General features: G+C 65.6%; 51 protein-coding genes and 1 pseudogene. 23 read left to right on the top strand and 29 right to left on the bottom strand.

Features of this window, described 5'->3' with window-relative positions:
• From metG to rnfB, 3 genes are all read left to right on the top strand, one after another.
• On the top strand, positions 1–930 hold a 930-nt coding region (gene metG / locus B2527_RS00440; protein WP_293705412.1), incomplete at its 5' end, for a methionine--tRNA ligase subunit beta.
• Positions 931–1,113: 183 nt separating this feature from the next.
• Positions 1,114–1,704, top strand: a complete 591-nt coding sequence (locus tag B2527_RS00445) for an HAD family hydrolase (RefSeq protein WP_293705413.1) — start codon at positions 1,114–1,116, stop codon at positions 1,702–1,704.
• Between the two features lie 55 nt (positions 1,705–1,759).
• Positions 1,760–2,248: an Rnf electron transport complex subunit RnfB gene (gene rnfB / locus B2527_RS00450; RefSeq protein ID WP_293705414.1), complete on the top strand. Its 489-nt coding sequence runs from the start codon at positions 1,760–1,762 to the stop codon at positions 2,246–2,248.
• A 156-nt stretch (positions 2,249–2,404) separates the two neighbouring features.
• Here rnfB and B2527_RS00455 read toward each other — a convergent pair whose 3' ends face one another.
• The 6 genes from B2527_RS00455 to thpR form a co-directional block, all read right to left on the bottom strand.
• Positions 2,405–2,929, bottom strand: coding sequence for a hypothetical protein (locus B2527_RS00455; RefSeq protein WP_293705415.1), 525 nt, complete (start codon positions 2,927–2,929; stop codon positions 2,405–2,407).
• Between the two features lie 102 nt (positions 2,930–3,031).
• Complete coding sequence (locus B2527_RS00460; protein WP_293705416.1) at positions 3,032–3,379, bottom strand: RidA family protein; 348 nt, start codon at positions 3,377–3,379, stop codon at positions 3,032–3,034.
• Positions 3,376–4,053: a DUF998 domain-containing protein gene (locus B2527_RS00465; RefSeq protein ID WP_293705417.1), complete on the bottom strand. Its 678-nt coding sequence runs from the start codon at positions 4,051–4,053 to the stop codon at positions 3,376–3,378. The genes B2527_RS00460 and B2527_RS00465 overlap by 4 nt, the downstream gene beginning before the upstream one ends.
• Positions 4,054–4,067: 14 nt before the next feature.
• On the bottom strand, positions 4,068–4,259 hold the full coding sequence (locus tag B2527_RS00470; RefSeq protein WP_293705418.1) for an oxidoreductase-like domain-containing protein: 192 nt from the start codon (positions 4,257–4,259) through the stop codon (positions 4,068–4,070).
• 59 nt (positions 4,260–4,318) lie between these two features.
• A complete protein-coding gene (locus B2527_RS00475; protein WP_293705419.1) occupies positions 4,319–4,918 on the bottom strand; it encodes a hypothetical protein in 600 nt (199 codons plus the stop codon).
• A 35-nt stretch (positions 4,919–4,953) separates the two neighbouring features.
• Complete coding sequence (gene thpR, locus B2527_RS00480) at positions 4,954–5,541, bottom strand: RNA 2',3'-cyclic phosphodiesterase (RefSeq protein ID WP_293705420.1); 588 nt, start codon at positions 5,539–5,541, stop codon at positions 4,954–4,956.
• Positions 5,542–5,817: 276 nt separating this feature from the next.
• Here thpR and B2527_RS00485 point away from each other — a divergent pair, with 276 nt between their 5' ends.
• On the top strand, positions 5,818–6,927 hold the full coding sequence (locus tag B2527_RS00485; RefSeq protein WP_293705421.1) for a tetratricopeptide repeat protein: 1,110 nt from the start codon (positions 5,818–5,820) through the stop codon (positions 6,925–6,927).
• A gap of 7 nt (positions 6,928–6,934) precedes the next feature.
• Here the strand turns inward: B2527_RS00485 and B2527_RS00490 are convergent, their stop codons facing one another.
• A complete protein-coding gene (locus tag B2527_RS00490; protein ID WP_293705422.1) occupies positions 6,935–7,267 on the bottom strand; it encodes a zinc ribbon domain-containing protein YjdM in 333 nt (110 codons plus the stop codon).
• 129 nt (positions 7,268–7,396) lie between these two features.
• Here B2527_RS00490 and B2527_RS00495 point away from each other — a divergent pair, with 129 nt between their 5' ends.
• Positions 7,397–8,359: a cation diffusion facilitator family transporter gene (locus B2527_RS00495; RefSeq protein WP_293705423.1), complete on the top strand. Its 963-nt coding sequence runs from the start codon at positions 7,397–7,399 to the stop codon at positions 8,357–8,359.
• A 63-nt stretch (positions 8,360–8,422) separates the two neighbouring features.
• Entirely contained in the window at positions 8,423–9,775 is a 1,353-nt protein-coding gene (locus B2527_RS00500; RefSeq protein WP_293705424.1) for an Hsp70 family protein, read from the top strand.
• Between the two features lie 369 nt (positions 9,776–10,144).
• Here B2527_RS00500 and B2527_RS00505 read toward each other — a convergent pair whose 3' ends face one another.
• From B2527_RS00505 to B2527_RS00515, 3 genes are read right to left on the bottom strand one after another with little or no spacing between them, the layout of a single operon-like run.
• Positions 10,145–11,032, bottom strand: a complete 888-nt coding sequence (locus B2527_RS00505; protein WP_293705425.1) for a DUF4097 family beta strand repeat-containing protein — start codon at positions 11,030–11,032, stop codon at positions 10,145–10,147.
• Positions 11,033–11,043: 11 nt separating this feature from the next.
• Positions 11,044–11,598 (bottom strand): hypothetical protein, encoded by a 555-nt coding sequence (locus B2527_RS00510; protein ID WP_293705426.1) that lies wholly within the window; start codon positions 11,596–11,598, stop codon positions 11,044–11,046.
• Entirely contained in the window at positions 11,598–12,170 is a 573-nt protein-coding gene (locus B2527_RS00515) for an RNA polymerase sigma factor (RefSeq protein WP_293705476.1), read from the bottom strand. The genes B2527_RS00510 and B2527_RS00515 overlap by 1 nt, the downstream gene beginning before the upstream one ends.
• Positions 12,171–12,308: 138 nt before the next feature.
• Between B2527_RS00515 and B2527_RS00520 the strand changes: the two genes are divergently transcribed.
• From B2527_RS00520 to B2527_RS00535, 4 genes are all read left to right on the top strand, one after another.
• Positions 12,309–13,583, top strand: a complete 1,275-nt coding sequence (locus B2527_RS00520) for an ectonucleotide pyrophosphatase/phosphodiesterase (protein ID WP_293705427.1) — start codon at positions 12,309–12,311, stop codon at positions 13,581–13,583.
• Positions 13,584–13,602: 19 nt separating this feature from the next.
• Entirely contained in the window at positions 13,603–14,184 is a 582-nt protein-coding gene (locus B2527_RS00525; protein ID WP_293705428.1) for a mechanosensitive ion channel family protein, read from the top strand.
• Positions 14,185–14,379: 195 nt separating this feature from the next.
• Entirely contained in the window at positions 14,380–15,633 is a 1,254-nt protein-coding gene (locus tag B2527_RS00530; protein WP_293705429.1) for a sugar transporter, read from the top strand.
• A 90-nt stretch (positions 15,634–15,723) separates the two neighbouring features.
• On the top strand, positions 15,724–16,242 hold the full coding sequence (locus tag B2527_RS00535) for a GNAT family N-acetyltransferase (protein ID WP_293705430.1): 519 nt from the start codon (positions 15,724–15,726) through the stop codon (positions 16,240–16,242).
• A gap of 42 nt (positions 16,243–16,284) precedes the next feature.
• Here the strand turns inward: B2527_RS00535 and B2527_RS00540 are convergent, their stop codons facing one another.
• The 3 genes and pseudogenes from B2527_RS00540 to B2527_RS00550 form a co-directional block, all read right to left on the bottom strand.
• The gene (locus B2527_RS00540; RefSeq protein WP_057626528.1) at positions 16,285–16,548 is read right to left on the bottom strand and encodes a DksA/TraR family C4-type zinc finger protein; all 264 of its coding nucleotides are present in this window, start codon (positions 16,546–16,548) and stop codon (positions 16,285–16,287) included.
• Positions 16,549–16,650: 102 nt separating this feature from the next.
• A pseudogene (locus B2527_RS00545) lies at positions 16,651–17,915 on the bottom strand (catalase).
• A gap of 151 nt (positions 17,916–18,066) precedes the next feature.
• Entirely contained in the window at positions 18,067–18,621 is a 555-nt protein-coding gene (locus B2527_RS00550) for a DUF2058 domain-containing protein (protein ID WP_293705431.1), read from the bottom strand.
• Positions 18,622–18,690: 69 nt separating this feature from the next.
• On the opposite strand from B2527_RS00550, the gene B2527_RS00555 reads away from it, so the two are divergent.
• Together B2527_RS00555 and B2527_RS00560 are read left to right on the top strand one after the other, a co-directional pair.
• Positions 18,691–19,188: a M48 family metallopeptidase gene (locus B2527_RS00555; RefSeq protein WP_293705432.1), complete on the top strand. Its 498-nt coding sequence runs from the start codon at positions 18,691–18,693 to the stop codon at positions 19,186–19,188.
• A 66-nt stretch (positions 19,189–19,254) separates the two neighbouring features.
• On the top strand, positions 19,255–19,968 hold the full coding sequence (locus tag B2527_RS00560) for an rRNA pseudouridine synthase (protein ID WP_293705433.1): 714 nt from the start codon (positions 19,255–19,257) through the stop codon (positions 19,966–19,968).
• Between the two features lie 33 nt (positions 19,969–20,001).
• Here the strand turns inward: B2527_RS00560 and B2527_RS00565 are convergent, their stop codons facing one another.
• The 3 genes from B2527_RS00565 to sstT are packed head-to-tail and all read right to left on the bottom strand — an operon-like array spanning position 20,002 to position 22,234.
• Positions 20,002–20,304, bottom strand: coding sequence for an AzlD domain-containing protein (locus B2527_RS00565; protein ID WP_293705434.1), 303 nt, complete (start codon positions 20,302–20,304; stop codon positions 20,002–20,004).
• Positions 20,301–21,029 carry an AzlC family ABC transporter permease gene (locus B2527_RS00570; protein ID WP_293705435.1) on the bottom strand — a complete coding sequence of 243 codons (729 nt, stop codon included), beginning with the start codon at positions 21,027–21,029 and terminating at the stop codon, positions 20,301–20,303. Before B2527_RS00570 ends, B2527_RS00565 begins: the two co-directional genes overlap by 4 nt.
• Positions 21,029–22,234, bottom strand: coding sequence for a serine/threonine transporter SstT (sstT, locus tag B2527_RS00575; protein WP_293705436.1), 1,206 nt, complete (start codon positions 22,232–22,234; stop codon positions 21,029–21,031). Before sstT ends, B2527_RS00570 begins: the two co-directional genes overlap by 1 nt.
• A 121-nt stretch (positions 22,235–22,355) precedes the next feature.
• Here sstT and B2527_RS00580 point away from each other — a divergent pair, with 121 nt between their 5' ends.
• A complete protein-coding gene (locus B2527_RS00580; RefSeq protein ID WP_293705437.1) occupies positions 22,356–23,927 on the top strand; it encodes a phospholipase D family protein in 1,572 nt (523 codons plus the stop codon).
• A gap of 19 nt (positions 23,928–23,946) precedes the next feature.
• Here B2527_RS00580 and B2527_RS00585 read toward each other — a convergent pair whose 3' ends face one another.
• Together B2527_RS00585 and B2527_RS00590 are read right to left on the bottom strand one after the other, a co-directional pair.
• Positions 23,947–25,026, bottom strand: coding sequence for an HDOD domain-containing protein (locus B2527_RS00585; protein ID WP_293705438.1), 1,080 nt, complete (start codon positions 25,024–25,026; stop codon positions 23,947–23,949).
• A 76-nt stretch (positions 25,027–25,102) separates the two neighbouring features.
• A complete protein-coding gene (locus B2527_RS00590; protein WP_293705439.1) occupies positions 25,103–25,393 on the bottom strand; it encodes a DUF5640 domain-containing protein in 291 nt (96 codons plus the stop codon).
• A gap of 108 nt (positions 25,394–25,501) precedes the next feature.
• Here B2527_RS00590 and B2527_RS00595 point away from each other — a divergent pair, with 108 nt between their 5' ends.
• Both B2527_RS00595 and B2527_RS00600 read left to right on the top strand, forming a co-directional pair.
• Positions 25,502–26,296: an alpha/beta hydrolase-fold protein gene (locus B2527_RS00595; RefSeq protein ID WP_414716946.1), complete on the top strand. Its 795-nt coding sequence runs from the start codon at positions 25,502–25,504 to the stop codon at positions 26,294–26,296.
• Between the two features lie 222 nt (positions 26,297–26,518).
• Complete coding sequence (locus tag B2527_RS00600; RefSeq protein ID WP_293705440.1) at positions 26,519–29,251, top strand: bifunctional diguanylate cyclase/phosphodiesterase; 2,733 nt, start codon at positions 26,519–26,521, stop codon at positions 29,249–29,251.
• A gap of 61 nt (positions 29,252–29,312) precedes the next feature.
• On the opposite strand, the gene B2527_RS00605 is transcribed toward B2527_RS00600, so the two are convergent.
• Positions 29,313–29,948: a LysE/ArgO family amino acid transporter gene (locus B2527_RS00605; protein WP_293705441.1), complete on the bottom strand. Its 636-nt coding sequence runs from the start codon at positions 29,946–29,948 to the stop codon at positions 29,313–29,315.
• A 134-nt stretch (positions 29,949–30,082) separates the two neighbouring features.
• On the opposite strand from B2527_RS00605, the gene B2527_RS00610 reads away from it, so the two are divergent.
• Positions 30,083–30,988, top strand: a complete 906-nt coding sequence (locus B2527_RS00610; protein ID WP_293705442.1) for a LysR family transcriptional regulator ArgP — start codon at positions 30,083–30,085, stop codon at positions 30,986–30,988.
• 107 nt (positions 30,989–31,095) lie between these two features.
• Positions 31,096–32,235, top strand: coding sequence for a lipase/acyltransferase domain-containing protein (locus B2527_RS00615; protein WP_293705443.1), 1,140 nt, complete (start codon positions 31,096–31,098; stop codon positions 32,233–32,235).
• Positions 32,236–32,244: 9 nt separating this feature from the next.
• Here the strand turns inward: B2527_RS00615 and B2527_RS00620 are convergent, their stop codons facing one another.
• Both B2527_RS00620 and B2527_RS00625 read right to left on the bottom strand, forming a co-directional pair.
• Entirely contained in the window at positions 32,245–32,997 is a 753-nt protein-coding gene (locus B2527_RS00620; protein ID WP_293705444.1) for a transporter, read from the bottom strand.
• Positions 32,998–33,246: 249 nt separating this feature from the next.
• The gene (locus B2527_RS00625; RefSeq protein ID WP_293705445.1) at positions 33,247–34,170 is read right to left on the bottom strand and encodes a M14 family metallopeptidase; all 924 of its coding nucleotides are present in this window, start codon (positions 34,168–34,170) and stop codon (positions 33,247–33,249) included.
• A gap of 187 nt (positions 34,171–34,357) precedes the next feature.
• Between B2527_RS00625 and B2527_RS00630 the strand changes: the two genes are divergently transcribed.
• Entirely contained in the window at positions 34,358–34,729 is a 372-nt protein-coding gene (locus B2527_RS00630; RefSeq protein WP_293705446.1) for a glycine zipper 2TM domain-containing protein, read from the top strand.
• A gap of 81 nt (positions 34,730–34,810) precedes the next feature.
• Here B2527_RS00630 and B2527_RS00635 read toward each other — a convergent pair whose 3' ends face one another.
• The 4 genes from B2527_RS00635 to B2527_RS00650 all read right to left on the bottom strand — a co-directional run bounded on the left by B2527_RS00635 (position 34,811) and on the right by B2527_RS00650 (position 42,127).
• A complete protein-coding gene (locus B2527_RS00635; protein ID WP_293705447.1) occupies positions 34,811–35,695 on the bottom strand; it encodes an acyltransferase in 885 nt (294 codons plus the stop codon).
• A gap of 341 nt (positions 35,696–36,036) precedes the next feature.
• Positions 36,037–36,933 carry an MBL fold metallo-hydrolase gene (locus B2527_RS00640; protein ID WP_414716948.1) on the bottom strand — a complete coding sequence of 299 codons (897 nt, stop codon included), beginning with the start codon at positions 36,931–36,933 and terminating at the stop codon, positions 36,037–36,039.
• Positions 36,934–37,261: 328 nt separating this feature from the next.
• Complete coding sequence (locus B2527_RS00645; RefSeq protein WP_293705450.1) at positions 37,262–38,302, bottom strand: S66 peptidase family protein; 1,041 nt, start codon at positions 38,300–38,302, stop codon at positions 37,262–37,264.
• 237 nt (positions 38,303–38,539) lie between these two features.
• A complete protein-coding gene (locus B2527_RS00650; protein WP_293705452.1) occupies positions 38,540–42,127 on the bottom strand; it encodes a methylmalonyl-CoA mutase family protein in 3,588 nt (1,195 codons plus the stop codon).
• A 304-nt stretch (positions 42,128–42,431) separates the two neighbouring features.
• Between B2527_RS00650 and B2527_RS00655 the strand changes: the two genes are divergently transcribed.
• Positions 42,432–43,529 carry a Glu/Leu/Phe/Val dehydrogenase dimerization domain-containing protein gene (locus B2527_RS00655; RefSeq protein ID WP_293705454.1) on the top strand — a complete coding sequence of 366 codons (1,098 nt, stop codon included), beginning with the start codon at positions 42,432–42,434 and terminating at the stop codon, positions 43,527–43,529.
• A gap of 79 nt (positions 43,530–43,608) precedes the next feature.
• Here B2527_RS00655 and B2527_RS00660 read toward each other — a convergent pair whose 3' ends face one another.
• The gene (locus B2527_RS00660; protein ID WP_293705456.1) at positions 43,609–46,434 is read right to left on the bottom strand and encodes a S8 family peptidase; all 2,826 of its coding nucleotides are present in this window, start codon (positions 46,432–46,434) and stop codon (positions 43,609–43,611) included.
• Positions 46,435–46,609: 175 nt separating this feature from the next.
• Here B2527_RS00660 and B2527_RS00665 point away from each other — a divergent pair, with 175 nt between their 5' ends.
• The 4 genes from B2527_RS00665 (at position 46,610) to B2527_RS00680 (ending at position 50,716) form a co-directional block, all read left to right on the top strand.
• The gene (locus tag B2527_RS00665) at positions 46,610–47,785 is read left to right on the top strand and encodes a thiolase family protein (RefSeq protein ID WP_293705458.1); all 1,176 of its coding nucleotides are present in this window, start codon (positions 46,610–46,612) and stop codon (positions 47,783–47,785) included.
• Between the two features lie 121 nt (positions 47,786–47,906).
• The gene (locus B2527_RS00670) at positions 47,907–48,248 is read left to right on the top strand and encodes a hypothetical protein (protein ID WP_293705460.1); all 342 of its coding nucleotides are present in this window, start codon (positions 47,907–47,909) and stop codon (positions 48,246–48,248) included.
• 211 nt (positions 48,249–48,459) lie between these two features.
• Positions 48,460–48,855 (top strand): hypothetical protein, encoded by a 396-nt coding sequence (locus B2527_RS00675; RefSeq protein WP_293705462.1) that lies wholly within the window; start codon positions 48,460–48,462, stop codon positions 48,853–48,855.
• 163 nt (positions 48,856–49,018) lie between these two features.
• Positions 49,019–50,716, top strand: a complete 1,698-nt coding sequence (locus B2527_RS00680) for a diguanylate cyclase (protein ID WP_293705464.1) — start codon at positions 49,019–49,021, stop codon at positions 50,714–50,716.
• 112 nt (positions 50,717–50,828) lie between these two features.
• On the opposite strand, the gene B2527_RS00685 is transcribed toward B2527_RS00680, so the two are convergent.
• The 3 genes from B2527_RS00685 to B2527_RS00695 form a co-directional block, all read right to left on the bottom strand.
• Positions 50,829–52,469 (bottom strand): acyl-CoA dehydrogenase family protein, encoded by a 1,641-nt coding sequence (locus tag B2527_RS00685; RefSeq protein ID WP_293705466.1) that lies wholly within the window; start codon positions 52,467–52,469, stop codon positions 50,829–50,831.
• 58 nt (positions 52,470–52,527) lie between these two features.
• Positions 52,528–53,763, bottom strand: coding sequence for an FAD-dependent oxidoreductase (locus B2527_RS00690; RefSeq protein WP_293705468.1), 1,236 nt, complete (start codon positions 53,761–53,763; stop codon positions 52,528–52,530).
• Between the two features lie 79 nt (positions 53,764–53,842).
• A partial coding sequence (locus tag B2527_RS00695; protein ID WP_293705480.1) for a cold-shock protein occupies positions 53,843–53,924 on the bottom strand: 82 nt, incomplete at its 5' end.

Genomic DNA, 53,924 nt, shown 5'->3' on the forward strand with positions numbered 1-53,924 from the left:
CTGGTCGGCAAGTTCGTCAACCTGGCCAGCCGCTGCGCCGGCTTCATCGCCAAGCGCTTCGACGGCAAGCTGGCCGACGCGCTGCCGGACCAGGCCCAGTACGACCGCTTCATCGCTGCGCTGGCGCCGATTCGTGAGGCCTATGAGCGCAACGACGCCGCTGCCGCCATCCGCCTGACCATGGCGCTGGCCGATGAAGCCAACAAGTACATCGATGACACCAAGCCGTGGGTCATCGCCAAGCAAGAGGGTGCCGACGCCGAACTGCAGGCGGTCTGCACCCAGGGTTTGAACCTGTTCCGCGTGCTGGTGACCGCCCTCAAGCCGGTGCTGCCGGCCACGGCACTGCAGGCCGAAAGCTTCCTCAACGCCCCGGTCCACGGCTGGGACGACATCACCCCCCCACTGACCGCACACCGCATCGCCGCCTACGTGGCGCTGTTCACCCGTATCGACCCCAAGATGATTGACGCAATGACCGACGCCTCCAAGGACACCCTCAGCGCCCAGCCTGCAGCAGAAGCCAAGCCGGCCAAGGCTGAAAAGCCCGCCAAGGTTGAAGTAAAGACCGAAACCAAGGCCGACGGTGAAGCTTCCGCGTACATCGGCATCGACGATTTCGCCAAGCTCGACCTGCGTATCGGCAAGGTGATCGAGTGCGGCTTCGTCGAAGGCTCCGACAAGTTGCTGCGCTTCCTGCTGGATGCCGGCGACCTCGGCCAGCGGCAGATCTTCTCCGGCATCCGCGGCAGCTACGCCGAGCCGGACGCACTGGTCGGCCGCAACGTGGTGTTCATCGCCAACCTGGCCCCGCGCAAGATGCGCTTCGGCCTGAGCGAAGGCATGATCCTGTCGGCCGGTTTCGACGGCGGCGCACTGGCGTTGCTGGATGCCGATGGCGGTGCCCAGCCGGGCATGCCGGTTCGCTGAAGAAGCAGGGATTGGGGAGTCGGGAGTGGAGATGGGTTGGAGCCCTGGGCCACGACTTCATCATTCATCTGCCGACGACGCTTCAAGCAGACAAGACAAGGCAGGGATGTGAGATGGGCTCCAAACCCCAAACGCCGCCATTGCCTTTGCGAATCCCCAATCCCGACTCTCCAATCTCCGCCCATGCAACTCGCCCTCTTCGACTTCGACCACACCATCACCGTCTGTGACACCTATAGCCGGTTTCTGCGTCGTGTGGCCACGCCGGAGCAGCGCGCGCAGGGGTGGTGGCGGGTTGGCCCGTGGGTGCTGGCCTATCGGCTGAAACTGATCTCGGCTGAACGCATCCGCCGCCGCGTCACTGCACAGGTGTTCACTGGCCGCCACGCGGGTGAGATCAGCCAGCTGGCCAGCGACTATGCACGCGAGCAGTTGCCGAATATGGTGCGCCCAGAGATGCTGGAGCAGATCCAGTGGCACAAGGCACAGGGCCATACCGTGGTGGTCGTGTCCGGTTCACTGGATCTATACCTGCAGCACTGGTGCGGGCGGATGGGCCTGCAGATGATCTGCAACCGGCTCGAGGTGCAGGACAACCGCTTCACTGGCCGCTACGCCGAGGGCGACTGTGGCGCGCGCAAGGTGGCCTTGATACGCAAGCGTTTTGACCTGGGCAAGTACCAACGAATTCACGCCTACGGCGACAGCAGCGAAGACAAGCCCATGCTGGCGCTGGCACATGAGCGCTGGTATCGCGGCAAATGCCTGACCTGAGCCCCTCTCCCGCCGGGAGCGGGGTTGGGGTGAGGGCGAATAGCAGGACTCTCCAATGAATACCCAACCCCCATCAGACGCTGCACGCCCCCCTCTCCCGCAGGGAGAAGGACAGGCTGCACTGGTCGAACGCCTCGATCGCCTGCTGCCACAGACCCAATGCGGCCAGTGCGGCTACGAAGGCTGCCGCCCATATGCCGAGGCGATGGCAACCGGTGAGACCGGCATTGACCACTGCCCGCCAGGCGGTGATGCGGGTGCACGTGCACTGGCACATGTGCTGGGAGTGCCGGCCCTGCCCTACGACCGCAGCCGTGGCGAGCACAAACCGGCGCAGGTCGCGGTGATCGTCGAAGCCGACTGCATTGGCTGCACCAAGTGCATCCAGGCCTGCCCCGTCGATGCCATCGTCGGCGGCGCCAAATACATGCACACGGTGCTGGCCGACCTGTGCACCGGCTGCGAGCTGTGCATCCCGCCCTGTCCAGTGGATTGCATCGAGCTGCAGGCTGTCCCGAACCCCGGCTTGGTGGGAGCGGCGTAAGCCGCGAAGCTCGTGGAAGCCCAGCTGTCGAAGATCCCTATCGCGGCATCAAACCGTAAAAACGCAGCAGCTCCAGATCATGTTGAACGCGGAGATCCAAACAATGCCGGCTTCGCGGCTTACGCCGCTCCCACACATCGGCAGAAGCTTGCTCCCTCAATACTCGTCATCCTCGCCTTTCGGCGGCAGTGGCGGCACGGTGAACTGGCGCCCGTGCGCACGACAATCCGCTATCAAGGCCTCCGCATCCGCGCGCACTATCGCGCGTGTACCCAGCGGATAGCGGTCGTCCTCGACCAGATCCGTGCGCAGGTCGGTAAACGGTGAGAACGAGGCCGATACCGCATAGCGCTCTTCCGAGGTAGCCAGCGCATCACCGCCCCACCAGCGGATCAACGATTGCGCGTTGTCCCAGATCAGCACCGTTTCCACGGTGCGGCGGCCGAGCAGGTAGCCCACCGCGCAGAAGCGGTTGGGAACGCTGCGGTCACCATGGCGCCGTACCGTGTTGCGCAGCTCCGCCTCGATCAGCTTGAACTGCGGGTAATCCAAGGGCTCGATGCGCTGCACCGGCGCTTGCGCGTAGATCATCTTCGACAGCGGCGCCGGTGCTGCCACCGACACGCTGGCCCCCATGCCCGCCAGGACACAACACAGCGCGAACAACAGACGACTTCTCATTCCTTTCCCTTGCCTCCCTGCAAGGACATCACCAGCCTCACGGCTGGATCTGCCCGGGCACCATCGCACCCGGGCCAGACCCGCGATAGCGGTGCAGTCCGCTTACGGCACAGCCGCAGTGATCACGATCTCGATCTTCCATGCCGGGTTGGCCAGTTTGGCCTGCACGGTGGCGCGCGCCGGGGTAGCGCCCTGCGGCACCCACTTGTCCCAGGCTTCGTTCATGCCGGGGAAATCGGCAATATCGGCCAGGAAGATCTCCGCGCGCAGGATGTTGCTCTTGTCGGTCGGGGCCAAGCGCAGCAGGTCGTCGATGGCCTGCAGCACCTGCTCGGTCTGGCCGACGATGTCGGCGCTGGTGTCTTCCGGCACCTGACCGGCCAGGTAGGCCACGCCGTGGTGGATGGTCATTTCCGACATGCGCGGACCGGTATCGAAGCGCTGGATCATGGGGGATTTCCCTTGGTGGATGTGCCCCCATTGTGACCGCAACCGGAAGTTTCAGGCGTTTCTTTGCAGCCCTCGCGCCACAATCGGCAAGCCACCGCCGCCAGCCAGATCACCACGGCCGCGATCACAAGTTTCTGCCCAAGTCCGCGGGGGCTGCCGCGCCACAGCACGTGCAGCCACAAGCCGCCAAACACCAGCCAGGCCCACCCCCACGCCCAGCGGTAGGCAGCCCGCCAGCGCGGATCGCGACCAAAGCACCAGGCCTGCACCAGCATGGCCACGCTCACGCAGACGAATGCGGTCTGCGCGGCCAGACCATGTACCAACGGTGCCAGCGCAGGCGCGTACCCGGGCAGCCAGCTGTCACCGATGGCGACTGTTGCCAGCCCCAGCGCGGCAACGCTGAACAGAACGGGCGGCAAACCACGGCGGGCGCCATCGGCAGATTGCGCGTGCAACGTCCAGGCCAGCAGCGCGATTGCCACGGCCAGGATGCAATACGCCATGCGCAGCAACAGGCCATAGCGCCCGTGCAGATAGAGGCTCAAGGTAGCCCGCGTCCAATCCAGATCAGTACGCAGGCACTGCAGCACGATCACCAGCACAACAAAGCCCAGGCAAACCGCAAGCACAGCGGCGGCAATGGCGCGCACCCGACGCTGCCGCTCAGGCATGCTCCGCGCGCGCGTCACGCCGCCGGATCCGGTACATCCGGGTGGCGAGCCTTCCATTCGGCAAGACGCTGCCGGTACAACGCCAGCTCGTCGGCATACAGGTCCAGCACACACAGCGGACATCCACTGCCGCAGCATTCATTGGGCCCTGGCGCCTCCGGCGGCTGCGGGCGTGGGTCGCTGTCAATAGGCAAGGTAGCGTTCATCGCATCAACAACGGCACGGCTGGCGGCAACAGGTCAGCCCTCATTCTAGCCAGTCGCGGTCACCCGGTGACGCGGCGCAGGTTGCTGCGCGCCTGGATATCGTAGCGTTGGTGGAAAAAATCGCTGAAGAAGATACGCGGCTGCGCCAGTACCTTCTTCAGGAAGCGCCGGCGATTCAGGCGGAACAGGAAGCCCGGCACCTTGCCCGCATATTCCTCGGCAATGCCACGGTCATAGGCATCAAACACGGCGGGTGGCGCGCCCAGGATGGCCATGTCGCTGTCCAGGAACAGCGCCGCATCGGCATCCAGCTCCTCGCCACCGAGGCTGCCATGGCGCGCGGTGAGTTCGATCAATGCGGCCACCCGCGCCGCATCCACGTCGCTGCCCGCCAGCCAGCGTTCGATGCCGGCCAGCGCCAACTGTGCCGAGCGCTGTTCGTTGTCGCTGCGCCCCGCCTCGTAGATGGCGTCGTGGTAGAGCACGGACAGCAGCACTTCCAAAGGCTGCTGCCAGCCCGGACCGGCGGCGACATCATCGTAGTGCTGCAGCAAGGCCTGCACGTGACCGAAGTTGTGGTACGCCCGCGGCGGCTGCGCGTAGGCGGTCTTGATCTCGGCCAGCAAGGGCGGCGGCAGGGTCTGCAGCAAGGCGTTCATGCCGGCATCTTGGCATGAACCGGCGACGGCGCGGCTCAGCCCAGGTTCCAACGCCCTTCGATCTGGTAGCGGCCCTGGCCAAGGAAGCTGCGCACCAGCACGAACTCGCGGACAAACCAGCGGAACGGCTGCACCGGCTGGATCGGCATGCGCCGCTTGTCATAGAGCAGCGTCATATGCGGGGTGAAGCGCGGATCGGGTTTGCCGCCCACACCCTGCAGGCAGCGGGCCAGTTCTTCATGCAGGCCGTTGAGCAGTTCGGCACCGTATTCACTGCGCAGCACGAACGGATTCTTGCGCGGGCCGACAAAACTGCCCACCTGGTCGAAACAGACCTCGAACTCGGGCATGCGCACCCTGGCGGCAGCCTGCCGCACCTTGGGCAGCAGGCTGGGCGGCAAGCCGGCGTAATCGCCCAGATGATGCAGGGTCACATGCAGCCGCTCGGGCGCCAGCGGCTGCCCCATCAGACCATGTTCCTCGCGCAGACCATCGGCCAGCTCCGCCACGCGCTCGGCCGTCATCGGGTCCGGCATCACGGCAAAGAACAGGCGCTCGGTTGGGATATCGCTGCCCAGGCCCAACGACATCTGGGCCTCGGTGGAGGAAAGGTACTTCGTCATGGTCTGGTATCGAAAGCCGGCTGCCGTACCCGCTCCGTTGCGGCGGCCAATACTGTCTGGGGTCGCGGATACTAGCAGACCCCGCCCCCTCGGGCCCGCGCATGACCATTTTTTGACCACCGCCCGCCAAGCACCGCAGGGCAAGGGCTGCCATGGGTTATCCACATGTTTGTCCGGTGCTGGTCCACACCCCCTGTGGATTCTTGCCCGGTGTACTACCGCCTGGCACGGACAGGCATACACTGGCGCTGCCGCTGCTGCCTCCGGGTGATCGCCATGATCGGTTGGAACGCCTTGCTCCTGCTTGCCGTCAGTGCCGCAGTACCTGCGCCGCCGCCCTTGCCCGCGCCACCGGCCGCCATCCCCTCGCCCGCCGAGGTAATGGCAGTACCAGCCGATGCCCGTGCCGTACTGCAGGAAAAGGTGATGCGCACGGCCAACTCTCCGGAGCAACGCCTGCAGCGCTTGGTCGAACTGGTGTTTCGTCCCGATGGTGCCGGCCTGGCGCTGGAATACGACACCGAAGCCACCCTCACGGTTGCCGAGACCTGGCACCAGCGACGCGCCAATTGCCTGTCCTTCACCCTGCTGTTTGTTGCACTGGCTCGTGAGATCGGCCTGGAGGCGCGCATGCAGGAGGTTGGCCAGGTGGTGACCTGGTATGAGGACGAGGGCCTGATCTTCAACGCCGGGCACGTCAATGTCGGCATGCGCGTGGACGGCAGGCCCGCCACCCTCGATCTGGACAGCAACGTGCTGTACGACCGCCGCGGCCCGCAACCCATCAGCGATGCACGCGCCCTGGCGCATTTCTACAACAATCGCGGCGCCGAGCACCTGGCCATGCACGACACCGCCAGCGCCCGCGCCTATCTGCAGGCATCGCTGCAGATGGACCCACGCTTCGTCGCGGCATGGAGCAATCTTGGCGTATTGGAGTCGCGCGAGAACGACCTTGACGCCGCCGCCAGGGACCTGGAAACAGCCCTGTCGATCAACGGCGGCCACGCCCCGGCCCTGCACAACGCAACCAAGCTTTACCAACGCATGGGCGACACCGCCCGCGTGGCGCAACTACAGGCACAACTGCAGCGGCGCCAGCGCAGCGACCCCTTCTATCAGTTCCTGCAGGGCGCCCAGGCCGAGAAGAAGGCCGACTATGCGCAGGCCATCGGCTACTACCGGCGCGCCGTGCGTCTTTATGACCGCGCCCACCAGTTTCATTTCGGGCTGGCCCGGGCCTATTACCTGAGTGGCAACAACCGCCTGGCCGAACACGAGATGGCCCGCGCCCGCGATCTCGGCGGCAGCGAACAACTGCGCAGCGTCTACCAGAACAAGCTCGATGCCATCCGCCGGCTGGAAGCGCGCCATGCGGCGCGCTGAAGCGCGATCAAGCCTTGCGCAGGAAGCAGGTTTTCAGCACCAGGCCCTTGATCTTCTCGGAGTTGCCTTCGATATGCTCGGCATCGTCCTCGACCAGGCGGATGTTGCGGATCACCGTGCCCTGCTTGAGCGGTATCGATGAACCCTTGACCTTGAGGTCCTTGATCACGGTGACGGTGTCACCGGCAACCAGCACATTGCCATTGCTGTCGCGTACCACCAGTGAGGATTCCGCCGCTTCGCCCGGCGTCCACTCGTGACCGCAATCGGCGCAGATCCACAACGCGCCGTCGGGGTAGACGTTCTCCAGCGAACATTGCGGGCAGGAAGTAATGGGCATGGAAAGCTCCCGGACAACGGAAAGGCCGCCGATTGTAGCCGTTCGCCACCGCCCACTCACGCCACCGCCACATGCGGGGCGGGAAAGTGCAGGCGCAGCGGCGCTGGCCGCATCCGCGGGAACCCCATCGTGGCAAGAAGCAGTGGCTCGCGTTTCGTCATCTACGTGGCTTTGGCCGGCAACCTGGGCATTGCTGTGGCCAAGTTCATCGCCGCAGCCATATCCGGCAGTTCAGCCATGCTCAGCGAGGGCGTGCATTCGCTGGTGGACACCACCAACGAGGTCCTGCTGCTGCACGGCCTGAACCGGGCCAACAAGCCACCGGACCGCAACCACCCACTGGGGCATGGCCGCGAACTGTATTTCTGGAGTTTCATCGTCGCCGTGCTGGTGTTCGCGATGGGTGCGGGCGTCTCCCTCTACGAAGGCATCACTCACCTGCAGCACCCCGAGCCCGCTGGCAACCCGACCATTGCCTACATCGTGCTGCTGGTGTCGCTGCTGTTCGAGGGCACTTCCTGGTGGGTGGCGCTGCGCGAATTCCGCGCAGGCAAGGGCCGCTACGGCTACTTCGAGGCGTTCCGGCGCAGCAAGGACCCCAGCACCTTCACCGTATTGCTGGAGGACAGCGCCGCCCTGCTGGGGCTGCTGATCGCGCTGGCCGGCCTGGCCGGGGCCCAACTGCTGGACATGCCCGAGCTGGACGGCATTGCCTCCATCGGCATTGCCGCCGTGCTGGCGGTCGCGGCCTTCCTGCTCGCACGCGAGACCAAGGGCCTGCTGATTGGCGAACCTGCCCACCCCGAGCTTGGCCAGGCCCTGCTGCAGCTGGCCCAACGCGATCCGGACATCGAGAACGCCAACGGCGTACTGACCGTACAGGTGGGCCCCAACCAGGTACTGGCCACGCTCAGCGCCGCGTTCGACGACAACTGCACCACCCCGCAGATCGAGGCGTGCGTAGCCCGTGTCGAGCAGGCTGTGCGCCAGCAGCACCCTGAAATCATCGCCCTGTTCGTCAAACCCCAGACCCCACAGGCCTGGCAGGCGCGGCTGGCGTCACTGGAGCAGCCGCTGGCCGGGAAGACGTGAAGCCGCGCGCGCCGCCGCGTAGTAAAGTGCGCGGCCGATTGAGCAGCAAGACACGCAGGCACCATGAAACTCGGCATCGACTTCGGCACCAGCAACTCGGCCGCCGCCGCCCATATCGACGGCAAGGTGGTCCCGGTCAGCTTTGGCGACGCACAGCAGTTCCGCACCACGGTGTACTTCCCCGAGGTGATGCGCGACCCCAATGATTTCGAGCTGACCGCGGCATTGGAACAGCAGGTCGAGGACCTGATCGAATCCGGCCGCCGCGACGCCCGCGCCGCCGGCAACAGCCGCAGCCATGAGCAACTGCGCAGCGACGCCATCCGCGTGGTGCGCCGGCAATGGATGGAAGAGCGCATCCGCGAACCGCGCAGCTCCACCACCCTGCTGCAGAACGCGGTATACGGCGACGATGCACTGGAAGCCTACTTCGAGGAAAACGAAGGCAACCTGGTGCAGAGCCCCAAGTCGATGCTGGGCTACAACCTGCACCCACGCGCCAAGCAGACCATCACCGGCATCGCTACCCACATCCTCGAACACATCCGCCTGACCGCCTCGCGCCAGCTGCAGCACAACGTGCGCAGCGCCCTGCTTGGCCGCCCGGTGCAGTTCCGCAGCTCGATTGGCGCGGCCGGCAACGACCAGGCGCTGGACATCCTGCGCAGCGCGGCGATGGCGGCAGGCTTTGACGAGGTGGACTTTCTGGAAGAACCCGCCGCCGCCGCCATGCACTACCACGCGGTCAGCGCCGAACGCCACGAGGCGGTGATCGTCGACGTCGGCGGCGGTACCACCGACATCGCCCATGCCAGCGTTGGCGGCAATACAGCACCGCAGATCCACCGTGCCTGGGGTATCGCCCGCGGCGGCACCGACATCGACCTGGCACTGAGCCTGGCCGGCTATATGCCCTTGTTCGGGCGTGGCATTACCCGCGTGCCCGCGCATCACTATGTGGAAGCGGCGATGGTGCAGGACATGACCCGCCAGCGCGATTTCCGCCAGCACAACTACGATGCGGTGGAACTGCCCTACGGCCCGCGCCTGCAGGCCTTGCAGGACACCGGCAACACCGCGCGCCTGTACCGGGCGGTGGAGCAGTGCAAGATCGCGCTGAGCAGCGAGCCCACGCATACCAGCGCGCTGGCCTTCATCGAAACCGGGCTGACGACGCAGACCGATGCCGTGCAGCTGACAACAGCGGCGGGCGGTTATCTGGGCGAGCTGGAAGCGCTGTTGCAGCAGGTGCGTGCCGATATCGGCCATGACCCGGCGGCGGTGTTCCTGACCGGCGGCATGTCACGTGCGGGCTATATCCAGCAAGCGGCTGCGGCGGCCTTCCCGGGCGCCAGGCTGGTCCATGGCGATCCCTCGTTCGGCGTGGTGCAGGGCCTGGCGCTGGCCGCAAGGTAGTGCCGAGCCATGCTCGGCAGGGGCTTTACAAGCGAAAGCCCCCCTAAACCCAACCCCTCTCCCGCAAGCGGGAGAGGGGCGCGTAGTGCCGAGCCATGCTCGGCAGAGGCTCTACCGGCCAAGCCCCAAAAGCCCCCCTCCCCAATCCACCCCTTGGCCTGCGACCAAAGGGAGGGAGCCTTGTAGTGCCGAGCCATGCTCGGCAGGAGCTTTACAAGCAAAAGCCCCCCTCACCCCACCCCCTCTCCCGCAAGCGGGAGAGGGGCGCGTAGTGCCGAGCCATGCTCGGCAGGGGCTTTACCGGCCAAGCCCCCAAAGCCCCCTTCTTCCGCACGCAGGACAGAACCTACAGCCCAACCACACCCCCCATCACCGATCCAGACTCACCCGCACACTGCCCGAATGCGACTGGATCGAAATATCTCCATCGCCGCCGCCAACACGCGCATCCAGGCTGCTGCCCGGGCCGTAACGCGGCCGTTCCACCTGGCCCACGTCCGAGCGGATGCCGCCGCTGAAACTGCTGACCTTCAGCCGCGCCGAGGTACTGGCCGGCAGCGTCAACGCCACCGAACCGCTGACCGTTTCCAGGCTGACCCGACCACCGGGCTGCAGGCCGGCACTGCGCACACCCAACGTGCCCGACACCGATTCGGCAGTGAGCCGCCGCACGCTGGCCAGATCCAGCGAAATGCCACCGGATACCGTGTTCGCCGAAACCTCACCACCGCTGCCACCGCTCACCGTGATCCCGCCACTTACCGTGGTGGTCTCCAGCCGGGAGGTCCGCAGCTGCGAACGGATCGCGCCGCTGACCGTGGTCAGCTCGGCCTCGCCGGCGCGGCCGTTGGCGGTGATGCTGCCACTGACCGTACTGGACTGCAGGCGCGCAAGGTCCACCTCGGCCACATCCACCCCGGCACTGACGGTATTGGTCTGCAGCTGCGCCGCACGCGGCACCCGCAGCTCCAGCACCGCGCCGCGATTGCTGCGGCCCTGCGGATAGACCACCTTCAAGGCCACCCGGTTGGCGCTGCTTTCCACATCCAGGCGCTGGCCATCGCCGAGCGAACCGGTCAGCTGCACCTCGTTGCGGTCCCAGCCGCGTACGGTGACCGAGCCGGCCACATTGCTCAACTCCACCCGCCCGCCACTGGCCAGCGGCAAGATGCGGTTGACGGCAGTCTGGGCGAAAGCCTGGGTCAGCGGGGCCAACAGCAGGGCGGCGGCCGCAAGATAGCGTAGCGAAGCGTTCATCTGATGCTCCTTCAAGTAGAGAAACCGGTCGGGGCCAAGCCCTTGCGGGTGAGTTCAAGGCGCAGCGCGTAGGTACGCTGCAACTGTCCAAGCAGAAAGCCTGCGTCCGGGCTCTGCGCGATCGCGCTGCGGATGCTGCCGGCGCTTTCATCCAGCTCGCGCAATGCCGGCTGCAATTCAGCCGGCAGCGTGTCCTGCGGCATCGCCGCCATCGCCTGGCGATACTGGTAGGTGATGGTGTTGGCCTGCAGCTGCAACGGCGAAGCCTCGACCGCCGCCACCGCTGCCGGCGGCTGTTGCGGCAGCAGCCAAATCGTTGTGATGCCGGTCACCGCCAGCACCAATGCCGCTGCAACCGCATAACGTGGCCAGCGTGGGCGCGCATGCCGCCTGAGCGGCGCACCATCCTGCGCGGCCAGGGTTGCGGCCAGCGTTGGCTGTGACCGGGGCACCGCCTGCAGGTCCGCGGCGATGCGCTGCCAGACCGCTGCCGGCGGCAGCCGTTCGCTGGGTAGCGCGCGCAGGCGCTGCAGCAGCGGATCGTCGTAATCGTCTTGCTGATTCATCATGCGTCTCCAAGCCGTGCACGCAGCAGGCTGCGCGCGCGGTGCAACTGTGCCTTGGAGCTGCCCACGGCCATCTGCAGCTCCACGGCGATTTCCTGGTGTTTCCAACCTTCGATGTCATGCAATACCAGCACTGCGCGTGCACGCGGTGGCAGGGTCAACAGCGCACGCTCCAGATCCATGCCAGTGGCATGGCAGCGCGGGGTATCGGCCATGCCGGCCAGTACGTCCATGCCCGATTCGCCGATGTCCAGCGACTCGAAGGTGGTGGCGCGCAACTCCATCAGCGCCGTGTTCACCGCCAGCCGATGCAGCCAGGTAGCCAGCGCGCTCTCGAAGCGGAACTGCGGCAGCTTGCGCCAGGCCTGGATGAAGGTTTCCTGCAGCACGTCCTCGGCGCGCGCCGTGTTGCCACCGCATAGCCGCCACAGCAGCGCATACAGGCGCGGCGAATGGCGCCGGTAGATGCGCTCGTAGGCATGGGTATCACCGTCGGCGGCGGCGCGGGCCAGCGCGGCGTCTTCCACGGCGGGCGATGTTGGGGCGGCGATGGTCACGGTGGCATCGAGCATATCCATTGGATGCAGCGGGCAGGAAAAAGGTTTAAAGCCCCTCAGGCAATTTGCCGAAGCAGCCCGCATCCGCGCCGTGACTGGCAGCAAAAGGCCGGCTGGCCGACAATCGATGCCCGCCTACACCGCTGCAATCCGATGTTCCGTACCCCCGCCCTCCTGCTGTGCGCCGCCCTCGCCCTGGCCGGCTGCACCAGTCTGTCCGCCCCCGTTGCCACGCCTACCGATGCCACCCCGGCTGCACGCATGCCTGCGCAGGCGCTGGCACCGGCGATCCTGATTTCCATCGATGGCTTCCGTAACGATTACCTCGACCGTGGCCTGACCCCCAACCTGACGCGCATGGCCGCCGGCGGTGCCCGTGCCGAATTCATGCGTCCGTCCTATCCATCGATCACCTTCCCCAACCACTACACCCTGGTCACCGGCCTGCGCCCGGACCACCACGGCGTCATCGCCAACTTCATGACCGACCCGACCCTCCCCGGCGTGCGCTTCAGCATGTTCGACCCCAATACGGTCCGCGATGAGCGCTGGTGGGACGATGGGAAGCCGCTGTGGACCAGCGTGCGCGAACAGGGCGGGCGCGCCGCAGCGATGTTCTGGGTGGGCTCCGAAGCGCCGGTGCACGGCGCCCGGCCCGAGTTCTGGCGGCCGTTCGACATCAAGGTGAGCTCGCAGCAGCGGGTGCAGCAGGTGCTGGAATGGCTGGCACTGCCGCCGGCGCAGCGCCCGCACTTCATCACCCTGTACTTCGACAAGGTCGACACCATGGGCCATCTGCATGGCCCGGACGCGGCACAGCTGAACACCGCGCTGGCCGAGGTGGACACGGCCATCGGCACGCTGCTGGACGGCATCCGCGCACAGCAGCTGCAGGACAGCACCAACATCGTGGTGGTCTCCGACCACGGCATGACCGCCACCGATCCCTCCCGGCAGATCTACCTGGATGACCTGGTCGATGTCAGCAAGCTGGATTTCGGCTGGACCGGCGCCTATGCCTCGTTCAATGCCCTGCCCGGCGGCGAAGCCGCCGCACGGCAGTTGCTGGCCGGCAGCCATCCGCATATCCAGTGCATGACCCGCGAGCAGATCCCGGCACGGTTCGAATACGGCCAGCACCGCCGGGTGCCGGCCTATATCTGCACCGCCGAGCTGGGCTGGCAGGTCACCACCCGCCAGGCCGAGCTGCGCAAAGGCCATGAACTGCGCGGCGAGCACGGCTATGACAATCGCCTGCCGGACATGCATTCACCCTTCATCGGTTACGGCCCGGCATTTGCCCAGGGGGTGAGCATCGCCCCGATCGACAATGTCGACATCTATCCGCTGCTGGCCCGCCTGCTGCACATCACCCCGGCCCGCAACGACGGCAATCCCGGCCACACCGACGCAGCACTCAAGCACTGACGCACCCCAAGGACACCGCATGAAGCACTACCTGCCCGCCTCGCTGCAGCAATGGATCGAACCCATCAACACCGGCCTGAGCATCCTGTTGATCCTGGTCGTGGCCTGGCTGCTGCGGCTGCTGACCCGGCGCCTGCTGGCACGGGTGGGCCGGCACTACACCCTGCCGGCACAGATCGAGATGGCGATCCGCCGCCTGTCCAACTTCGTCATCGGGGCGGTGGCGCTGGTGGCCATCCTGCATGCCCTGGATGTGCAGGCCAGCGTGCTGTGGACCGCCTTCACCGGCTTTGCCGCGGTGGGTGCGGTGGCCTTCTTCGCGGCCTGGAGCGTGCTGTCCAACATCTTCTGCACCTTCCTGATCTTCACCACCCGCCCGTTCCGGCTCGGCGACCAGATCGAACTGCTGGAAAACGGTGAGAAGCCCGGCCTGAAGGGCGTGGTCACCGACATCAACCTGATCTATACCACCCTGCACGAGGTCGGCGGCCCCGTCGAAGGCACCTTGATGCAGATCCCCAACAGCCTGTTCTTCCAGCGCGGGCTGCGCCGCTGGCGCGGTGGCGACAGCACGCCGGGTACGCTGCAGGGCGACGGCTGAGCCATCTGCCAGCACAGGCTCCACGGGGCGATGCGGATCGGCATCGCCCCGCCCGCAAGCGCGTCGGTGACCGCAGCCAGCTGAACAAACCCGGCATTGGCGCACACCGATCCACAGCGTTCCGCTCGCGTCCACACCGCCCGTGCCAAAATTGCCGACATTGAGCGACCGGCCCGGTCGCACGCCCCGCACGCAATGTCCGCCTCTCCCGATACCTCATGCCCTGCCCCGCAGGCAGGCAACGCCTTTGCCGTTGCCCAGGATTCACGCAGCGACCGCCAGCGCTGGCTCAGCGTCATCGCCCTGGCCCTGGCCGCGTTTGTCTTCAACACCAGCGAGTTCGTCCCGGTTGGGCTGCTCAGTGACATCGGCGCCAGCTTCGGCAAGCCGATCGAACATGTGGGCCTGATGCTGACCATCTATGCCTGGGTGGTGGCGCTGACCTCGCTGCCCTGCATGCTGCTGACCCGCGCGATGGACCGGCGCAAACTGCTGCTGGGCGTGTTCGCGTTGTTCATCCTCAGCCATCTGCTGTCCGGCGTGGCCTGGAGCTACCCGGTGCTGATGGCCAGCCGCGTCGGCATTGCGCTGGCACATGCGGTGTTCTGGTCGATCACCGCCTCGCTGGCGGTGCGCGTGGCACCGCAGGACAAGCGCCCACAGGCGCTGGGCCTGCTGGCCACCGGCACCTCGGTGGCGATGGTGCTGGGCATCCCGCTGGGCCGCATCGTCGGTGAGTTGCTGGGCTGGCGCATCACCTTCATGGCCATCGGTGGCGTTGCCTTGCTGGTGATGCTGGTACTGGCGCGGCTGCTGCCGGCCCTGCCCAGCCAGAACAGCGGCTCGGCCAGCAGCATTCCGGTGCTGCTGCGGCGCCCGGCGCTGATGGCCCTGTACCTGCTGGTGATGGTGGTGGTGTCGGCACAGTTCACCGGCTACAGCTATATCGAGCCGTTCGTGCAGAAGATCGGCGGTTTCGACGCGCACGTGACCACGCTGGTGCTGCTGTTGTTCGGCGGTATGGGCTTCATCGGCAGCCTGCTGTTCTCGCGCTACGGCCTGCGCTGGCCCCGCGGCTTCCTGCTGGCCGCCATCGGCACCCTGGCCGCCAGCCTGTTGCTGCTGCGCAGCGGCCTGCAGGCCAGCTGGCTGCTGTATGCGCTGGTCTCGGTCTGGGGCGTGGCGATGATCAGCTTCGCGCTGTCCATGCAGTCCAAGGTACTGAACCTGGCCGCGGACGCCACCGACGTGGCGATGGCGCTGTTCTCCGGCATCTTCAACATCGGCATCGGTGCCGGTGCGCTGATCGGCAGCCGGGTCAGCCTGCAGCTGGGCATGCAGCACATCGGCTTGGTTGGCGGCCTGATCGCCAGCGCCGGCTGGCTGTGGTGCCTGTTCGCGATGCTGCGCTGGCGCAACAGCTTCCATCTGGGCGGCACACACCGCTGAGCTGCGGCGGCGTGCACGCTTCTGCGCGCCGGCAACCGCTATGCTTCCGCCCACGCCCCTGCTTCCGGGGGCGGTGTACGGGGGGAATAGATGGATCAGGACATCCTGTTGCGCGATGCCAACGCTGCTGATGCTGTGGCGCTGAGCGCCTTGGTCACGCCGCTGGCGCGGCACCTGCTGGACGCCGACACCGGCGCCAGTGCGCATGCCTTTCTGGCCTCGCTGACCCCGGCAAGCTTCGCCGAGCGCCTGGCCGACCCGGATTTCGCGCATTACGTGATCGAAGAGGCCGGCCTGCTGGCCGGCATGATCGCCATGCGCGGTGGCAGCCACATCCATCACCTGTTCGTCAGCCGCGGCACCCGCCGCCGTGGCATTGCCCGCCAGCTGTGGGAGCACGCGCTGCGCATCCACGGCCGCCGCGAGTACACGGTCAATTCGTCCGAGATCGCGGTACCGGTCTACGAGCGCTTCGGTTTTGTCAGCAAGGCCGCGCCGCAGACGGTGAAAGGCGTGCGCTTCGTGTTGATGGAGCGCCCGCGGCTGGTGCAGCGGGTGGTGCAGAAGCAGTACCTGAACGATGTGCTGCCGGTGCTGGGCAAGAGCTGAGCCTGCGTGCTGCCAGCGCGGCAATACAGGCCCCGCCTGGCCTCAGCGCAGTTGGCTGTCCTTGCTGCCGCGCCGGTTGTAACCGGCAAATGCCTCGTCCTCATCCTGGGCCTGTTGGCAGGCCACGCACAGGCGCACGCCGGGCACGGCCTTGCGCCGCGCCTCCGGGATGGGCGCATCACATTCTTCGCAATGTTCCAGGCCGGGACCGCTGGGCATACGACTGCGCGCACGCTTGATCGCGTCCTCGACGGTGGCATCAATCTGATCCTGAACGGCGGTATCGCCCGCCCAACCGGTAGCCATGTCCTGTCTCCACCTACAACAACATGCCCAAGCTGACGCCTCCGGCCCCATATTTCAAGGCGGCGGCCGTCCTGCGTACAGCTGTCTGAACCTGCCGCCGCCTCAGCGCGCGGAAAACTCGCCGCGCCCCAGCGCCTGCACGGTATTGCCGGCCGCATCGCTGGCCTGCATATCCGCGCCACGGGCCTTCAGCGCCTGCAGTATCCCGGTGCGCTGGAACAAGGCGGCAAACATCGCCGGAGTCTGCCCGGCATGGTTGCGCTGGTGGGTGGCGCCCAGCCGGTACATCTGTGTATCCGCATACGAGAACAGGCGCCCCTGCAACAGGCGGTCTTCGCTGGGCTCGATGCCGGGGATCAGGTTGCCCGGGGCCATCGCCACCTGCTCGGTTTCCTGGAAGATATTGGCCGGGTTGCGGTTCAACTCCATGCTGCCGATGCGGCGCGAAGGGATCAGTTCCTCCGGCCAGATCTTGATGGCATCAAGCGGTCGAAATCGAACTTGGCCAAATGCTCGGCCTCAAGCACCTGCAGGTACAGGTCCCACTTGGGGAAGTTGCCTGCATCGATGGCCGTGATCAGGTCACGCGACATGTGGTTGAAGTCCTGGCCCTGCACCGTCTGTGCCTGGCGGGGGTCGTGGTTGCGCATGCCCTGCTGGCTCTTCCAGCTGAACTTCACATAGCGGTACAGGCCATCGGCATTGACCAGTTTGTAAGCGTGCACGGAGGAACCATCCATCTCGCGGTAGCTGGCCGGCGTGCCTTCATTGGAGAACAGCAGGGTCAAGGTGCGGGTAGCTTCGGGCACATGCTGGAAGAAATCGAACAGCGTGCGGTTGGTGCCGTAGTTCTTGTCCGGGTCCGGCTTGAACGCGTGCACCATGTCGGGGAACTTGATCGCATCGCGGATGAAGAAGGTGGGGAAGTTGTTGCCCACCAGGTCCCAGTTGCCCTGCTCGGTATAGAACCTGGTGGCAAAGCCGCGCGGATCGCGCAAGGTTTCCGGGCTGTGGTTGCCGTGCACCATCGAGGAAAAGCGCACGAACACGGGGGTCTGCTTGCCGGCGGTGAACAGCGTGGCCTGGCTGATGTCGGTCAGGGTTTCGCTGGCGGTGAACACGCCATAGGCACCGGCGCCGCGCGTATGCACCACGCGCTCGGGGATGCGCTCGCGGTCAAAGCGCTGCAGCTTCTGGATCAGGTGTACGTCCTGCAGCAGCACCGGGCCATCGGCACCGGCGGTCTGCGAGTTCTGGTTGTCGCCCACCTGCGCGCCATTGTCGCGGGTCAGGTGACCGGCGTTGGCGGTGGCCGCCAGCAGGCTGCTGGCAAACGTGAGGGCGACAAACAAGCGGCGATGCTTCATGCGGAATCGCTCCAATCGGGAGCCGCAAGCATCGCGATACCGCCGTCAGCGGTGAAATCGTTTGTTCAGATTTCAACCCTAGGCAACGCGGACGGATATGCCGCGGCCATCAGTGCGATAGCCGCAGCCTTCCAGCGCACTGCCCGTGCCGTCACCACATCAGGTCATCGGGCACCTGGAACTGCGCGTAGTACGCATCGTCCTCGGCGTTGCCGGTGGAGATCGGGGTGTCGGCACTTTGGCCGTGATCGAGCACGATCAGCGCGGCATCGCGCTCGCGCACCTTCTCGGCTGCCATGCGCGGCAACAGGGCGAAGCTGTCACCATCACGGGCTATCACCAGCGCACCGTTGGCCAACTGCGTGCGCAACGCCTCGGTGACCAGCAGCGTGCGGATCAGCGAGCCATCGTTGAAGCGGTACTCCAGCTCGCCAGCACGCGGCAGCTTGCGGTCGCTGATGATCTGCCGGGCCTGGGCACGCAGTTCCTCGCTGCGGCGCAGGGCGTTGCGCTCGGCTGCCAGCTGGCGGTCCTTCTCGGCCTTTTCGGCGCGGGCGCGGTCGGCCTCGCGCTGGCTCTCGGTCGCCGCCACCGGGCCCTTGCCGTGCCGGGCCTTGACCTGCTCGCGCGCGACCTGCGAGACCTGCGATTTCTTCACCAGGCCAGCCTTGAGCAGCTGTTCCTGCAGCGGATTACCCTTTGCCATCGTCGTTGTTCATGGTTCTGTTGCCGAGGCTGCCATCATAGCGGCCTGCCCCGCCCCGCCCAAACGCCCATGCTCACGCTGAAATACCTGAACGGCTATCCCGAACACCTGCAGCAGCGCGCCCGCGAACTGCTGGACGCGGGCAAGCTGGGCGAGGCCGTGCGCAAGCGCTACGCCGAGCCGAACACGGTGCGCAACGACCGCCAGCTGTACGACTACGTGCAGGCCATCAAGGAGCGCCACCTGCGCCAGTCGGTGCCGCTGGGCAAGGTGCTGTACGACGGCAAGCTGCAGGTGGTGAAGCACGCCCTGGGCACCCACACCGCGGTGTCACGCAACCATGGCGGCAAGCTAAAGGCCAGCCGCGAGATCCGCATCGCCAGCGTGTTCCGCGAAGCCCCGGCGCCGTTCCTGCGGATGATCGTGGTGCACGAACTGGCCCACATCAAGGAGGCCGATCACAACAAGGCCTTCTACCAGCTATGCCTGCACATGGAGCCGGACTACCACCAGCTGGAGTTCGACCTGCGCCTGTACCTGACCGCGCTGGAGCACGAACCCGGCTGAGCCGCCCATCGCCGCCGCCCCGCCACGGCGCTACACTCCCCCGCCTTCGCAGAACCGAACACCGCCATGACCAGCCCCATCCGTCTCGACAAGCGCGTCGCCGCACAACTGCAGTGCTCGCGCTCGCAGGCCCAGCAGTACATCGAAGGCGGCAGCGTCAGCGTCGATGGCGAGCTGGTGGAAACCCCGCAGACCATGGTCGATGCGGCGCAGACCGTCACCCTCAGTGCCGACAGCAGCGCCGACACCGCCGAAGCCGCCACGCTGTTGCTCAACAAGCCGGCCGGCTGCAGTGGCCAGGACCTGTTCGCACTGCTGACCGAGGCCAATCGCTTTGCCGATGATGCCTCCGGCATCCGCATGCTGCGCCGCCACTTCCAGCGCCTGGATTACCTGATGCCACTGGACGACGCCGCCAGCGGCCTGGTGGTGCTGACCCAGGACTGGCGCGTGCGCCGCCACCTGCAGGAATCCGGCGCCAGCCTGGAGCAGGAATTCGTGGTGGAAGTCAGCGGCGAGCCCAGCCCCTGGGCCATGCCCAAGCTCACCCACGGCCTGGTCTACGAAGGACGCAGCCTGCCGCCGGCCAAGGTCAGCTGGCAGAGCGAACAGCGCCTGCGTTTTGCGATCAAGGATGTGCGTCTTGGACAGATGGCCACCATGTGCAGCCTGGTCGGCCTGAAAGCCGAGCAGATCCGCCGCCTGCGCATCGGCCGCGTCGGCCTGAGCAAGATGCCCGAAGGCCAGTGGCGCTACCTGCCGGCAAACCAGCGCTTCTGAGCCGCTGAGTCGCGCCCACGCGGGCGCGGCGCGTCATAACAAACGAATCAACGCCGCCGCCGCAGCGCCGGCCATCACCACCACCAGGAACGGCAGCCGCAACAGCAACGCGACCGCGGCCGCCAGCAGTGCAGCGACGCGCGCATCCAGTACCACGCCCTGCCCGGCCGATACGGTGTTCATCGTCGTCAGCGAGGCCAACAGGCCTATCGTCAGGCAGCCCGCCACCCGGCTCATCCGCTGCGATTCCAGCCAGCGCACCGGCACCAGATAGCCGGCGAACTTGATCGCCCACGCGGCCACGCAGCCCACTACGATCCACGCCCACAGGCTCATGGCGCCGCCTCGGTGTCCGTGCGCGGGGCGACGTCCGGCTCCAGACCTTGATCGGCCGGGCCACGCCCGAACCAGCCCCACAGCGCGGCCACCGCCGCTGCCAACAGGATCGGTACGCCGGCCGGCACCAACGGCAGCGCCAGCACCGTCACCAACGCACAGACCACGGCAATGGCCACCGGCTCACGCGTGCGCAGGCGCGGCCACAACAAGCCCAGGAAGGCAGCCACCGCCGCGCCGTCCAGGCCCCACTGGCGCGGATCGCCCATGGCATCCCCCAGCATTGCACCCAGCACGGTGAACAGGTTCCAGCACAGGTAAACGCCCAACCCTGCCACCCAGAAGCCACGCCGCTGCTCCTGCGGATCCTGCTGGCTGGCAGCGGTGGCAGCGGATTCGTCGATGGTCAGCTGCGCCGCCAGCGGCTTGACCCAACCCTGCGGGCGCAGCATGCGGTTGATCTGTGCGCCGTACACCGCATTGCGGATGCCCAGCAGCGTGGCGGCAGCAAATGCCGAGGCACCCGCGCCACCGGCACCGATCACGCCGATGAAGGCGAACTGCGAGCCGCCGGTGAACATCAGCAGGCTCAATGCCAGCGTCTGCGCCACGCTGAAGCCCGAAGCCACCGCCAGGGCACCAAACGAGATGCCGTACAGGCCGGTGGCGATCGCGATCGACACGCCGATGCGGACGGCCGGCGTGAAGCGCGATGCGCTGCGCATCAGGCGCGCCCGGCCGCCTGCTCGGCGGCAGCCACAAACACCACGTCGGTGGACGAGTTCAACGCGGTCTCGGCCGAGTCCTGCACCACCCCGACGATGAAGCCCACGCCAACCACCTGCATGGCGATGTCATCGGAAATGCCAAACAGGCCACAGGCCAACGGAATCAGCAGCAGCGAGCCACCGGGCACGCCGGAGGCGCCGCAGGCGCCAATGGCCGCCACCACGCTCAGCAACAGGGCGGTCGGCAGGTCCACCGGGTAGCCCAGGGTGTGCACCGCGGCCAGCGTCAGTACCGAAATGGTGATCGCGGCACCGGCCATGTTGATGGTCGCCCCCAGCGGGATGGCCACCGAATAGGTTTCCTCATGCAGGCCCAGCTTGCGACACAGTTCCATGTTGACCGGGATGTTGGCCGCCGATGAACGGGTGAAGAAAGCGGTGATGCCGCTCTCGCGCAGGCAGCGCAGCACCAGCGGGTACGGGTTGCGACGGGTCACCAGCGCCACGATCAGCGGATTGCCGACAAAAGCCATGAACAGCATCGCCCCGACCAGCACCGCCAGCAGGTGCACATAATCCTTCAGCGCACCCAGCCCGGATTCGGCCAGCAGCGAGGCCACGATGCCGAACACACCCAGCGGGGCCAGCTTGATCACCAACCGCACCAGCCAGGTGACCGCATTGGACAGATCGCCGATCACGCTGCGGGTGCCCTCGCTGGCATGACGCAAGGCCAGGCCCAGGCCCACCGCCCAGGCCAGCAGGCCGATGTAATTGGCGTCGAGCAGGGCGTGCACCGGGTTGTCGACGATCTGCATCAGCAAGGTCTTGAGCACCTCGCCAATACCGCTCGGCGCGCTCAACGTGGTCTCGGCAGTCTTCAGCGTCAGCTTGCTGGGGAACAGGAAGCTGGCCGCCACGCCCACCAGTGCCGCAGCCACCGTGCCCAGCACGTACAGCCCCAGGATCTTGCGGATGTGGGTCTTCTGCCCACGCTGGTGATTGGCAATGGAGGCCGTCACCAGGACCAGCACCAGCACCGGTGCCACCGCCTTCAGGGCAGAGATGAATACCGTACCCAGCAGGCCCACGGCGCGGGCGCCTGCCGGCCACAGCATTGCCAGGGCAATACCGGCAACCAGGCCGATGATGATCTGCAGCACCAGGCTGGGCGCGCGGAAAGGAAAGGAGCGTTCGGTCATTACGGAACTCGGGCAGGCGCAAACCCCGATTCTCGCCCATGCGCAGCGGCCACGGCACCCCCGTAACGTCATGGGACAGGACAAAGTGCAGCGCGCAGGCGAACCCGGCTAGGATGCCCCCATGGAGAAGACCCACCGTCCGCGCCGCCTGCTGCGCTTCGCCGCCTATGTGCTGGGCGCCCTGCTGCTGTTGGTCGGCAGCGGCCTGCTGCTGGGCGACCACCTGACCCCGAAGGCGGTTGGCACGCCCTCACAGGCGCTGGCACCGCAGCCGGCCCAGACTTTGATCGACCGCCAGCTGTCCCCCCTGCTGGCCGGTCACCCCGGCAAGAGTGGCGCGGTCTATCTGTCCGACGGACTGGACGCCTTTGCTGCACGCTCCATCATCACCCATCAGGCTGGCCGCAGCCTGGACCTGCAGTACTACATGTGGCACGACGACCTGCTCGGTCATCTGCTGGCCCACGATGTACATGAAGCCGCAGAACGTGGCGTACGTGTGCGCCTGCTGCTGGACGACATGAATGCCGCCGGGTTGGACCCGCAGATGCTGGCGCTGGACAACCACCCCAACATCGAGATCCGCCTGTACAACCCCTTCCGCAACCGTGACGGCCTGTGGCGGCTGGTGGAGATGGTGCAGCGCGCCTTCAGCATCAACCACCGCATGCACAACAAGGCCTGGATTGCCGACGGCCGGGTTGCCATCGTCGGGGGCCGCAACATCGGTGCCGAGTACTTCGATGCCCGCCCGGACGTGAACTTCCGCGACCTGGACCTGCTGCTGGCCGGCCCGGTGGCGGCCGATGCCAGCAAGGTATTCGATGATTTCTGGAACAGCGATGCAGTGGTGCCGATCAGGGCCCTGCACTACAGCACCGACCAGCAGATGGCCAACTTCATCACCCAGGCCGAACGTGACGCGCGCCAGCAGGAGGCCGCGCCGTACCTGCAGCGGGTGCGCGCGCGTCTCAATGACGCCTATTTGAGCCAGCAGCTGGACCTGCATTGGACCGACCGCGTGCGGATCCTGTCCGACCCACCGCGCAAGCCGCTGGGTGGCAACACCCAGGGTTGGCTGGTTACCCAGCTTGCGCAGATCCTCGGCAGCGCCAGGCACAAATCGCTGCTGATCTCGCCCTACTTCGTGCCCGGTGCCACCGGCACCAAGGCGCTCATCCAGCAAGCGCGCAACGGCGTACAGGTGGGCGTGGTGACCAATTCATTGGCCGCCAACGACGTGGCCGCCGTGCACAGTGGTTACATGCACTACCGGCGCCCGTTGCTGGCCGGTGGCGTGCAGCTGTACGAACTGAAGTCGCATGGCCACGCCGCCAAGGCTTCCACCTTCGGCAGCAGTGGCGCCAGCCTGCACACCAAGGCCTTCGTGGTGGATGACCAGCGCGGTTTTGTCGGCTCGTTCAACCTGGACCCGCGCTCGGCCTATCTCAATACCGAAATGGGCGCGGTGTTCGACGACCCGATACTGGCAACCCGGTTGCGCCAGGAGTACCTGCGCCTGTCCGGCCCGGAACTGAGCTATTGGGTGTATCTGGACAAGGACTGGGAACTGCGCTGGCTGGACCGCAGCGGCCCGACCCCGGTCAGCCTGCGTACCGAGCCGGATACCAGCCTGATGCAGCGTGCCAGTACCCGCGTGATCAGCTGGCTGCCACTGGAGTCCCAGCTTTGATGTCTTGCCGCGTCGGCGCTCAGGCACGCTCGCCGTCGTACTGGCTTACCCGCTTCCACAGCCAGGCAGCCACATGCTCGGGCAACTGCGCCGACAACGCGGCGATGGCTTCGTCCTCGCTGAGCTGCCCCGGCGCATGCAACATGGCGGCACTGGCCGCAAGCTGACCCACCTGCAGTGAGCGCGCCAGCCCGCCGGGCGCCTGCTCGCCAACCTGCTGCAGTGCCTGCACGATGGACGGTGCCAGCTTCCAATGTTGGGCAATGCGTACCGCCGTAGGCGCACTGCAGCGCTCCAGCAGTTCCAGCAAGGTCCCTGGTTCACGCACCCGCAGCGGCGGCCGCGCCAGCACATCGGCGCAAGCCTGCATGGCCAATGCCGCGCCCAGACCCAGCAGCAGCCCGGCCAGCTGTGCGGCAAAGCCATCCTCGCGCTCGACGCTGCGCGCATGGTCGGCGGCGGCCAGCGACAGCCGCAGTGTGTACTCCCACAGCACGCTGGAAAAGCGCGCATCGGCACCGTTGTTGCTCTCCATCACCGGTTGCACCAGAGCGGCCGAGATGATCTGGCGGATGCCATCGTTGCCGATCAGGGTCACCGCGCGCTCGATGCTTTGCACGTCCTGGCCCTGCAGGCGGTACAGCGCACTGTTGGCAATGCGCAGCAAGGTAGCGGCCAACACTGCGTCGCTGCCGATGATGCGGGCGATCGAACGCGACGACGCGGCACTGTCATTGACACTCTGGATCAGCTGCGGCAGCAGGTTGGGCCGGCGCGGGGTATAACGCGAAGAGAGATCGGCGCGGGTCAGCGCGGCGACCACGTCCTCGACCACGGCGCGTTGCACGCGCAGGTTGTCGGCATCGTCCGGCCCCACGCCCAGCGCCAGCAGCAGGAACCGCCGCTGCAGCACCCCGGCGGTTGGCGCGGCAGCCACCGTCGTGGTTGCCCCGACATCATCGCTGGCGGCCAGGTTGCGAGATCGTGCAGGCGCGTGTGGCCGTGGCTGTCGTTGCCACCACCAGGCAAGCGCGCCCACCAGCACGGCAGCCGCCAACGAGGAGAGAATCACCATGCCGATCACGGCCGCGCCATTCACAGAAAACTGCCTGAAATAACGACCGCCAGGCGCCGCTCTTTAGTCCTGCGGTGGGTGCGCCCGCAGCACCGGCACCTCACTTGTCCTGCTTCTGCAGGCGCACGCCCATCGGCCCCTGCAGGGAACCGTCGGCATTGACGGTAAATTCCACCGCTTCTGACTGGGTACCAGGCACTTTCACCTGCAAGCGGTCGTCCTGGCGGGTGTAGGTGGTCTGCTGCGCCTTGCCCAGCATCTCCACGGTGACCTTGCCATCGCGCTGGAAGGTGTAGTTGACCATGCCCATGGCATCGCTCCAGGTCCCGCTCAGCCCTTGGCTGCAGCCCCCCAGCAGCACGACCAACACCAGCACCAACCACTTCATCATGCAGCACTCCGACGGTGGCCACCATGGCCACCCGATGGTCCAATTCTGGCATACGCGCATTACCGCACCACAACGCCTGGGTTACGCTGCAGTCCTGCCCACCGGGATATGCCCATGCGCCCTGCCCTGCTGCTTGCGACCTTGATGCTGATCTTCGCCCCGACGGCTGCAATGGCAGGCCCTGCCCCGGGCGGCGGGCACTTTGTCGCGCGCGAGCTGGTCTTCGAAGGCCATACGTTCCGTTACCAGGTGTTCGTGCCCGCGGCCGGTGCGGCCCAGCCGCCCCCGCTGGTGCTGTTCCTGCATGGCTCCGGTGAGCGGGGCGACGACGGGGTCAAGCCGACCGAAGCCGGGGTAGGGCCCTGGTTGAGACAGAACATGGACAGCTTCCCGGCCGTGGTCGTCTTCCCGCAGGTACCCGAAAACGAGGAATGGCGCGGCCGCAATGCGCGCATGGCACTGGCCGTGCTGGACAGCGCGCGCGATGAATTCAACGCCGATCCCAAGCGGATCTACCTGACCGGCCTGTCCATGGGTGGCTATGGCAGCTGGGAACTCGCGCTCACCCGCCCCGACCAGTTCGCTGCCCTTGTGCCGATCTGTGGTGCCCTGCTTGCACCGCGCGACGATCGACCGGGCCTGCTGGTGGACCAGGTTGCCGGCAGCACCGATCCCTATGCCGATACCGTGCAACGGCTGCGCAGGGTGCCCACCTGGATCTTCCATGGCGGGCTGGATGACGTGGTGCCGCCGGAGGATGATCGCGCCCTGGCCCGTACCAGTGCACATCAGGGCGCGGGGTTCCGCTACACCGAATACCCGGACACGGGGCACAACGCATGGGACCCGGCCTATCGCAACCCGGCCATGTGGCAATGGATGTTTGAACAACACCTGCCGTGATGCAGTCCGCACCCCATGCGTGACTGCAATCACGCAATTTTCCGGTCATCCCCCGTGGTTTGCAGCGACACCAATTTTTACGCCCGCAGTACGCACACGACGCCTTCCACCGGTCCACGCTTCATGCAATAACTGCGCACACAGCGCCGGGTACAGTTGATCCGGCAGGTGGTGCAAGCCGACACCCTTGCGCCATGCCCAAGGATGCCGGAGGTTCATCGTTTGTCGATCAGCGCAACTCCTGTCCCACGCCAAGCCGAGCGCCTGCGCAGCCTTCATTCCCGCCTGCACCTGCTCATCCTTGCCGCCCTGCTGCCATTGCTGGTGATCGGCGCGATCGCGGTATGGACCGCCGCCCGCGACTACCGGCAGAACTCGGAGCAGCGCCTGCAGGAAACCGCCACCGCGTTGGCGCGGGGCGTCGACCAGGGCGTGGAGGACACCATCAACCAACTGCAGTTGCTGTCCGTGCTGGCCCCCGAAGCAATGGCATCGGCGCCGCAGTTGCAGCGCTGGGTTGCCAACAACCCGGACATCACCCTGATCGCCGATGATTCGGAACAGGCCGCGGCTCTGCCACCCGGGCTGCTGCATGCCGCACGCAGCAGCGGCAAGGTGCAGATATCCAATCTGTTCTCGCGCCCCGGCAGTTCCATCGCTGAAGTCGCCATCGCGCTGCCGTTCGTGCACGCCGACGGCCGCACCCATGTACTGGCGATGGTCCAGCCCTCCAACCGCCTGATCAACACCGTACTGCGTGCCGGCAGTGACCAGAGCCTGCTGGTGGCGGTGGTGGACGGCAATGGCGTGATCGCCGCGCGCTCACGCGCACCGGAACGCTACATCGGCAAGCCGGTACCCGACTGGGAAACCTTGCAGCGCATCGGCGGCCGCCACGGCATGTTCAACGCCAGTACCAAGGAAGGCCAGCAGGTCATCTTTGCCTTCACCATGCTGCAGGCCGCACCAGGTTGGGCACTGGTGGTTGGCGAGCCCCAACAAAGCTTCCAGGCGCGCTGGCAGCGGCCACTGATCGGCATCATCCTGGGCGGCATTCTCGCCGCGGTGATCGCCCTGATCTCGGCCAATGCCATTGCCGGCGGCATCCTGCGACCGATCCGGGCACTGGCACAGCGTGGGCGCAGCATTGTCGCCAACGACGTACCCGCGGCAGAGATGCCGGCTTCCTCCATCCGCGAAGTACGCAGCCTGCAGGACAGCCTCAACGACACCGTCGATGCGCTGAAGAAGAGTGCCGATGAAGCACAGGACCTGGCGCGCAGCCTGCAGGCCAGTGAACAACGCTACCGCGCGGTCGCCGAGGCGGGCGCGCTGGTGCTGTGGGAGTCCGACCGCAACGGCAAGGTGTGTTCGGCCACCGGCTGGCGCGAGCTTACCGGCCAGCCCAACGAAGCCGCCCTGGGCAAGGGCTGGTTGCGCCGGGTCAGCGAGGACGACCTGCCGCAGATCGAGATCGCGCTGGAGCAGAGCTTCACCCATGGCGCACCGATGGACGTGGAGTTCCGCGTGCTGGATGTCTATGGCAAATGGCGCTGGCTGCGCGCCCGTGGCGCCCCGATCGGCAAGGACCACAGTCGCTGGGCTGGCGTACTGGAGGACGTGGACGCGCGCCGCCAGGCACAGGCCCGTATCACCTACCTGGCGCAGCATGATCCACTGACCACCCTGCCCAACCGCAGCGTTTTGTTCGACAAGCTCGGGCTCGCCCTGGCGGCCGCCCAGCGTGGCCATGCCAGTGCCCTGCTGCTGCTCGACCTGGACCGTTTCAAGGAGGTCAACGATACCCTCGGCCACCCCATCGGCGATCGCCTGCTGCAGGAGGTGGCACACCGCATCCAGGGCAGCGTACGTGACAACGACCTGGTCTCCCGCCTGGGCGGTGACGAATTCGCGGTACTGATGGCCTCTGAGGCACGGGCACCAGAAGCCGCCTCGTCGCTGGCCACGCGCCTGGTCGACGTACTCGGCCGACCGTTCGAGCTGGACGGCCACCAGTTGCTGATCAGCACCAGCATCGGCATCGTGTTGATCGACGCCCAGGCCGATGCTGCCGACAAACTGATGCGCAATGCCGACCTGGCGCTGTACCGGGCCAAGGAAGAAGGTCGTGCCTGCTACCGGTTCTTCGAGACCGAGATGGATACCCGCATGCAGCAGCGTCGCCAGTTGGAGGTCGAACTACGCGCCGGCCTGCAGCAACAGCAGTTCGAGCTGCACTACCAGCCGCTGGTCGACCTGCTGCAACGCCGCGTCACCGGCTTCGAGGCGCTGCTGCGCTGGCGCCATCCGCAGCGCGGCCTGCTCGACCCCGCCCAGTTCCTGGCCTTGGCCGAAGACATCGGCCTGATGGTGCCACTGGGCAACTGGGTGCTGCGCCAGGCCTGCCGCGACGCGGTGGGCTGGCCGGAGGAAATGAAGGTTGCGGTCAATCTGTCGGTATCGCAGCTGGCTCAGCCGGACCTGGCCGGGATTGTCGAGCAGTCGCTGGCGGCCGCTGGCCTGCCTGCCACACGGCTGGAACTGGAGATCACCGAAAACGCGCTCATCGCCAACATCCAGGCCGCATCGGCGCACCTGCTGCGGTTGAAAATGGCCGGTGTTTCGGTGGTCATGGATGACTTCGGCACCGGCTATTCCTCGCTCGGCTACCTGCGCGCCTTTCCGTTCGACAAGGTCAAGATCGACAAGTCCTTCATCCGCGACCTCGGCGAACAGAGCCAGGGCAGTGCCATCATCGGCGCGGTTTCGCACCTGTGCGCCAAGCTGGGTATCACCGCCACCATCGAGGGCGTGGAAACCCGGGCGCAGCTGGACCAGCTCAAGCAGGAACACTGCGCTGAAGGCCAGGGCTACGTGTTCGGCCGCCCGATGCCGCTGTCCGCCGTGCCAGGGTTCCTGCAGGACTGGCCCGCACGCTGGAGTGGCGAGCAATGAGCGCCACCGGCGACGCTGAAACCCACGGGCAGGCAGCTACCTGCCCGCAGGCAGCGATGTATTAATTCACCCCACGGATCGCCAGGGTCAGCGCCAGCACGCTCAGGATCACCGCGATGGTGCCATCCAGGATGCGCCAGGTGGACGGCTTGGTGAACAAGGGCGCCAGCATGCGCGCGCCCAGGCCCTGTACGGTCAGCCATACACCGCTGGCGGTGACCACACCGGCCGCGAAGGCCATGCGCGCATCACCAAAATTGTCGGCAATCGAGCCGATCACCATCATGTCCAGCCAGAAGTGCGGGTTGATGATGGAGAAGCCCGCGGCTGCCATCAGCGCGGTGCGCAGTGACTGGCTGCCATTGTCGTCCAGCTTCATGCCACCGCCACCGGCAACCGCACGCCGCGCCGACTGCAGCGCATACCAGGTCAGGAAGGCCACACCGCCCCACAGCAGCACCGTGGTCAGCCACGGTAGCTGATCGGTGAGCCGGCGCAAGCCGGCCACGCTCGCCAGGATGAAGGTCGCATCGATCGCAAAACAGGTGGCGATGATAGGGATCACGTGCTGGCGCAGGATGCCCTGCCGCAGGATGAACGCACTCTGCGCGCCAACGATGGCAAACAGACCGATACCGATACCGGCACCACTGAGCCAGGCACTGCCGGCGGCTTGGGCGGAAATAACCGAAAACATGGGACAAAAACCTTGTTACCTGGGGGAAGGAGGCTGCGGGAGAACCCACCGGCAGCTCCGGATGCGGCAATTGTCGCAATGCAGCATCAAAAAGTGGAGCTAAACTTTGTTAACCATCTTTAGCGGAACTTAACATGCGCATCGATCATGCCCAGCTGCGGGCGCTGGCGGCGGTCATCCGCGAAGGCAGCTTCGAACGCGCCGCGCTGTCGCTCAACGTCACCTCCTCGGCTGTCTCGCAGCGGATCAAGGCGCTGGAGGACAGGGTCGGCAAGCTGCTGATCCGCCGCACCATCCCCACCGAGGCGACCGCCGAGGGCCAGGTGCTGGTGCAGCTGGCCGAACAGACCGCGCTGCTGGAGCGGGACGCGTTCGAGCGCATCGGCATCTCCGACAGCGAACTCTCGCGGGCCAGCATTGCCGTGGCGGTCAACCACGACAGCATGGAAACCTGGTTTCCCGAGGCGGTGCAGACCTTCTCGCAAAGCACCTCCACCACCCTTGACCTGCATACCGAAGACCAGGACCACACCGTGGCGTTGCTGCGCCAGGGGGCGGTGCTGGGCGCGGTGACGACGCTGTCCGAGCCGGTGCAGGGCTGCCAGATCCATGCGCTGGGCAGCATCCGCTACGCCGCCACCTGTACCCCCGAATTCCACGCCCGCCACTTCGCCAAGGGCGTTACCGCCCAGGCGCTGGCGCAGGCACCGGTGCTGGTGTTCAACCGCAAGGACGACATGCAGGCCCGCTACGCCCGCCGCCTGGCCGGGGTCGAGCAACCGCACAACGCCCCCACCTGGTGGATCCCCTCCACCCGTGCCTTCGTCCACGCCAACCTGGGCGGGCTGGGCTGGACGATGAATCCACTGCCCCTGGTGCGCCGCCACCTGGAAAGCGGACGCCTGGTCTACGTCAAGGCGCGCGCCTGGGAAGACGTGCCGCTGTACTGGCAGCACTGGAAAGGCGAGGTCAAGACCATGGCCCTGCTGACCCGCGCCATCCTGCAGGCCTCGGCCGCACTGGTACGCAAGCGACGCTGAGCCCAGGCCGCTTGCTGCAGCGCAAGTTTCCCTAAAGGACACTGCCTGCAGCCACGCCCTGCATGGATGCTGCATTGATCCAACGCCTACCCGCCAGGAGCCGTGCCATGTCGATGCTTCGTTCTGTTCCGGTTGTGCTGTCATGGGTGTCCACCGCAGTGGCCGCACCGCTGGCCAGTGCCCTGCTGTTCCTGTTGCCCGGCAACGTCCAGGCCTTGGATTGCGGCAGCAACAATGGCTATACCTGCAGCGGCACGGCCAACCAATACGCCGGCGGCTTCAATCCCGGCGTGGGCCAGGGCGGCTTTGGCGGTGGCAGCTGCACTGCCAGCAAGACCCCGGTGGTATTCATACCCGGCAACGGCGACAGCGCGATCAGCTTCGACATGCCAGCCGGCGCGGTGGCCGGCTACAGCACCCCGCCGCGCTCGATCTATGCCGAACTGAAGGCTGCCGGCTACAACGACTGCGAACTGTTCGGCATCACCTACCTCAGCGCCAGCGAGCGCGCGGCGCCGCAGTACAACTACCACGCACCGGCCACCTATCAGACGCTCAAGACCTTCATCGACAAGGTCAAGGCCTATACCGGCAAGAGCCAGGTCGACATCGTCACCCACTCACTGGGCGCGACCATGGCCCTGGCCTCGATCAAGTACAACGCCAATCAAGGCAGTGTGCGCCGCTTCATCAACATCGCCGGTGGCCTGCGCGGCCTGCAGACCTGCCGCAGCACCGGTTATCAATCGACCCTGGCGCCCACCTGCAACGCCGAGGCCTATGTCTTCCCGTACAATTACTACACCTTCGGCCTGTACCCGAGCACCGGCGTTGCCTACTACGGCTACAACCGCTGGACCGGCAGTGGCAGCGGCAGCCTGCGCACGTTCCCGGCCACGTACACCGGCATCCGCTTCTACACCATCACCGCCGGCTCGCGTGACCAGGTGCATTGCTTCACCACCAGCTACAGCGCCGGCTGCGCCGATGGCGCACTGTTCAACAGCGCCACCAATGTCTACGCGCAGGTCGACATCGGCGCAGGCAGCAGCGCCTACAGCTTCGACTGGGATTGGAGCGACGGCAGCCCGTACAACTTCGGTGGCGGCGACACCAGCAGCGGCGTCGGCCATTTCCGCTCGAAGAACAATGCCGGCCTGATCGTGCGCAACATGCTCACCAGCGACTGCACCAGCAATTGCGCCGCCGGCTACAGCGGCGTGTACGGCCCTGCGGTCAATCGCTGAATCGCGTTCTCAATCGAAGGCCATCGATACGCCGACGCCGCCTTGCCAATCGGTGGTGTCGGCATCCAGCCCGCGCAGGAACGATGCATCCAGTTGCACGCGCGGGCTCACCATCCACGTCACACCGGCACCGGCCGCACGCATGTACTGCGCGCCGGTGCCATAGCCGGCTTCGACATAGGCCGACAACTGCGGCCGCAAGGCGAAACCATAGCTGGGCGAGAACAACCAGCCGCTGCCGCCCTCGCCCCATTGCCGGTCAATGTAGAACGCCAGGCTGCGGTCGCGCGACAGCGCCCATGCCGCCGTCACCCCCAGGTCGTAGTCATGCCCCGCATCACCCAGCGGTGCCCTGCCCCAAGGCAGGCTGGCCCCTGCTTTGAAGGCCACTGACAGCTGTTCGTTGGCCAGCGGCGGTGCCCACTTGAGTGCGGCGCTGCCGTCACCGCCGCCGCTGTCCTGCACGCGAATACCGGGGCCGCGCAGCCGCAGCCTGCCCCAGCTGTCCGCGCCAAGTTGCAACTCCAGCGTATCGGCAAGCCCGACGCGCAACAGTGTGTCTGCGGTCCAGGTGGTGGTGGTCAGGCCCTCGCTGCGATCACGGCTGGCATCGGGCAAGCCCTGCTCCCAGACGACTACGTGCTTGCCGACCGTACTGGTGGAAAAGCCGATGCCTGGACGGTCGAACTCCGGCGCATCATCGGCCTGGCCGTGGCCACTTGCCAAGCCGAGCACTGCCAGCAGCAGAGACGAGGTTTTCATGCCCGCCATGTTCCATACGTCGCTGGGTGGCGATGTGAAAGATCATGGGGCTGCCGGCATGCGCAGAGGGCGCCACGGTGCGCGACTGCCCGTTCCGGCTGTTGCAGCGCGTGCTTCCCGGGTGCGCTTCGCTTACCCGGGCTACGGATGCTCCGGCGACGTCCCTTTTGGTCGGTGACCAGGCCACAAATGCAAAGTCCACCGGCTTGCGCCGGATGGGCTTTCAGCAAACCTGCGAATCCAGAGAACTCAGCGATGCGCCAGCGCGTAGTCCAACGCACCGATCACCGCTGCCACCTGGGCGTCGTTGCATTGCTGCGGGGTCGCCTTGAGACTGTCCGGATAGACTTCGGTGGTGGTGGTATAGCGCGCCCCACTGATGCTGGCACACAGGCCCAGCGCCTTCAGCGGGTACTCGATGACCGCTTCGGCAACCACCGGCGAGCCGATGATCTGGCCCTGGGCGTCGGCCGGGGCCAGATGGGTGACCTTGGCGACTTCGGCATTCACCGCCTGCTGGAACTGCGGCTGGCGGTTTTCAGTGTCATCGACCAGATAGAAACCGTCCGGAATCTCGCCCGGCTCGAACGGCTTGCCATCGCGGGCGGCCAATGCCGGGCGGAACTCGCTCTCATCGGTATCGGTGGTCTCGTGCAGGTCGATATGCATCACTACCTTGCCCTTGTAAGGCGCCACCAAGGCCATCAATGCCGCGGACTCCTGCGCCGGACTGTTGGGCACGAATGAACGATTGGGATCCAGCGCCTGCGCATTCCAGCGCTGCACACGCTCGTAACCCCAGGGGCTCACGCAGGGGGCAACCAGCAGATTGCAGCGGCCGGCATAGTTGGCGGCATGCCGATCAAGGAACTGCAGCGCGCCCTGCACACCACTGGTCTCGTATCCATGCACACCCCCGGTGACCAGCATCACCGGCAACGCGGCGTCCCAATCACGGCTGCGTACCGCAAACAGCGGATAGCGGCCCGACGGATAATCCAGCTCACCGTACTGCGACACATCAAACCGTGTACGCAGCAGATCCACCTTGCTCACAACTTCGTCGACGTAGCTGCGCTGCACCTGCTGCAACGCCAGCCACTGCGCGCGCTCTGGGGCACCCCAGGGTTGACCCGGCGTGCCTACGGGATAGAAGGATTCAAGGGTGTTCATGTGCGGATCTCATCCAGGTAAATGCTGGCAGGCACTCTACACCCTGCACTTCTTCACGGCACCGCGTGTGGCGGATGAACACCGCCCAAACCGGACCTGCCAACTTTCACCGCGGGTTTGGATTGCGGCGCGCAAGCTGAGCTCCCACTACGGCGCGACGCTCGCCGGCAATCCAAAGGAGTTATCCATGCGCAGCTTCCATCCCCTGCTTGCCTCCACCATCACCTCAATGGCGCTGCTCGCCGCGGGCGGTGCCCAGGCCCAGACGTATGGTCCCCAGGACGAAGGCCGCCGCTTCAACGACGGCAGCCGCGTGGTGTGCCACAAACAGGAAGTAGCAAACAATGCGCGCGACAACAACCGCATTGCAGGTACCGCCACCGGCGCTGTCATTGGTGGCCTGCTGGGCAACCAGGTTGGCGGCGGCAACGGCCGCAAGCTGGCAACAGCCGGTGGCGCGGTTGCCGGCGGCCTGATCGGTCGCAACGTGCAGGGCCGCAACCAGGAGCGCAATGGGCAGCGCGTGGTCCAGACCCGTTGTGAGCGCGTCTACCGCTGATCCAGGCCCGCCCCAATCAAGCCCTCCCAGGAACTACAAAGGCCCCTTACGGGGCCTTTTTCATACGCGGGGCGCTGCAGCTCAGCCCTGCTGGCCGAGCATACGGCTGATGTCCTCGTCCTTCTGTTGCCACAGGCCGTTCATCCACTGCTGGAACTGGGCGCGGAAGTTGCGATCTTCCTGGTAATTGCGACCGATGAACTCTGCAGGGATGGGCAGCTTGCGCACCAGCACTTTTACTTCCGGCAAGCGATTGGCCATCAGGTCGATCATCGAAGGAATGCCCTTGGGGTAGACGATGGTCACGTCCAACAAGGCATGCAGGCCCTTGCCCATTGCATCGAGCACGAACGCCACGCCGCCGGACTTGGGCTTGAGCAGGTGCTTGAACGGCGAAGACTGGCCGTCATGCTTGTCGCGGGTGAAGCGGGTACCTTCGACGAAGTTCATCACCGCCACGGGGATGCTGGCAAACTTCTCGCAGGCCTTGCGGGTCACTTCCATGTCACGCCGCCCCAGCTCCGGGTTCTTCGCGATCTGCTTGCGGGTATAGCGGCCCATGAACGGGAAATCCAACGCCCACCAGGCCAGGCCCAGCACCGGCACCCAGAACAACGAGCGCTTCAGGAAGAAGCGCAGCAAGGGGATGCGCCGGTTGAAGACCTTCTGCAGCACCAGGATATCCACCCAGCTCTGGTGGTTGGCCAGCACCAGGTAGTGGCCATCGCGCTCCAGGTCTGACGCGCCGCTGACCTCGAAGCGGGTGGAGGTGAACATGCCGATCATGGCGCTGTTGACACCGATCCAGCTCTCGGCCAGGCCGGTAAGCAGGGGGTTGCAGGCGCGCCGCACCGCACGCAAAGGCAACATCGCCTTGAACAGCGCCACGGCAAACAGCGGCAGGCAATGTGCCAGCGTGTTGAGGGCAATCAACAGCAGGATCGGAACAACACGCAACCAAACCATGACGATACCGGGGCAACCCGTGGACCCAAAGAAGCACAGGGTAGCAAAATGGCCCGCCGCGAACCTGCCCAATCGACCCCGATTGATGGCTGCCGGCGGCACCTTCCCTTCTCGCCCCTCCTGCGGCCAGCACCCGGCTGCCGGACAACGGATGCCCGGCAGCCCGGAAACATGGCCAGCGCACGCAATCCTCCATCCGCGTCATCAGGAAGGGCAGGATCAGCAGCAGGTGACTGGCATGCCCCCCGCATCGGCGCTGATTGCCACCCCCGGGGCCAGGCCAACGCGTGCAGCAAGCGGCAAGTCACTGCTTGGCGCAGCCGACAATCCCGTCTGTGCCCCTACTTCCAGTCCATCTCACCCTTGGCAACCTTGGCGCTCAGCTCCAGCGAAGCCTCCCCTTCCAGCCCCGGGTAACGCTGTTTCATGGCCGCCATCAATGCATTGGCACTCTTGGTTTTGGCCGCCTCTTCATCGAAAGCGCGGATGTAGCCGGCGGTGAACTCAACCGCCGCCATGTCCTGCGGCGCGCCAGCGGCATAGTGGCCCGGAATGACCCGCAGCGGCTCCAGTGCCTGGATCCGCTGCAACGCGGCCAGCCAATCCTGATGCGACTGCGGTGTCTGCGTATCAGCCATGAACACATGCGAGCCGGCGTCCACCAGCACCCCACCCATCACCGTCCTGATCGACGGCACCCACAGCACGGTACGGCCGGGGCTGGCGCCATCCAGACCGATAACCTGCAGGGTCTGCCCTTCCAACTGCAGGCTGTCGCCCTGCAGCGGTGAAGGCACCAACAGGGTTCCGGGTGCATTCGCGCCCAGCTGCGGCCCCCAGATCCTGAGCTTTTCGTCCTTGCTGGCCTGGATATGCGCAATGGTCTGTGGCGTGGCCAGTATCTGCGCATCGGGGAAAGCGGCATGCAGCGTCTCCAGCCCGAAATAGAAATCCGGGTCGCCGTGGCTGATGTAGATCGTGGTCAGCTTCTTGCCGGAGGCCTTGATCATCTCGACCAGCTTGGCCGCATCGGTGGTGGAGAACTGTGCATCGACCAGCACGGCATCGTTGGCGCCGCTGAGCAACACGGAGGACACCGCGAAGATCCCGTTCTCACCCGGGTTGTAGACCTTAACTTCCAGCGGTTGCGCGATGCCGCCGCCGGCCGGGCCTTGCGCTGACGGTTGATCGGCGACCGGCGCGACGGCGCCCTCCTTGCTTCCACACGCAGACAACATCCCCGCCAGCGCAACCAGCATCACGGTGCGCATTGCCATGACTGCCTTACCCATCATCCTTCTCCATTTGGTCGATCGCCGGTGCAGCTCGCCCTTCAGCTTCCCTCTGCAGGGCACAGATGGCGGACCACTACCCTTTGCAGACCGATGCTGAGCCGGACCGCGTTATCGAGGCGTAAAGCAGGCTGCCCATGCCATCCATAGCGAGTCTGGAATCTGGGCACGCCGGCAACCGCCACCATTCCGGCGGGCTCCATCGTCAAGGAGGTTGGGGACAAATCAGCAATCACCCCGGTGACCTCGACCCGCCGCCGGCAACCCACCGCTATCACGCTGTGCTGAGCACCGGCGCCAGCATCCGCAACGTGCCGGCGTCGGCATCCATCTCCACCTTGCCGCCGACCGGCACGATGAACTGCTCCTTGATGTGGCCAATCATCGCGCCGCGGTAGGCCGGGATCTTCAACGGCAGGATGTAGTCGTCGAAGATCTGGTCCAGGGTCAAGGACCCATAGCCGTCACCCGGCGAACAATCGGTGCACTCACCGAAGATGAAGCCGGCGATCTTGTCCAGCGCGCCCATCAGCTTCAAGGTGCTGAACATGCGATCGATGCGATAGGGCGCCTCTGCCACGTCTTCCAGGAACAGGATCTTGCCGGTGAAATCCGGCAGATAGGGCGAACCGGCCAAGGCCGTGAGCACGGTCAGGTTGCCGCCGATCAACTCGCCTTGCGCCTTGCCACCACGGATGGTCAGTGTGCGGTTGTCGCGCGGCACCAGCTCATCGTCGTTTTCGCTGCGGTTCTGGTACTGCATCAGTTCGCGCTTGAAGAATACGCGTTCGAACTGATCGACATTGAAGCGGTTCCAGCTACCTGCACCGATCTGCCCGTGGAACGTCACCAGGCCGGTTCTGGCATGGATCGCGCAATGCAGCGCGGTGATGTCCGAGTAACCGAGCAGCACCTTGGGATTGGCGCGGATGCGCTCGTAATCGAGCAGCGGCAGCAGCCGCGCCGCGCCCGAACCGCCACGCACACAAATGATCGCCTTGACCTGCTTGTCGCCGAACATGGCATTCAGATCACCGGCCCGCTCGGCATCGGTGCCAGCCAGGTGGCCATGGCGTGCGCCGTAATGGGCACCGGTCTTGACCACGAAACCAAAGGCCTCCATGGCTTCCTGCGCCAACTGCAGGCTGAGCCGCTCACTGCTGGCCGAGGACGGGCTGACCAGCCCCACCGTGTCGCCCTTGGCGAGCCCGGCCGCCAGCAGCTGCCCGCGCGTAGCCGCCATTGCGCCCTGTATGCCGAGCAGCGGCAAGGTGGCCGCCAGTGCCGTACCGCCAATAAAACGCCGTCTATCCATGTTGTTGCCTGTTACCGGGAGTCGGCCCAAGAGTAGCAGCGCACCGCAAGGCAGGTAGAGCCGAGCCATGCTCGGCTGGGGCTTTATCGACGGCCCCTCCTGTAGAGCCGAGCCATGCTCGGCTGGGGACGTACCGGGAAAGCCTCTGCCGAGCATGGCTCGGCACTACATGTTGAGATTCTCTTGTAAGGCCTTTGCCGAGCATGGCTCGGCACTACATCGGTGCCTTTGGCGCGCTTACATATTGCGACGATACTCGCCGCCTACGTCGTACAGGGCGTGGCTGATCTGGCCGAGGCTGTGGGTCTTGACTGCCTCGATCAGCGCTTCGAAGACATTGCGACGGTCGCGCGCGGTCTTCTGCAGGTAACCCAGGCCGTGACCGTCGTGCACCTCACCATCCGCCGCCGCGCCTTCGATCTCATGCGCATGCGAAGTCTCCCCCGCCGGCGCCAGCGCATTGCGGTTGCGCTGCCAGGTGTGCACGTTCTCGATCTGCTGGCCCTTCTCTTCCTCGGTGGAGCGGATCAGCTCGATCTCGGTTGCCACTTCGCCGGCATGCTCCTTGGGCAGGAACATGTTGACGCCGACCAGCGGCAGGCTGCCGTCGTGCTTCTTGTGCTCGTAGTACAGCGATTCTTCCTGGATCTTGCCGCGCTGGTACATGGTGTCCATCGCGCCCAGCACGCCACCGCGCTCGCTGATCGCCTCGAACTCCTTGTACACCGCCTCCTCGACGATATCGGTGAGCTTGTCGACGATGAAGCTGCCCTGCCACGGGTTCTCGCAGAAGTTCAGCCCCAGCTCCTTGTTGATGATCATCTGGATCGCCACCGCGCGGCGCACGCTTTCCTCCGTCGGCGTGGTGATCGCCTCGTCGTAGGCATTGGTGTGCAGGCTGTTGCAGTTGTCGAACAGCGCATACAGCGCCTGCAGCGTGGTGCGGATATCGTTGAACTGGATTTCCTGCGCGTGCAGCGAACGGCCGGAGGTCTGGATGTGGTACTTCATCATCTGGCTGCGCTCATTGGCACCGTAACGCTCGCGCATCGCGCGCGCCCAGATGCGGCGGGCAACGCGGCCGATCACGGTGTACTCCGGGTCCATGCCGTTGGAGAAGAAGAACGACAGGTTGGGCGCGAAGTCGTCGATCTTCATGCCACGCGCCAGGTAGTACTCGACGATGGTGAAGCCATTGGACAGGGTGAAGGCCAACTGGCTGATCGGGTTCGCGCCGGCCTCGGCGATGTGATAGCCGGAAATCGACACCGAGTAGAAATTGCGCACCTTGTGGTCGACGAAGTATTGCTGGATATCACCCATCATCCGCAGCGCGAACTCGGTGGAGAAGATGCAGGTGTTCTGCGCCTGGTCTTCCTTGAGGATGTCGGCCTGCACGGTGCCACGCACGGTGGACAGGGTTTCTGCCTTGATCCGCGCATAGGTATCGGCATCCACCATCTGATCGCCGGTGACACCCAACAGGGCCAGTCCCAGGCCGTTGTTGGTCGGCGGCAACTCACCGTGGTACTGCGGACGCGAGCGGCCTTCGAACAGTTTTGCGATCTTCCGCTCGGCCTCGGCCCAGCGCGCCGGGTCTTCGCGCAAGTACTTCTCCACTTGCTGATCGATGGCAGTGTTCATGAACATCGCCAGGATCATCGGTGCCGGACCATTGATGGTCATCGACACCGAGGTGGTCGGCGCGCACAGGTCGAAGCCGGAGTACAGCTTCTTCATGTCGTCCAGCGTGGGGATGTTGACGCCGGAATTGCCGATCTTGCCGTAGATGTCCGGGCGCGGCGCCGGGTCTTCGCCATACAGGGTGACGCTGTCGAACGCGGTGGACAGGCGCGCGGCCGGCTGGCCCACGCTCAGGTAATGGAAGCGGCGGTTGGTGCGCTCCGGCGTGCCCTCACCGGCAAACATGCGGATCGGGTCTTCGCCGCTGCGGCGATAAGGATAGACGCCGCCGGTGTACGGGTAGGAACCGGGCAGGTTTTCCTTCTGCAGGAAGACCAGCAGCTCGCCCCAGCTGCGATAGGTGGGTGCGGCGATCTTGGGGATCTGCTGGTGGCTCAGCGACTCGCGGTAGTTCTCGACGCGGATGGTTTTGCCGCGCACCTGGTATTCGTTGACCGGCTCGGTGATCGACTTCAGCCGTGCCGGCCACTCGCGCAGCAGGCGCAGCGCGTCCGAATCCAGCGATTGCACCGCATCGTTGTAACGCTGGCGCAAGATCAGCAGCGAGCGATCCACTGCCTGGGGCTCACCCTCTCCCCCTGCCCCTCTCCCGAGGGGAGAGGGGAGCAACGCATCACCTGCGTACAGGTCCAGCGCACCCGGCAAGGCGGCATCGCCCAGCTCCTTCAATGCCTGCCAGAGGCTCTGCGCACGCTCGGCCACTTCTGCCTGTGACTCGATGCGGGCGTTGATGCTGCGGCCCTGTTCGGCGATTTCGGCCAGGTAGCGCACGCGGCTGCCGGGGATCAGCACCGTCGCGCGCGGCTCCTTGAGCGTGGTATCGATCTGCGGCGCCAGCGCGGCCTTGGTCCGGTCGCTGAGCAGTCGGCACAGGTTGGCGAACATCCAGCTGATGCCCGGATCGTTGAACTGGCTGGCAATGGTCGGGTACACCGGTACGTCCTCGTCCTTCATGGCGAAGGCGACGCGGTTGCGCTTCCATTGCTTGCGTACATCGCGCAGTGCATCTTCGGCACCGCGCTTGTCGAACTTGTTCAATACCACCAGTTCGGCGTAATCGAGCATATCGATCTTTTCCAGCTGGCTGGGCGCGCCGAAATCGCTGGTCATCACATACATTGGGAAGTCGACCAGATCGACGATCTCCGAATCGCTCTGACCAATACCGGCGGTCTCGACGATCACCAGATCGAAGTGCAGCGACTTCAGGAAACCGATGCAGTCGCGCAGCACCGTATTGATCGCCGCATGCTGGCGGCGGGTCGCCATCGAACGCATATAGACGCGTCTGGAACGCAGTGAGTTCATGCGAATGCGGTCACCGAGCAGCGCGCCACCGGTGCGGCGGCGGGTCGGGTCAACCGAGATCACCGCGATGCGCATCTGCGGGAAACTGGCCAGGAAGCGGTTGAGCAGCTCATCGGTTACCGACGACTTGCCCGCGCCACCGGTGCCGGTGATGCCGATGACGGGAGCACGCCGAGAATGGGGACTCGGGAATGGGGAGTCGGTATCCGCCTTGGCCCACTGTTTACGAAGCTTTTCCAGCTCAATCTCAGTGAATGAGCCGTTTTCAAATGCGCTAAGCCGGCGCCCAATACCAATTTCATCATTGATGTCGGGTGAGCTTGCAGCCTCCCATTCCCCATTCTCGACTCTCGACTCCCGCGCGCTACCCGCGCGCGCCACCACATCCTCGATCATCTCCACCAGGCCCATCTTCATGCCGTCGTTGGGGTGGTAGATGCGCTCCACGCCATAGGCCTGCAGCTCGCGGATTTCCTCCGGCGTGATGGTGCCGCCACCACCGCCGAACACCTTGATATGGCCGGCGCCCTTTTCCTTGAGCATGTCGACCATGTACTTGAAGTACTCCACATGCCCGCCCTGGTAGGACGACAGTGCAATCGCGTCGGCATCTTCCTGCAGCGCCGCGCGCACCACGTCTTCCACGCTGCGGTTGTGGCCGAGGTGGATCACCTCCGCACCCTGCGCCTGGATCAGCCGGCGCATGATGTTGATCGCCGCGTCATGCCCATCGAACAGACTGGCGGCGGTGACAAAGCGCAGCGGGGTGGTTTCAGGCTGGGCCTGCGGGAGCTGGGAGGCGGGGGTACTCATGGGCCGTGCAACATCCGGTTTCTGTTGAAACCGATCATAGAACCGCCAGCCCTGCAGGTCAGGTTGCAGCGCAGCGTGACCTTTTGCCGGTTTGCGCTATCGATGGCTACAGCAGACGCCGTTTCCGGCAAAGCGAGCTACCACCGCGGATAGCCCCTGCCTGAACATTCCCTCGCCGGGAATGGATTAGAATGGCGCATCCGCGACCCGTCACCACCCCGACGAAGTCGCATTTTTTGTTTTCCGGCCAGCCATTTGGTCACACGATCACTGACGTTGTGGCAAACACGCCATCGGAGCCCGCATGTTGTTCGACACCCTCGAGACCTCCGGCCATGAGCAAGTCCTGTTCTGCCAGAACCGTGACGCCGGCCTGAAGGCCATCATTGCCATCCACAACACTACCCTCGGCCCGGCCCTGGGCGGCGTACGCATGCGTCCCTACGCCAACACCGATGACGCGCTGCGCGACGTGCTGCGCCTGAGCCGCACCATGACCTACAAGAACGCCCTGGCCGGGCTGAATGTGGGCGGCGGCAAGGCGGTGATCATCGGCGACCCCAGGACTGCCAAGAGCGAAGTCCTGTTCCGCGCCTTCGGCCGCCAGGTGGAAGCCCTCGCCGGCCGCTACATCACCGCCGAGGACGTGGGCACCGACGTCAACGACATGGAGAACATCTACCTGGAGACAGGCTATGTCACCGGCGTACACCAGGTCCATGGCGGCTCCGGCGACCCGGCTCCGTTTACCGCCTATGGCGCGTTGCAAGCGCTGATGGCCTCGGTCAAGCGCAAGTTCGGCCATGAGGAAATCGGCAAGCTCAGCATCGCCGTGCAGGGCCTGGGCCATATCGGCATGGAGCTGGTGAAGCTGCTGCGCGAGCGCGGCGCCAAGCTCTACGTCACCGACCTGGACCCGGTGCTGGTACAGAAGGCCGTGTCTGAATACGGCTGCGAGGCGGTCAAGCCCGACGCCATCTATGACGTGGCCGCCGACGTGTTCGCGCCCTGCGCGATGGAGGGCGCCATCGACATGGCCACGCTGGAGCGGCTCAAGGCCAAGGTCATCTGCGGCACCGCCAACAACCAGCTGGCCAGCCATGCGGTCGGCGATGAGCTGTACAAGCGCGGCGTCCTGTGGGCGCCGGACTACGCGGTCAACGCCGGTGGCGTGATGAACGTGTCGCTGGAGATCGATGGCTACAACCGCGAGCGGGCGATGCGGCTGATCCGCAGCATCTACCACAACCTCGACAAGATCTTTGACCAGTCCGAACGCGACGACGTTTCCCCGCAGCGCGCGGCCGACCGTATCGCCGAAAGCCGGCTGGAAGCCATCGGCAAACTGAAGATGCCGATGGGCCGTTCGGTGCCGCGCATGAACCGCCTGCGCGGCGAATAAGCCGCACGGCAAGAACACCGAAGGCGGGCGATTCTCTCGCCCGCCTTCGGCGTTTCAGCCAGCCATAACGGCCGCCGGCTCAGAAACCCTGACGCAGGCGCAGCGAGACCTGCCGGTTGTCGCCACGCGGGCCGAAACGTTGGTCGTAGCCCAGCGACAGCCGCGTATTGCGCGCCAGCCACGAGTCCACTGACAGGCCAAACAAGCCCCCCGAACGCGACGGCTGCAGGCCGGCAATCGGTGCCCAGGCATCCACGCCGACAAAACTGGCATCCAGGCTCAGGCCATTGCCGCCCAGCGCCTGCTGCCATTCGGCATAGCCGTTGAACGCCACCTGCTTCCACAGGTATTGCCCGCGCACGCCCGCCAGCGCCTGCACGCGGGTGCTGCTCCAGTCATCGGCGCGCAGGCCAAACCCATAGCCACCCTGCTCGCGGAAGCCGTCACTGGCCACACGGCTGTAGTCCGCGCCCAGGTAGGGCGTCAGCTGCGCCCTGCCCTGGCCCAGCCGATAGCCCGCCTCCACGCTGCTGGACAGGAAATTGCCCCGGTAACGGGTATGCACGCCGGCGCGTTCACTGCCCAGCAACAGGCCGCGGTCCAGCTCGCGCTGGTACTGGCCAACCCCCGCCTGGCCCAGCACATAGGCCGCACCCGACGACCAGCCGGCATACAGCTGCGACTGGGTCTGGCGGTCACGGCTGCGGCCCTGGCTGGCCTCGACCATGCTGTTGGCATGGGTTTGGCCGAACGCGACACCCAGCACGGCGTTGCCAGAGAGCAACGTCTGGCTGCCCATCATCCAGCCACCTACGTTGTAATCACTGCCCAGGTAACTACCCTGGCCGCCATTTCCCAGCGAACGCATCCAACTGCTCTGTGCTGTCGAAGTGGCACGGCTTTCGGCTACCTGTGCCGACAATGCGCGTCGGCCCATGTCGATGGTATCGAAGGTCATTGCAGTAGCAGCGGCATGGGCCTGCCCTGACAAGCTGTCCAAGCTGCGGTGCAAGCCCTGCACGCCGCCATCAACCTGCTGCAGTGCTGCTGCTGCCGCGCCGAAGCTCCCGCTCAGACCAGCGATGTTGCCATCAAGCTGTTCGAAAACCTGCTCCACGCGCACAGCCGATGCCATCGTGCGGGCACTGGTCGCGTTGCCAACAGCCGAAGTCACGCTGATCCGGTCGATATCAAGCCAGACGGTGTTGGCGTCGTAGCCGTAATCGGCCTGCAGCAGGCTGAAGCCTACGTTGATGGGCACGAGCACGGGCTCACTGAACTGCCCTGTCAAACCGCCATCAGCACGCACCAGATCCTGACGTACGCCATCTCGCGGCACATAACCGCTGATCGCATTGCCCAAGGTCAAGGTCCCATCGAGGGAAGCGGTACCAGTGACATGCAGTGCATTGGCACCCAATGACGTATAGATCCTGCCCCCGGCGTGCTGCACGTAATTACCCTGGATGGTGGCAGTGCCGCTGTCACCAACCACGATGACAATACCGGCATTGTCGACGTTGCCGATCACCCGACTGTCCCGCACGAATGTCAGGCTGGGTGGAGATAGCCAGGTCACGGGGTTGATGCTGACATTGGACCTGATTGAAGCCCCGTCATCCAGAAAGATATTGCCCTGCTCGATTCGCGTATCACCGGAATAGGTATTTTTCCCCGATAAGGTCAACGCTCCCCGTCCACGTTTGATCAATCCACCCGCGCCCGAGATGTCATTGCTCCATACCGAGCCCAGCCCCAGGATGGAGACGTCAACCACCACATCACCCCAATCAAACTTTGCCGGCCCCTTGATCGCCTTGCCGATGTTGAGCAGGCCATAGCCGAACACGGCGTCCGGCCCGGCCTCACCCAGATCGGTGGCGGTACCCAGCAGGGTCTGCCGCACCAGGTCGTTGTTGAAATAGGGAAACGCTTCCCACACCACCGCCGCTGCACCGGAGACCAGCGGCGCAGCGTAGGAAGTACCGCTGCCGTAGTAGTACTTCAGGTTGTCAGCCGTGCTTTCTTCGCCGACAAAGGCCACCGTACCCGGGGCCACCAGGCAGTAGTTCTTCGCCACGCCGCAGGCATTGGAATAGGACGCCAGCTGGGTGGGCTTGGCAGTATCCAGGGCCGCCACCGCCAACCAGCCCTGTTCCAGATCGGCCGCCTCCAGCCTGCCGTTCACCCCCGGCTGGCTGGGAAGGGCCGCCATGTCCGAGGGATTGGGCTTGGATTCGTTGCCGGTGGCAAACACCACCAGCCCATCATGATCGATGATGAAAGGCCGATATTCAGCGGCGATCTGCGCGGTCACCGTGGGACGCGTCCAGTACAGGCCGCCCCAGGAGTTGTTCATGATCCGCACGTCATCGTGGATCAGCTGGTTGTGGATGCCGGTCATGCCCAGCGCGCCGGTTACCTCATTGCCGTTACCGGAGCCGTCATCCTTGGGCGATTCGTCGGCAATGATGCGCACGGACACGATCTCCGCGCCGGGCGCGATCCCGCCCGGCCAGCTGCCGGCGGCATTGCCTGCGGCCAACTGCGCAACTGTTGTGCCATGGCCAACCACGTCGTCGATCGCCAGATTGTTGGGCGGCGAGCTGACCGCGTTGTAATTGGCCACCACACGACCGGCCAGGGTGGGATGGTTGCGCATCACCCCCGAGTCGATCACGCCGATACGATAGCCCTTGCCGGTCAGGCCTGCTTCCTTGGCCGGACCTGCATTGGTCAATGCCAGGTGGGCATCCCAGGCCGGCTGCGGGGTGGTGGGTGCCGGTGGTGTGGTCGGGACGGTGGGGGGCGGGTCCGATCTGGTCCCGCTACCACCGCCGCACGCGACCAATCCCAGCGCCAGGGCGCTGGCCAATCCATTACGTCCCGCTGTCCTGCTTTCCATACCGTTTCTCTCCATGTGGCATGTCCCCAATTCAGGTATTACCGTGCTTCGGTCCGTGATCCCCCACCTTCTATACTGCAGGTACAAGCAGAGCTCCCCGGGATGTGCCGTTGGTCCAATAGGCCGGATCCTGTGGACATCCGATAATCGTCGCTAGATATAACCGAGATTGCCCATGTCTGACATCGTCATCGCTGCCGCAAAACGTACTGCCATCGGTTCCTTCCTTGGACAGTTCAACGGCGTCCCCACTCCCACCTTGGGTGCCACTGCCATCAGCGCCGCCATCGCGCAATCCGGCATCGCCGCTGCCGACGTATCCGAGGTCATCATGGGCTGCGTACTGCCGGCCAACCTGGGCCAGGCCCCGGCCCGCCAGGCTTCGCTGGCCGCCGGCCTGCCCACCAGTACCGGTGCCACCACCCTCAACAAGGTCTGCGGCTCGGGCATGAAGGCCATCATGCTGGGCCATGACCTGATCAAGGCCGGTTCGGCCAGCATCGTGGTTGCCGGCGGCATGGAGTCCATGTCCAACGCCCCGCACATGCTGCCCAACTCACGCACCGGCAACCGCTACGGCAACTTCCAGGCCGTGGACCACATGGCATGGGATGGCCTGACCAACCCGTACGACGGCCAGGCCATGGGCGTGTTTGCCGAAGCCACCGTCGCCAAGTTCGGCTTCACCCGCGAAGAACAGGATGCCTACGCCATCGAGTCGGTGACCCGTGCCCAGGCCGCACAGGCCAATGGCGCCTTCAACGACGAAATCGTCGCGATCAAGGTTGCCACGCGCAAGGGCGAGGCCGAGTTCAACCAGGACGAGCAGCCGGGCAAGTCGGACATCGCCAAGATCCCGACCCTGCGCCCGGCCTTCAAGAAGGACGGCAGCGTCACCGCCGCCAGTTCCTCCAGTATTTCCGATGGTGCCGCCGCACTGGTGCTGCTGTCGGCCGAGGACGCCGCCAGCCGCGGCGTGCAGCCGCTGGCCCGCATTGCCGCCCATGCCACCTTCTCGCAGGAGCCGGAGTGGTTCACCACCGCGCCGATCGGTGCGATCACCAAGGTTCTGGAGAAGGCCGGCTGGTCGATCGACCAGGTGGACCTGTTCGAGATCAATGAAGCATTTGCCGTCGTGGCGATGGCGCCGATCCGCGAACTGGGCATTCCGCATGCCAAGGTCAACGTCAATGGCGGCGCCTGCGCACTGGGTCATCCGATCGGCGCATCCGGTGCCCGCTTGGTGGTTACGCTGGTAAATGCATTGCGCACACGCGGCCTCAAGCGTGGCGTTGCGTCGCTCTGCATCGGCGGCGGCGAAGCGACCGCTATCGCCATTGAATTGATTTAATTGAAAAATCCAAGATTTTTCTGAACCTGAATGCGGGACCGCTTGACAGTCAAAATGGGCTTGTCATCATGTTCCCGGCGCGCAATGGCGCGTTGCCAAATTTCACGACGAGGATTCACTAATGAGCATCAACAAGCTGCTGATCGCGATGACCCTGGGTCTGGCCCTGGCCGCCTGCTCGAAGCAGGAACAGGCTGCTGACGCTGCCGCCGACGCAAACCAGGCTGCTGCCGAAGCCCAGGTCGCTGCTGACCAGGCCGCTACCGCCGGTGCTGCTACCGCCGACGCTGCCCAGGCTGCTGCCGACACCGCCGCCACCGCTGCTGACGCCGCTGGCGAAGCTGCTGGCGCCGCTGCTGCTGCCACCACCGACGCCGCTGCCGGTGCCGCTGCTGACGCTGCCAAGGCTGCTGAAGACGTGGCCGGCCAGGCCAAGGACGCTGCTGAAGAAGCCAAGAAGTAATAACTTCTGCTTCCAAGCTAGTCTTGAAAAAGCCGCTGGTTCGCCAGCGGCTTTTTTTATTGGCGTTCGCCGCCCCCATGGGCAGAGTTCGAACTCGCCTGCACAAGCACCCTGCGGTTGTTGCCGCCCAGTCAGCTCGGATTCTCACTTTTGACGCGGTCTGAATACGCTGCCACCTAGGCTGTGCGCGTACCTCAATCAGGAGAGCGCAATGAAGCTGTATATCCCGCTGTTGACCGCAGGTCTGGTGCTGGCCCTGGCAGGCTGCAACGACCCCAACGCCGAACAGGCCAAGCAGGATGCTGCAGCGGCTGCGGAGCATGCTGGCGACGCCGCCCGCAATGCGGCTGAATCTGCCGCTGACGCCACCCGCGAGGCAGGTGACCAGGCCGCCGCGGCCACCCGCGAAGCGGCTGCAGAATCCCAGCAGGCGCTGGACAACGCTGCTGCCGCCACCAAGGAGGCCGCCGCCGATGCGTCCGCTTCGGCCAAGGAAGCCGCGGCCGATGCCAGTGCCGCAACTGCCAACGCTGCACAGAAGGTAGCCGACAAGGCGGAAGATGCTGCCGCAGCCGCTCGGCAGAAGGCCAACGAAGCCAAGCATTGATAGACTGGCCACGCAGTCACCTTGATGAAGGTGACTGCGTGGTTGCATGCAGTATGCGTGTTGCCGCGAGGAACCGGGGGCCAACAAGCGCCTGGATCGGCAGGCAGGCAACGTGTTGCGGGCAACGCGTTGGCGGCCATATCCATCACGTGATCAGGTGGCAATGCAACAACCCGCCGGCAGTAAAATCGCACTGGTGTTCTCTGCCCTGGTGTTCGTCGCCATCGGCATCGGTGTGTTCGTGGGTACCCGCCACTTCATTGCCGACTCCCGCCTGGTCGCCCATACCCACGAAGTCATCGGTCGCATCGACGAAATCCAATCGCAGGTACTGGATGCCGAATCGGCCGAGCGTGGCTATCTGCTTACCGGCAGCCCGGCCTATCTGATCGACTACCAGCTCAGCGTGGAGCGCCTGCCGCTGCTGCTGGGCGCCTTGTCCAGGTCCATCACCGACAATCCCGACCAGACCCGCAACGCGGCCAAGCTGGAAGAGCTGGTGCATCGTCGCCTGCAGCAGATCCAGCATGTGGTCGACATCTACGACAGCCAGGGCATGGAAGCGGCGCGTACGGCCATCAACCAGAACGCCTTCCGCACCACCCGTGCGATCCGTGAGCAGGTACGGACCATGGTCGAGGAAGAACACACCCTGCTGGTTGAACGTGCCGCCAGTTCACGGCGCAGTGCCGACCTGTTGCTGGGCCTTGCCATTGCCGGCATCCCTTTCGGCCTGGCCGTGGTGGCCTCGGTGTACGGCATTCTGTTGTCCGAGCTGCGTCGCCGCAGCCGCGCCGAGCGCCGTGCCGCCAGTGCCAGCCTGCAGCTGGCAGACAACCTGGCACAGCTGGAGCGCTCCAGTGCCGATCTGCAGACCCTGGGCCGCTACACCGGCCTGCTGCAGAGCTGCGCCAGCCCGGAGGAGGCACTGGAGATCAGCGCGCGCACGCTGGAGTCACTGCTACCTGGCATTGCTGGCTCCATCTACCTGCTGCGCGCCTCCAACGATCGTGCCGAGAACATCGTCAGCTGGGGCCTGCCGCTGGTGGACACCACCGCGTTCCTCGCCCCGGGCGACTGCTGGGCGCTGCGCCGTGGCCAACCGCATCTGCTCGAGGATATGAACAGTGGCGCCAGTTGCCCCCACATCGCCCCCCCCGCCGAAGGACAAAGCGTGGCCACCGCCTGCATACCGATGGCGGCACAGGGGCAGCAGATTGGCTTCCTGTTCCTGTGCGGCCCTGGCCCCGGGCCATTGCCCCGGCTGGCGGTCGCCGAATCGGCGATGGAGCAGTTGTCGCTGGCGCTGAGCAATCTGCGCCTGCGCGAATCACTGCGTCTGCAATCCATCCGCGATCCACTCACCGGCCTGTACAACCGCCGCTACCTGGAAGAATCGCTGGCACGCGAGATCGCCCGCTGCGGCAGGCGCAATTTCCCGCTGTCGGTATTGATGCTGGACGTGGACCATTTCAAGCAATTCAACGATACCCACGGCCATGCCGGCGGCGATGCCGTGCTGGCGGCGGTGGGGCAACTGTTGAGCGCGCGCCTGCGCGGCGAGGACATCGCCTGCCGCTATGGCGGCGAGGAATTTACGGTGATCCTGCCCGAGTCGGACAGCACCGATGCGCATCGCTATGCCGAGGAACTGCGGCTGGCGATATCGCAGCTTGCTGTGCCGTTCTCCGGCAAGCCGCTACCTTCGGTGACCGCCTCGATCGGGCTTGCCACCTACCCCACCGACGGGGTCGTGGGCCTGACCCTGCTGCGCAAGGCCGACGCTGCGCTGTACCGGGCCAAGCGCAATGGCCGCAACCGGGTAGCCGGTTTCGACGCCCACCTCGACGGCATGGGCTGAGCGAACCGCAACCTATAGCGCCGAGGGGCCACGACGCTCACCCTGCGCCGGCACGCTCCACACTCAGGCAGCACCATGCCCGGCATCTCACAATGGCCACCGGCTGCACGGATTACGCAGCCCCTGCCGCCCGTTGGATCATTTGGCTCAGCAATGCGCCCTTGTCGAGCGTGCCGTACACCGCGTGCCCCCGCAGCAGGCGTGATTGCACGAAGTCCTGCGCCAACGGACTGCCTGCCCGTAGCAGTATCGCGGCCTGCAACAGCACCGCCAATGCCGCACTGGTCCGACGTGCCTGTCCCTCTTCAACCGCGGTATCAGCCAGGCCATCGACGGCCCGCTGCAGGGCGGCGTCGTAACCCGCATGCATTCCCGCGGCCCCTTGCAGTTCACCCAACAGGGCGTCCCGCGACTGCGGCTCGCGTGCAAGCGCGCGCAGGACATCCAGGCATTGCACGTTGCCGCTGCCTTCCCAGATCGAATTCAACGGTGCCTGCCGGTACAGCCGCGGCAGCATCGACTCTTCCACATACCCGGCACCGCCCAGGCACTCCTGCGCTTCATTGACGAAGCCAGGCGCCCGCTTGCACACCCAGAACTTGCCGAGCGCAGTGGCGATGCGCGCCAATGCCGCCTCCGCGGGGTCGCGCGGTGCTGCGTCCACGGCCCGCGCCACCCGCAGCGCGAATACCGTGGCCGCCTCCGATTCGATTGCCAGATCGGCCAGCACATTGGCCATCAGTGCATGCTCGACCAGGCGCTTGCCGAAGCTGCGCCGCTGCCGTGCGTGGTGCAGTGCCTGGGCCAGCGCCATGCGCATCTGCGCCGCCGCGCCGAGCATGCAATCCAGCCGGGTCAGCATCACCATCTCGATGATGGTGGCCACGCCGCGTCCTTCCTCGCCCACCCGCCGCGCCCAGGCACCGCAGAACTCCACCTCGCTGGAGGCATTGGCCCAGTCACCCAGCTTGTCCTTCAGCCGCATCAGGTGAAACGCATTGCGGCGGCCGCAGGCCAAGCGCCGTGGCATCAGGAAACAGCTGAGCCCTGCCGGCGCCTGCGCCAGCACCAGCCAGCCATCGGACATCGGCGCGGAGAAAAACCACTTGTGCCCCACCAGGCTGTACTCGCCCTCGCCCGCCAACGGTGTTGCCCGCGTGGTATTGCTGCGCACATCCGAACCGCCCTGCTTCTCGGTCATGCCCATGCCGACGGTGATGCCCGGTTTGTCGCCGACGGGCAGGTCACGCGGGTCATAGAACGGTGCGGCGGCCTTGTCGGCCCACTCCGCCAGCGCCGGCACCTGGCGCAGCACCGGCACCGCGGCGTGCGTCATGGTCAACGGACAACTGGTGCCGGCCTCGGCCTGATGGTGCAGATAGCTGAGCGCCGCGCGCGCCACATGCGCGCCAGGCTGCCCGGACTGCCACGACAAGCCGGCCACGCCATGGGTCTTGGCCGTGGCCATCAGCTGGTGGTAGGCAGGGTGGAAATCCACGGTGTCGATCCGATGCCCCTGCGCATCGTGGGTACGCAGCAGCGGGCGCTGCCGGTTGGCATCGAAGCCAGCGCTGTAGAGATCGCCACCGGCGAGTTTGCCGTAGTGCTGCAACGGCTTGGCGAAGGATGCCGCCCCTTCGCGTCGCACGGCTTCCTGCAGCGCCAGATCTTCGGCCCACAGGTCATGATCGCGGAAAGGTGTGGGCTGGTTGTCCACCACATGGGTCTCGAACGGCGCTGGCGACTGCTGCATGACGGTCACTCCCGGAAGCACACCCCGATTCTGCCCCAAGCGTTTTGTCGGTGCCCACTCAGCGGCGCGCCACCTCGGCCAGCACACTGATGAACGTCTCTTCCAGCGCCAGCTTGCCGAACACGCCGCGCTGGGTGCCGCTCAACACCCGCAGCATGTGCCCCCGCCCACCAGGCAGGCGCCCCATCGGCTTGAACAGCAGGTCACGCGCCTTGGCCAGGGTGTCATGGTCGGACTGGAAGATGGGCGTCAGCCAGCGGCTCCAGAACTGGTATACGTCCACATGCGCCCTGCGCGTGGCCTGGTAAAGGGCCAGTGCGGCGTCGATGCTGTCCTGGCTGCGCAGGGCATCGCGCAGCGCCAACGCATCCAGCAGGGCCATGTTGACCCCCTGCCCGAGCTGCGGGCTCATCGCATGCGCGGAATCGCCGGCCAACACCAGGCGCCCGCGATACCAGCGATCCATCACGGCATCCCGGTAACTGGCCCGCGCCAATTGCGACTGCAGGGTGATACCACCCAGCCGTTGATGGGCCTGCGGCCACAATCCGGCCAACTCCTCCAGCCAGGGCTGCAGGCCGGCCTGTTCCCAGGCCTGGAAGCCCTCTCGGGGCAGGCTCCAGAAAAAACTCAGCCGCGGGGTGTTGTCGCCGGGCCGGGTGCCCACCGGCAGCAGGCCGATCATCTTGCGGGCAGCCACGTAGCGCTGGCGCAGCTCGTCGACATGAGCCCAGTCACCACGCGGCAGCAGGCACCATAGCGCTCCCCAGGGATAGACCCGGTCCAGACGGGTGCCGCGCACCTGCGCGCGCAACGCCGAGGCGGAGCCATCGCTGGCGATCACCAGGTCGAACGGCCCATGCCATTCGCCGTTCTGGTCCTGGATGCGCTGCAGCGTGTCGTCGATGGCGACGATACGGCGATCGGCATGCAGGCAGCCGGCCGGCTCCCAGGCCGCATCCAGTACCGAGAACAGCGCCCCACGCTGCATGCCTACCCCGCACAGGCGCGCGTCCAGCCCGTCATAGCGCATGTCCATTACCGCCCTGCCACAGGGCGTCTCCCCGTACAGCCGGCGCACCACCGCACCGTGTTCCAGCACCTGCGGCAACAGTTGCATCTGCCACAATGCCTGCAGACCGCTGGGCTGCAGCAGGAAACCCGCGCCCACTGGCCCCGGCGCCGCCGCCTGCTCGAACACCTGCACCCGGTGGCCATCGCGCGACAGCGCCACCGCCAAAGCCTGGCCGGCCGTGCCGTAGCCGACGATGGCGATATCCAGTGGCTTGTTCATTGCACTCCCCCAGGCTGTCGTCCACGCCCGCTAAAAAAAAACCCCGCCGCAGCGGGGTTCTTTTGCACAACCGAATGGATCACTCGGCCGGCGTGATATTGGAAGCCTGGGCGCCCTTCGGACCCTGGGTCACGTCATAGCTGACGCGCTGGCCTTCCTGC

Origin of the sequence: Stenotrophomonas sp. UBA7606 (assembly GCF_002477705.1) — a bacterium.
Classification (GTDB): domain Bacteria; phylum Pseudomonadota; class Gammaproteobacteria; order Xanthomonadales; family Xanthomonadaceae; genus Stenotrophomonas.

Excerpts from the sequence above, each read along its gene's own strand:
- B2527_RS00525 (WP_293705428.1), top strand. The coding sequence starts at position 13,603 with ATGAAGCACTACCTGCCCGCCTCGCTGCAGCAATGGATCGAACCCATC.
- sstT (WP_293705436.1), bottom strand. The coding sequence starts at position 22,234 with ATGACCGAACGCTCCTTTCCTTTCCGCGCGCCCAGCCTGGTGCTGCAG.
- B2527_RS00500 (WP_293705424.1), top strand. The coding sequence starts at position 8,423 with ATGAAACTCGGCATCGACTTCGGCACCAGCAACTCGGCCGCCGCCGCC.
- B2527_RS00540 (WP_057626528.1), bottom strand. The coding sequence starts at position 16,548 with ATGGCTACCGGTTGGGCGGGCGATACCGCCGTTCAGGATCAGATTGAT.
- B2527_RS00520 (WP_293705427.1), top strand. The coding sequence starts at position 12,309 with ATGTTCCGTACCCCCGCCCTCCTGCTGTGCGCCGCCCTCGCCCTGGCC.
- B2527_RS00490 (WP_293705422.1), bottom strand. The coding sequence starts at position 7,267 with ATGCCCATTACTTCCTGCCCGCAATGTTCGCTGGAGAACGTCTACCCC.
- B2527_RS00475 (WP_293705419.1), bottom strand. The coding sequence starts at position 4,918 with ATGAACGCCTTGCTGCAGACCCTGCCGCCGCCCTTGCTGGCCGAGATC.
- B2527_RS00595 (WP_414716946.1), top strand. The coding sequence starts at position 25,502 with ATGCCCATGCGCCCTGCCCTGCTGCTTGCGACCTTGATGCTGATCTTC.
- B2527_RS00610 (WP_293705442.1), top strand. The coding sequence starts at position 30,083 with ATGCGCATCGATCATGCCCAGCTGCGGGCGCTGGCGGCGGTCATCCGC.
- thpR (WP_293705420.1), bottom strand. The coding sequence starts at position 5,541 with ATGACGAAGTACCTTTCCTCCACCGAGGCCCAGATGTCGTTGGGCCTG.
- B2527_RS00670 (WP_293705460.1), top strand. The coding sequence starts at position 47,907 with ATGAGCATCAACAAGCTGCTGATCGCGATGACCCTGGGTCTGGCCCTG.
- B2527_RS00465 (WP_293705417.1), bottom strand. The coding sequence starts at position 4,053 with ATGCCTGAGCGGCAGCGTCGGGTGCGCGCCATTGCCGCCGCTGTGCTT.
- B2527_RS00635 (WP_293705447.1), bottom strand. The coding sequence starts at position 35,695 with ATGGTTTGGTTGCGTGTTGTTCCGATCCTGCTGTTGATTGCCCTCAAC.
- B2527_RS00580 (WP_293705437.1), top strand. The coding sequence starts at position 22,356 with ATGGAGAAGACCCACCGTCCGCGCCGCCTGCTGCGCTTCGCCGCCTAT.
- B2527_RS00615 (WP_293705443.1), top strand. The coding sequence starts at position 31,096 with ATGTCGATGCTTCGTTCTGTTCCGGTTGTGCTGTCATGGGTGTCCACC.
- B2527_RS00655 (WP_293705454.1), top strand. The coding sequence starts at position 42,432 with ATGTTGTTCGACACCCTCGAGACCTCCGGCCATGAGCAAGTCCTGTTC.
- B2527_RS00660 (WP_293705456.1), bottom strand. The coding sequence starts at position 46,434 with ATGGAAAGCAGGACAGCGGGACGTAATGGATTGGCCAGCGCCCTGGCG.
- B2527_RS00675 (WP_293705462.1), top strand. The coding sequence starts at position 48,460 with ATGAAGCTGTATATCCCGCTGTTGACCGCAGGTCTGGTGCTGGCCCTG.
- B2527_RS00505 (WP_293705425.1), bottom strand. The coding sequence starts at position 11,032 with ATGAACGCTTCGCTACGCTATCTTGCGGCCGCCGCCCTGCTGTTGGCC.
- B2527_RS00625 (WP_293705445.1), bottom strand. The coding sequence starts at position 34,170 with ATGAACACCCTTGAATCCTTCTATCCCGTAGGCACGCCGGGTCAACCC.
- B2527_RS00445 (WP_293705413.1), top strand. The coding sequence starts at position 1,114 with ATGCAACTCGCCCTCTTCGACTTCGACCACACCATCACCGTCTGTGAC.
- B2527_RS00570 (WP_293705435.1), bottom strand. The coding sequence starts at position 21,029 with ATGCGCAGCGCATCGCGCTTCACGCCGGCCGTCCGCATCGGCGTGTCG.
- rnfB (WP_293705414.1), top strand. The coding sequence starts at position 1,760 with ATGAATACCCAACCCCCATCAGACGCTGCACGCCCCCCTCTCCCGCAG.
- B2527_RS00630 (WP_293705446.1), top strand. The coding sequence starts at position 34,358 with ATGCGCAGCTTCCATCCCCTGCTTGCCTCCACCATCACCTCAATGGCG.
- B2527_RS00510 (WP_293705426.1), bottom strand. The coding sequence starts at position 11,598 with ATGAATCAGCAAGACGATTACGACGATCCGCTGCTGCAGCGCCTGCGC.
- B2527_RS00590 (WP_293705439.1), bottom strand. The coding sequence starts at position 25,393 with ATGATGAAGTGGTTGGTGCTGGTGTTGGTCGTGCTGCTGGGGGGCTGC.
- B2527_RS00665 (WP_293705458.1), top strand. The coding sequence starts at position 46,610 with ATGTCTGACATCGTCATCGCTGCCGCAAAACGTACTGCCATCGGTTCC.
- B2527_RS00485 (WP_293705421.1), top strand. The coding sequence starts at position 5,818 with ATGATCGGTTGGAACGCCTTGCTCCTGCTTGCCGTCAGTGCCGCAGTA.
- B2527_RS00460 (WP_293705416.1), bottom strand. The coding sequence starts at position 3,379 with ATGATCCAGCGCTTCGATACCGGTCCGCGCATGTCGGAAATGACCATC.
- B2527_RS00535 (WP_293705430.1), top strand. The coding sequence starts at position 15,724 with ATGGATCAGGACATCCTGTTGCGCGATGCCAACGCTGCTGATGCTGTG.
- B2527_RS00650 (WP_293705452.1), bottom strand. The coding sequence starts at position 42,127 with ATGAGTACCCCCGCCTCCCAGCTCCCGCAGGCCCAGCCTGAAACCACC.
- B2527_RS00645 (WP_293705450.1), bottom strand. The coding sequence starts at position 38,302 with ATGGATAGACGGCGTTTTATTGGCGGTACGGCACTGGCGGCCACCTTG.
- B2527_RS00550 (WP_293705431.1), bottom strand. The coding sequence starts at position 18,621 with ATGGCAAAGGGTAATCCGCTGCAGGAACAGCTGCTCAAGGCTGGCCTG.
- B2527_RS00685 (WP_293705466.1), bottom strand. The coding sequence starts at position 52,469 with ATGCAGCAGTCGCCAGCGCCGTTCGAGACCCATGTGGTGGACAACCAG.
- B2527_RS00560 (WP_293705433.1), top strand. The coding sequence starts at position 19,255 with ATGACCAGCCCCATCCGTCTCGACAAGCGCGTCGCCGCACAACTGCAG.
- B2527_RS00470 (WP_293705418.1), bottom strand. The coding sequence starts at position 4,259 with ATGAACGCTACCTTGCCTATTGACAGCGACCCACGCCCGCAGCCGCCG.
- B2527_RS00455 (WP_293705415.1), bottom strand. The coding sequence starts at position 2,929 with ATGAGAAGTCGTCTGTTGTTCGCGCTGTGTTGTGTCCTGGCGGGCATG.
- B2527_RS00680 (WP_293705464.1), top strand. The coding sequence starts at position 49,019 with ATGCAACAACCCGCCGGCAGTAAAATCGCACTGGTGTTCTCTGCCCTG.
- B2527_RS00555 (WP_293705432.1), top strand. The coding sequence starts at position 18,691 with ATGCTCACGCTGAAATACCTGAACGGCTATCCCGAACACCTGCAGCAG.
- B2527_RS00640 (WP_414716948.1), bottom strand. The coding sequence starts at position 36,933 with ATGTTGTCTGCGTGTGGAAGCAAGGAGGGCGCCGTCGCGCCGGTCGCC.
- B2527_RS00530 (WP_293705429.1), top strand. The coding sequence starts at position 14,380 with ATGTCCGCCTCTCCCGATACCTCATGCCCTGCCCCGCAGGCAGGCAAC.
- B2527_RS00690 (WP_293705468.1), bottom strand. The coding sequence starts at position 53,763 with ATGAACAAGCCACTGGATATCGCCATCGTCGGCTACGGCACGGCCGGC.
- B2527_RS00605 (WP_293705441.1), bottom strand. The coding sequence starts at position 29,948 with ATGTTTTCGGTTATTTCCGCCCAAGCCGCCGGCAGTGCCTGGCTCAGT.
- B2527_RS00620 (WP_293705444.1), bottom strand. The coding sequence starts at position 32,997 with ATGAAAACCTCGTCTCTGCTGCTGGCAGTGCTCGGCTTGGCAAGTGGC.
- B2527_RS00565 (WP_293705434.1), bottom strand. The coding sequence starts at position 20,304 with ATGAGCCTGTGGGCGTGGATCGTAGTGGGCTGCGTGGCCGCGTGGGCG.
- B2527_RS00515 (WP_293705476.1), bottom strand. The coding sequence starts at position 12,170 with ATGCTCGATGCCACCGTGACCATCGCCGCCCCAACATCGCCCGCCGTG.